The organism is Sorangium sp. So ce185 (assembly GCF_051526825.1).
Classification (GTDB): Bacteria; Myxococcota_A; Polyangia; order Polyangiales; family Polyangiaceae; genus Sorangium; species Sorangium cellulosum_D.
In genome coordinates this window covers 403,372-461,042 of record NZ_CP150316.1, presented here as the reverse complement: position 1 = coordinate 461,042, position 57,671 = coordinate 403,372, and the positions used below count along the sequence as shown (strand labels likewise).

Annotated in this window: 44 protein-coding genes (1 of these 44 running past the window's edge); 20 read left to right on the top strand and 24 right to left on the bottom strand. The window is 71.4% G+C overall.

Annotation, left to right across the window (positions count from 1 at the left end):
• Window positions 1-466 carry the 5' portion of an AAC(3) family N-acetyltransferase gene (locus WMF26_RS01770; RefSeq protein ID WP_437998892.1) on the bottom strand. Its footprint begins 332 nt before the window's first position, so 466 of the gene's 798 nt are visible here — the first part of the coding sequence; it begins with the start codon at window positions 464-466; the stop codon falls past the left edge of the window.
• 601 nt (window positions 467-1,067) lie between these two features.
• Here WMF26_RS01770 and WMF26_RS01765 point away from each other — a divergent pair.
• Window positions 1,068-2,390, top strand: coding sequence for a glycosyltransferase family 4 protein (locus WMF26_RS01765; RefSeq protein ID WP_437998891.1), 1,323 nt, complete (start codon window positions 1,068-1,070; stop codon window positions 2,388-2,390).
• 170 nt (window positions 2,391-2,560) lie between these two features.
• Here the strand turns inward: WMF26_RS01765 and WMF26_RS01760 are convergent, their stop codons facing one another.
• On the bottom strand, window positions 2,561-3,691 hold the full coding sequence (locus WMF26_RS01760; RefSeq protein WP_437998890.1) for a glycosyltransferase: 1,131 nt from the start codon (window positions 3,689-3,691) through the stop codon (window positions 2,561-2,563).
• Window positions 3,692-3,806: 115 nt separating this feature from the next.
• Here WMF26_RS01760 and WMF26_RS01755 point away from each other — a divergent pair, with 115 nt between their 5' ends.
• Both WMF26_RS01755 and WMF26_RS01750 read left to right on the top strand, forming a co-directional pair.
• On the top strand, window positions 3,807-4,940 hold the full coding sequence (locus WMF26_RS01755) for a glycosyltransferase (RefSeq protein ID WP_437998889.1): 1,134 nt from the start codon (window positions 3,807-3,809) through the stop codon (window positions 4,938-4,940).
• Between the two features lie 261 nt (window positions 4,941-5,201).
• Complete coding sequence (locus WMF26_RS01750; protein ID WP_437998888.1) at window positions 5,202-5,918, top strand: DJ-1/PfpI family protein; 717 nt, start codon at window positions 5,202-5,204, stop codon at window positions 5,916-5,918.
• An 8-nt stretch (window positions 5,919-5,926) separates the two neighbouring features.
• On the opposite strand, the gene WMF26_RS01745 is transcribed toward WMF26_RS01750, so the two are convergent.
• Entirely contained in the window at window positions 5,927-7,396 is a 1,470-nt protein-coding gene (locus WMF26_RS01745) for a glycosyl hydrolase family 8 (RefSeq protein ID WP_437998887.1), read from the bottom strand.
• A gap of 472 nt (window positions 7,397-7,868) precedes the next feature.
• Here WMF26_RS01745 and WMF26_RS01740 point away from each other — a divergent pair, with 472 nt between their 5' ends.
• Window positions 7,869-8,753, top strand: a complete 885-nt coding sequence (locus tag WMF26_RS01740) for a LysR family transcriptional regulator (protein WP_437335501.1) — start codon at window positions 7,869-7,871, stop codon at window positions 8,751-8,753.
• Window positions 8,754-8,831: 78 nt separating this feature from the next.
• Here the strand turns inward: WMF26_RS01740 and WMF26_RS01735 are convergent, their stop codons facing one another.
• Window positions 8,832-10,787 carry an SGNH/GDSL hydrolase family protein gene (locus WMF26_RS01735; protein WP_437998886.1) on the bottom strand — a complete coding sequence of 652 codons (1,956 nt, stop codon included), beginning with the start codon at window positions 10,785-10,787 and terminating at the stop codon, window positions 8,832-8,834.
• On the opposite strand from WMF26_RS01735, the gene WMF26_RS01730 reads away from it, so the two are divergent.
• A complete protein-coding gene (locus tag WMF26_RS01730; protein ID WP_437998885.1) occupies window positions 10,774-10,956 on the top strand; it encodes a hypothetical protein in 183 nt (60 codons plus the stop codon). The two genes, WMF26_RS01735 and WMF26_RS01730, sit on opposite strands and share 14 nt — an antisense overlap.
• 786 nt (window positions 10,957-11,742) lie before the next feature.
• On the opposite strand, the gene WMF26_RS01725 is transcribed toward WMF26_RS01730, so the two are convergent.
• From WMF26_RS01725 to WMF26_RS01710, 4 genes are all read right to left on the bottom strand, one after another.
• A complete protein-coding gene (locus tag WMF26_RS01725) occupies window positions 11,743-13,026 on the bottom strand; it encodes a hypothetical protein (protein ID WP_437998884.1) in 1,284 nt (427 codons plus the stop codon).
• 32 nt (window positions 13,027-13,058) lie between these two features.
• Window positions 13,059-13,697 (bottom strand): peroxiredoxin, encoded by a 639-nt coding sequence (locus WMF26_RS01720; protein WP_061626120.1) that lies wholly within the window; start codon window positions 13,695-13,697, stop codon window positions 13,059-13,061.
• 194 nt (window positions 13,698-13,891) lie between these two features.
• Window positions 13,892-15,214, bottom strand: a complete 1,323-nt coding sequence (locus WMF26_RS01715; protein ID WP_437998883.1) for a S41 family peptidase — start codon at window positions 15,212-15,214, stop codon at window positions 13,892-13,894.
• A 178-nt stretch (window positions 15,215-15,392) separates the two neighbouring features.
• Window positions 15,393-16,067 (bottom strand): glutathione S-transferase family protein, encoded by a 675-nt coding sequence (locus WMF26_RS01710; RefSeq protein WP_437998882.1) that lies wholly within the window; start codon window positions 16,065-16,067, stop codon window positions 15,393-15,395.
• A 65-nt stretch (window positions 16,068-16,132) separates the two neighbouring features.
• Here WMF26_RS01710 and WMF26_RS01705 point away from each other — a divergent pair, with 65 nt between their 5' ends.
• Entirely contained in the window at window positions 16,133-16,957 is an 825-nt protein-coding gene (locus WMF26_RS01705; protein WP_437998881.1) for a DUF6597 domain-containing transcriptional factor, read from the top strand.
• 53 nt (window positions 16,958-17,010) lie between these two features.
• Here the strand turns inward: WMF26_RS01705 and WMF26_RS01700 are convergent, their stop codons facing one another.
• The 7 genes from WMF26_RS01700 to WMF26_RS01670 form a co-directional block, all read right to left on the bottom strand.
• Window positions 17,011-18,564 carry a S28 family serine protease gene (locus WMF26_RS01700; protein ID WP_437998880.1) on the bottom strand — a complete coding sequence of 518 codons (1,554 nt, stop codon included), beginning with the start codon at window positions 18,562-18,564 and terminating at the stop codon, window positions 17,011-17,013.
• Window positions 18,565-19,191: 627 nt separating this feature from the next.
• The gene (locus tag WMF26_RS01695; protein WP_437998879.1) at window positions 19,192-20,544 is read right to left on the bottom strand and encodes an LLM class flavin-dependent oxidoreductase; all 1,353 of its coding nucleotides are present in this window, start codon (window positions 20,542-20,544) and stop codon (window positions 19,192-19,194) included.
• Window positions 20,541-21,329 carry an ABC transporter ATP-binding protein gene (locus tag WMF26_RS01690; protein WP_437998878.1) on the bottom strand — a complete coding sequence of 263 codons (789 nt, stop codon included), beginning with the start codon at window positions 21,327-21,329 and terminating at the stop codon, window positions 20,541-20,543. The genes WMF26_RS01695 and WMF26_RS01690 overlap by 4 nt, the downstream gene beginning before the upstream one ends.
• The gene (locus WMF26_RS01685) at window positions 21,305-22,222 is read right to left on the bottom strand and encodes an ABC transporter permease subunit (RefSeq protein WP_437998877.1); all 918 of its coding nucleotides are present in this window, start codon (window positions 22,220-22,222) and stop codon (window positions 21,305-21,307) included. The genes WMF26_RS01690 and WMF26_RS01685 overlap by 25 nt, the downstream gene beginning before the upstream one ends.
• Entirely contained in the window at window positions 22,219-23,265 is a 1,047-nt protein-coding gene (locus WMF26_RS01680; RefSeq protein WP_437998876.1) for an ABC transporter substrate-binding protein, read from the bottom strand. Before WMF26_RS01680 ends, WMF26_RS01685 begins: the two co-directional genes overlap by 4 nt.
• A gap of 435 nt (window positions 23,266-23,700) precedes the next feature.
• Window positions 23,701-24,660 (bottom strand): LysR family transcriptional regulator, encoded by a 960-nt coding sequence (locus WMF26_RS01675; RefSeq protein ID WP_437998875.1) that lies wholly within the window; start codon window positions 24,658-24,660, stop codon window positions 23,701-23,703.
• 32 nt (window positions 24,661-24,692) lie between these two features.
• Window positions 24,693-24,851: a hypothetical protein gene (locus WMF26_RS01670; RefSeq protein WP_437998874.1), complete on the bottom strand. Its 159-nt coding sequence runs from the start codon at window positions 24,849-24,851 to the stop codon at window positions 24,693-24,695.
• Between WMF26_RS01670 and WMF26_RS01665 the strand changes: the two genes are divergently transcribed.
• Window positions 24,850-25,650, top strand: coding sequence for a dioxygenase family protein (locus tag WMF26_RS01665; RefSeq protein ID WP_437998873.1), 801 nt, complete (start codon window positions 24,850-24,852; stop codon window positions 25,648-25,650). The genes WMF26_RS01670 and WMF26_RS01665 overlap by 2 nt on opposite strands.
• 21 nt (window positions 25,651-25,671) lie before the next feature.
• The gene (locus WMF26_RS01660) at window positions 25,672-26,328 is read left to right on the top strand and encodes a YceI family protein (RefSeq protein WP_061626113.1); all 657 of its coding nucleotides are present in this window, start codon (window positions 25,672-25,674) and stop codon (window positions 26,326-26,328) included.
• A 52-nt stretch (window positions 26,329-26,380) separates the two neighbouring features.
• Here WMF26_RS01660 and WMF26_RS01655 read toward each other — a convergent pair whose 3' ends face one another.
• Both WMF26_RS01655 and WMF26_RS01650 read right to left on the bottom strand, forming a co-directional pair.
• Complete coding sequence (locus WMF26_RS01655; RefSeq protein WP_437998872.1) at window positions 26,381-27,778, bottom strand: serine hydrolase domain-containing protein; 1,398 nt, start codon at window positions 27,776-27,778, stop codon at window positions 26,381-26,383.
• Between the two features lie 228 nt (window positions 27,779-28,006).
• Window positions 28,007-29,380, bottom strand: a complete 1,374-nt coding sequence (locus WMF26_RS01650; RefSeq protein ID WP_437998871.1) for a serine hydrolase domain-containing protein — start codon at window positions 29,378-29,380, stop codon at window positions 28,007-28,009.
• Between the two features lie 1,146 nt (window positions 29,381-30,526).
• Here WMF26_RS01650 and WMF26_RS01645 point away from each other — a divergent pair.
• The 8 genes from WMF26_RS01645 to WMF26_RS01610 all read left to right on the top strand — a co-directional run bounded on the left by WMF26_RS01645 (window position 30,527) and on the right by WMF26_RS01610 (window position 40,619).
• Window positions 30,527-31,585: a polyprenyl synthetase family protein gene (locus WMF26_RS01645; protein ID WP_437335486.1), complete on the top strand. Its 1,059-nt coding sequence runs from the start codon at window positions 30,527-30,529 to the stop codon at window positions 31,583-31,585.
• Between the two features lie 7 nt (window positions 31,586-31,592).
• Window positions 31,593-32,162 carry a hypothetical protein gene (locus WMF26_RS01640; RefSeq protein WP_437998870.1) on the top strand — a complete coding sequence of 190 codons (570 nt, stop codon included), beginning with the start codon at window positions 31,593-31,595 and terminating at the stop codon, window positions 32,160-32,162.
• A complete protein-coding gene (locus tag WMF26_RS01635; protein WP_437998869.1) occupies window positions 32,146-32,709 on the top strand; it encodes a hypothetical protein in 564 nt (187 codons plus the stop codon). Before WMF26_RS01640 ends, WMF26_RS01635 begins: the two co-directional genes overlap by 17 nt.
• Window positions 32,706-33,776, top strand: coding sequence for a hypothetical protein (locus tag WMF26_RS01630; protein WP_437998868.1), 1,071 nt, complete (start codon window positions 32,706-32,708; stop codon window positions 33,774-33,776). The genes WMF26_RS01635 and WMF26_RS01630 overlap by 4 nt, the downstream gene beginning before the upstream one ends.
• 10 nt (window positions 33,777-33,786) lie before the next feature.
• On the top strand, window positions 33,787-34,188 hold the full coding sequence (locus WMF26_RS01625; protein ID WP_061627975.1) for a hypothetical protein: 402 nt from the start codon (window positions 33,787-33,789) through the stop codon (window positions 34,186-34,188).
• The gene (locus WMF26_RS01620) at window positions 34,185-38,105 is read left to right on the top strand and encodes an nSTAND1 domain-containing NTPase (protein WP_437998867.1); all 3,921 of its coding nucleotides are present in this window, start codon (window positions 34,185-34,187) and stop codon (window positions 38,103-38,105) included. Before WMF26_RS01625 ends, WMF26_RS01620 begins: the two co-directional genes overlap by 4 nt.
• A gap of 4 nt (window positions 38,106-38,109) precedes the next feature.
• Window positions 38,110-39,831 (top strand): hypothetical protein, encoded by a 1,722-nt coding sequence (locus WMF26_RS01615; RefSeq protein WP_437998866.1) that lies wholly within the window; start codon window positions 38,110-38,112, stop codon window positions 39,829-39,831.
• 233 nt (window positions 39,832-40,064) lie between these two features.
• Window positions 40,065-40,619, top strand: coding sequence for a hypothetical protein (locus WMF26_RS01610; RefSeq protein ID WP_437998865.1), 555 nt, complete (start codon window positions 40,065-40,067; stop codon window positions 40,617-40,619).
• 39 nt (window positions 40,620-40,658) lie between these two features.
• On the opposite strand, the gene WMF26_RS01605 is transcribed toward WMF26_RS01610, so the two are convergent.
• The 4 genes from WMF26_RS01605 to WMF26_RS01590 all read right to left on the bottom strand — a co-directional run bounded on the left by WMF26_RS01605 (window position 40,659) and on the right by WMF26_RS01590 (window position 45,033).
• Window positions 40,659-40,907: a hypothetical protein gene (locus WMF26_RS01605; protein ID WP_437998864.1), complete on the bottom strand. Its 249-nt coding sequence runs from the start codon at window positions 40,905-40,907 to the stop codon at window positions 40,659-40,661.
• Window positions 40,908-41,501: 594 nt separating this feature from the next.
• Window positions 41,502-42,311, bottom strand: a complete 810-nt coding sequence (locus WMF26_RS01600; RefSeq protein WP_437998863.1) for a transposase — start codon at window positions 42,309-42,311, stop codon at window positions 41,502-41,504.
• A gap of 532 nt (window positions 42,312-42,843) precedes the next feature.
• A complete protein-coding gene (locus WMF26_RS01595; RefSeq protein WP_437998862.1) occupies window positions 42,844-44,433 on the bottom strand; it encodes a hypothetical protein in 1,590 nt (529 codons plus the stop codon).
• Window positions 44,434-44,733: 300 nt separating this feature from the next.
• A complete protein-coding gene (locus WMF26_RS01590; protein WP_437998861.1) occupies window positions 44,734-45,033 on the bottom strand; it encodes a hypothetical protein in 300 nt (99 codons plus the stop codon).
• A 195-nt stretch (window positions 45,034-45,228) separates the two neighbouring features.
• Here WMF26_RS01590 and WMF26_RS01585 point away from each other — a divergent pair, with 195 nt between their 5' ends.
• Complete coding sequence (locus tag WMF26_RS01585) at window positions 45,229-46,221, top strand: AraC family transcriptional regulator ligand-binding domain-containing protein (RefSeq protein WP_437998860.1); 993 nt, start codon at window positions 45,229-45,231, stop codon at window positions 46,219-46,221.
• A 152-nt stretch (window positions 46,222-46,373) separates the two neighbouring features.
• On the opposite strand, the gene WMF26_RS01580 is transcribed toward WMF26_RS01585, so the two are convergent.
• A complete protein-coding gene (locus WMF26_RS01580) occupies window positions 46,374-48,074 on the bottom strand; it encodes a VWA domain-containing protein (RefSeq protein ID WP_437998859.1) in 1,701 nt (566 codons plus the stop codon).
• A 188-nt stretch (window positions 48,075-48,262) separates the two neighbouring features.
• Window positions 48,263-53,752 (bottom strand): DNRLRE domain-containing protein, encoded by a 5,490-nt coding sequence (locus WMF26_RS01575; RefSeq protein ID WP_437998858.1) that lies wholly within the window; start codon window positions 53,750-53,752, stop codon window positions 48,263-48,265.
• Between the two features lie 450 nt (window positions 53,753-54,202).
• Here WMF26_RS01575 and WMF26_RS01570 point away from each other — a divergent pair, with 450 nt between their 5' ends.
• Entirely contained in the window at window positions 54,203-55,102 is a 900-nt protein-coding gene (locus WMF26_RS01570; RefSeq protein ID WP_437998857.1) for a hypothetical protein, read from the top strand.
• Window positions 55,103-55,123: 21 nt separating this feature from the next.
• Here WMF26_RS01570 and WMF26_RS01565 read toward each other — a convergent pair whose 3' ends face one another.
• On the bottom strand, window positions 55,124-55,465 hold the full coding sequence (locus WMF26_RS01565) for a TetR/AcrR family transcriptional regulator C-terminal domain-containing protein (RefSeq protein ID WP_438002510.1): 342 nt from the start codon (window positions 55,463-55,465) through the stop codon (window positions 55,124-55,126).
• Between the two features lie 21 nt (window positions 55,466-55,486).
• On the opposite strand from WMF26_RS01565, the gene WMF26_RS01560 reads away from it, so the two are divergent.
• Window positions 55,487-56,515 (top strand): FAD-dependent monooxygenase, encoded by a 1,029-nt coding sequence (locus WMF26_RS01560; protein ID WP_437998856.1) that lies wholly within the window; start codon window positions 55,487-55,489, stop codon window positions 56,513-56,515.
• 101 nt (window positions 56,516-56,616) lie between these two features.
• On the top strand, window positions 56,617-57,597 hold the full coding sequence (locus WMF26_RS01555) for a 2-dehydropantoate 2-reductase (protein ID WP_437998855.1): 981 nt from the start codon (window positions 56,617-56,619) through the stop codon (window positions 57,595-57,597).
• The last annotated feature ends 74 nt before the right edge of the window (window positions 57,598-57,671 follow it).

Here is a 57,671-nt window from a genome sequence, read left to right as displayed (position 1 = left end):
CCTCCGCGACGTGGAGGGTCGTGTTCTCGGCGTGCGTGACGCCGAGCAGCAGCACCTGGCCTCCGAGCTCGTGGACGCGGCCCGGGGGGCTGTCCGGCCCGTGCGGTGGCGACAGCGGCTGCGGCGCGCAGATGCGCTCGGCGAAGCGGCCGGCCGCGGCGAAGGAGCCGCCAGGGTGGCCGCTGCGCAGCACGCCCGGCTGTCTCCAGAACGTCTCGGCGGTGATCCCCATGCCGCTGGTCGGCGTGGACCGGGGATCGAACACGCTCTGTCCGTCGGTCATCGTCGGCATGACGAGCGTGCCGTCGTCCCCGAGCGCGGCGCGCAAGGCGCGGATCAACCCGAGCGGCCCGCCCTCGATCGGACGCACCGCCCTGAACGACGTGTGGACGAGGAGGACGCCGCCCTGCCTCACGCCGAGGGCGAGCAGCTCGGCGACCACCCGGCTCACGCTGGGCCCATGCATCGTCCAGGCATATCATTCTTGTGCGCTATCGCGGTCGCTCCTCCCTGGAAGGGCGGTTGCCTGCCGGCGCCGAAGGCAGGGTAGACTCCGGGGGATGCGCCGCGGACTGGAAATGGACGTCCGGGCGATTCCAGCCCTGGAGGAAAGGCGGGCTCGCCCAGCGATAGCCCGCATCGGCGCGACGAGCGCATCGCGCCGGAAGCGTTCACGAAATCGATAAGGTCAGCGCGCTCCGCCCGCGCGCGCCGCTCGCGCGCATCGCCCCGGAAGCGTTCACGAAATCGATAAAATCAGGGCGCTTCCGCGCGCGCCTCCCGTCGTGGGCCGTGACGCGAGGCGCCTGCCGCCTCCGTCCGCCGCAATCGACGCGCACGACGCGCACGACGCTCACGCGCGCCGCCTCGCACTGATTTCTTTACATTGTGCCAAAGAGCCATGTTACCTTTCCAGGTCATGGTCGCCGCTCTTCGGGCGTCGACCGTGCAATCCCATCACCGGGCCGGCGCCGGAGGCTCGGATCGCTCATCACCCTGAACGGGCCGCGCGACGCGTGAGGCCTCGGTGCAACCTGCCTGCACGTCCGCGCGAGCTGGAGGTGTCTATGTCCTCGATGCGACAGATGCGTATTCTCTATTTTGCGCCTCGCGCCTGCTGGCCGCTCGACACCGGGGCCAAGCTACGCAACTGGCATTTTGTCCGGCAGCTCTCGCGGTTCGCGCGGGTGACGTACCTGAGCTTCGCCGACGACGGCGCCGTCCGTAACGGGCGGGCGCGGATGGGCGCGGCCGGCCCCGCCCCGCAGCCGATGAACGATATCGCGCAGATCACCGATCAGGTGCTCACGCTCACGCAGGAGAAGCCGAACTCCCTGGGCAAGATCCTGCGCGGCGCCGTGGGGCCGCTGCCGCTCGTCGTCCTCAATTACACGACGAGCGCCATGCGCCAGGAGCTCGCGCGCGTCCTCGACGAAGGGCAGTTCGACGCCGTGCAGGTCGAGAGCGTCCACCTCGCCGGGTATCTGCCCTTGCTGCGGGCGGCGCGCAATCGGCCGCTGCTCCTCTGCGACTGGCACAACATCGAGTCGGAGGTGCTCTCCCGCTACAGCCAGAACGCGCCCGATCGCCTCCGCGGGCTCGCGGCGTTCGCGCTGGCGTCGCAGCTCGCCGGGTTCGAGCGCAAGGTGCTGGAGCAGTTCGACGCGCACCTCACGGTCAGCGAGCGGGATCGCCAGAAGCTCCTCGCGCTCCGCCCCGGCCTGCGCGCCTTCGCCGTCGACAACGGCGTCCACGTGGACGAATTCGCCGGAGCGGGCGGCGCTGCGTCCGGGCCGCGCCGCCGCATCGTCTTCGTCGGCTCGATGGATTATCGCCCGAACGCGCAGGCGATCGTCGCCTTCGCGCGCGATCTCTGGCCCGCCATCCGCGCCGCGCGGCCCGCGTGGCGCCTCACCGTGGTCGGCAGGAACCCAGGGCCGGAGGTGCGCGCGCTCAGCGCGCTGCCCGGCGTGGAGGTGACCGGGACCGTGCCCGACGTGCGGCCCTACTATGCCGACGCGCTCGCGTCCGTGGTGCCGCTGCGCATCGGGGGCGGGTCGCGGCTGAAGATCCTGGAGGCGCTCGCGGCCGGCGTGCCCGTCGTCTCCACCGAGCTCGGCGCGGAGGGGCTCGCGCTGCGCGACCGCGAGCACGCGCTCATCACCCGGAGCCCCGAGGCGATCGGCGGCGCGCTCCTCGAGCTCGACGCCGATCCGGCGCTCAGGGCGCGCCTTTGCGCGGCCGGCCGGGCGCTCGTCCAGAGCAGGTACGACTGGACCGTGGTGGGCGACACGCTCGCCCGCATCTACCAGCAGCTCCACCAGCAGCGCCGCGGCGCCCCGGAAGCGCTCGCGCCCGCGCCCGCGAGCCTCGCCGCGCCTGCCTGCTGACCCGAGCCGCCCGGGAGATCTGCCGCCCTCCGCGGGAGGCGCGCCCGCCGCCCACGCCGATCAGGCCCCCGCGGCGGGGTAGTGCTCGAATTTGCCCGGAGAGAGCTCCCATGAAGGCGGGAAGGCAGGAAGATCGTTGATCTTTTCTTCCCGCCTTCCCGCCTTCATGTTCAATTTTGAGCACTACCCGCGGCGGCGCCGGTCGCCGCGGCGATGGCCTCGAGCCACGCGTCGGCCTGCCGCTCCGCCGTGAACCGCGACAGGAGCCGCGCCCGGGCGCGCGTCGCCCGCGCCCCCGCCTCCTCCGGCCGCCCCAGCGCGTCGAGCAGCGCCCGCGCCAGCGCGCCCGGCTGCCCGGGCGGGACGAGCCACCCCGTCTCGCCGTCCAGCACGAGCTCCGGCACGCCGCCGACCGCGCTCGCGACGACCGGCGTCCCGTAGGCGAACGCCTCCAGCACCACGTTCGGCAGCCCCTCGGTGCGCGACGGCAGCGCCAGCACGTCGAGCGCCCCGATGAGCTGCGCGCCGTCCCGGCGCAGGCCGAGCAGCCGCGCGCGGTCGCCGAGCCCCCGCGCCGCCACCTCCGCCCGCACCGCGGCCTCGTCCGGCCCGTCCCCGACCAGCACGAGCGCGGCACGCGGGTCCGCGCGCGCCACCGCCGCGAACGCCTCCACGAGCGAGCGCTGCCCCTTCTCGGGGCTGATCCGCCCCACCGCGCCGACGAGCCGGGCCGACGCGTCGAGCCCGAGCTCCGCGAGCAGCCGCGCGCGAGGGACCGGCGGCGGCATCCGATCCAGATCGATCGCGTTCGGCACGTGGAAGATCCGCGCCTCGCTCACCCCGCACGCCCGCACCGCCGCGCGCTGCGCCTCGGACACGACCACGACCCCGTCGTGCCAGCGCAGGGTCCGGCGATCGGCCCACTCGAAGAGCCGCACCTTCAGGTCCTCGCCCGTCCACCCGCGCGCCACCGCCAGCACCCGCGGCGCGCCGCGCCCGCGCAGCCCGAGCGCCAGGAGGTCCGCCTTGTACCCCACCGTGCACACCACGTCGGGCCGGAGCCGCGCCGCGATCGCGCGGAGCCGCCGCGCCCCCTCGAGCAGGTCGTAGCCCCGCTCCAGCGCGAGCGGCTCGGCCTCGAACCCCTCCGCGCGCGCCCCCACCACGAGCGGGTTGTCCGCGACCTTCGCCTCCCGGTGCGGGATCACGGCGAACGAGACCTCGCACGCGCCGCGATCGCGCAGGATCCTCGCCGCTTGCACGGTCTGCCGCTCCGGGCCGCCCCAGAAGCGACAAGGCATCAGGTGAAGGAGCCGGAGCCGCCGCAGAGCCTCCGCTCTACACGATCGCCGCGCGCGCCGCACCTGGTTTACCCGTCGCCGGGGCGCCGTGGTACGAGCGCGGGAGGCGGGCCCTATGCGGAAGATCAGCGTGTGCACGGTGGTCATCAACCTCGACGTCGGGGGCCTCGAGAAGGTCGCCGTCAGCCTCCTGAACGGCCTCGATCGCGCCCGCTTCGACCCGTCGCTCATCTGCCTGGACGCCCCCGGCAAGCTCTTCGATCAGGTCGACCTCCCGCCCGAGCGGAGGCTCGTCCTGCGGCGGCGCCCGCGGCTCAACCTCGGCTTCGCCCGCGTCGATCCCGAGCTGCCCCTCGCGATCCGCGGCTTCCTGCGCGACGTGCGGGCGGACGTCCTGCACGTCCACAACTTCGCCCCGCTCATCTTCGGCGGCGTCTCGTCGCGCCTGCTCCTGCCGCGGCCGCGGGTCGTCTACTCGGAGCACAACGAGATCAACAGCGCGAGCCCCCGCTCGCTGCGCAAATTCAGAGTTTATGTGCGGCTCGCCGACGCGATCATCGCGGTCTCCGGCGATCTGGCCACCAAGCTCCGGCGCGATCTCGGCGTCCGGCGGCCCGTCCACGTGATCCGCAACGGCATCGACGGCGCGCGCGTCCGCGCCGGCCGCCGCGACCGCCTCCGCGCCGAGCTGCGGTTGCCCGAGGACGCGCGCGTGCTCGGCACGGTCGCGGTGCTGTCGCGCCAGAAGGGCATCGACGTCCTGCTCGACGCCGCGGGCGAGGTCCTCGGCCGCGACCCGCGCGCGCACGTGGTGATCGCCGGCGACGGGCCGGCCCGGGCCGACCTCGAGGCCCGGCGCGCCGGCATGGCGGCGCGGGAGCGCGTGCACTTCCTCGGGCTGCGCAGCGACGTGCCCGACGTGATGGCCGGCCTCGACGCGTATGTCCTCTCGTCCCGCTGGGAGGGGCTCCCGCTCGCGGTCCTCGAGGCCATGGCCGCCGGAAAGCCGATCGTCGCGACCCGCGTCGGCGGCGTGCCGGAGGCGATCGAGGACGGCGCCGGCGGCTACCTCGTCGCCCCCGAGGACCCCCGCGCGCTCGCGGATCGGCTCCTCGCGCTGCTGTCGGATCCGACGGCCGCCGCCGCGATGGGCGCGCGCAACGCGCAGGCGTTCGACGCGCGCTTCAGCCTCGGGGCGATGCTCGCGGCGCACGAGCGGCTGTTCACCGAGATCGCGCCGGCGCGGTAGCGGCGCCGCGCGTCTCTGCCCGGGCGCGCCGCGACTCGGCGCGCGCGCCTCCGCGCCTCAGGGCGTCTGGCAGGAAATGCAGGCACGTTGTCGTCTTTGCCATGCGCGCGACGGATAGCGTTATCGCGTGCACCGCCCCCCGCCGATCGAAGAGCGCTCCCGCGTCGCGCCGGAGGACGATCGGCCGCGCTCCGGTCGATCGTGATCGGACGCGCTCGGGACGGTCAACGGATGAACGAACGAAAGGAAGAGGGACGAGAGATGACCGAAACGCATGAGCTCAAGATGCCCGCTCCGCAGCCGCCGCTCCAGATCGGCATGGTGCTCTATCCGGGTCTCACGACGCTGGATCTGATCGGTCCGCAGAACGTGCTGGCCGTTCACGCGGAGACCCACCTGCTCTGGAAGACGCGCGCCCTGGTCACGTCCGACACGGGGGTCTCCATCCAGCCGACCGCGACCTTCAGCGACTGTCCGGACGACCTCGACATCCTGTTCGTGCCGGGCGGCATCGGCACGACCGAGGCGATGGCGGACCGGGAGATCCTTCAATTTCTGAGGGACCGAGGCCCTCGGGCCAGGTACGTGACCTCCGTATGCACGGGATCGCTGATCCTGGCCGCAGCAGGGTTGATGCAAGGATACAAGGCCACGACGCATTGGGCCATGCGCCACATCCTCGAGGCGTTCGGCGTGGAGTGCGTCCATGCGCGCGTGGTGGTCGATCGCAACCGGATCTCGGGCGGCGGGGTGACCGCAGGCATCGATTTCGGGCTGACGCTCCTCGCGCTGCTGCGCGGAGAGGACACCGCGAAGATGACGCAGCTGATGCTGGAATACGACCCCGCCCCGCCGTTCCGCGCTGGAACGCCGGAAGCGGCCGGGCCCGAGCTGACCCAGCGTCTCGTGAGCTTTCTCGAGCCGCACGAGCAGGCGATGCGGAAGGTCGCTGCAGAGATGAGCAGCAGGGCGAGCTGACTGCCGAGCTAGCGCTTACCAGCCGCCGCAGCAGCAGCGGCAGGCGCGGCGGGCTGCGCTTGCGGCATGATGACGCGGAATTTCCCGCTCAAGTGCAGCAGGGACATCGTGTACAGCATGCCGTCGTAGTACCGCCACTTGCCGGTCGGCGGCTCGCGCGAATACACGTCTTTGACGAAGCGCCAGCCCCGCGGCTGGCTCGCAGCCAGCACCGCGACGCCGTTCATCGCCACGAGCCCGAGCGAGCCGTGGTCGACGATGGGCTTGCCGTCGAGGGTGAAGTTGGCCTTGTACTCGGGGCCCTGCGCGTCGAAGAACGCGAGGATGCGGTCGCTCAGCTCGGTCTCCCGCGGATCCTTCGCCCACCACGCCGCATCCACGGCCCAGTTCATCGCGGTGCGGAACGCGTCGTAACGGAAGTTGGCGGTCCCCGCGTCCCAGGAGGCAGCCTTGGGGGTGCCGTCGAAGTTGGCGTAATCCGGGGCGAGCCCGGTCTTCGGATGCGTCGTCTTGACGAAGAAATCGCGGCTCACCTTCGCCGCGTCGGCCCAGAACGCGCGATCCGCCTCGGGGCCCCAGGCCGCCCAGAGCTCGTAGAACGCGGGCAGGTGATACGACGGATCGGTGTGGTCGCCGTTCTTCGCGAAGTTATCCGCGTCCGGCGTGAACCGCACCATCTTGTGCTCGGTATTGAAGAGCGCGTGCAGCGTGGTCTTGCGCTTGTTCGCGTTGACCGCCCCCGCGATGGCCTTGCGGTTCTTCATCACGTCGAGCAGGCCCAGGGCCTCCTTCCGGTAGTCATAAATCCCCTTGCCGTTCCCCCAGCGATGGGACGCAAAGAAGAGCGCCGTCGCGAAATACTCTTCCGCGTCGGGAGCGGGATTCTCGTCGATGGCCGTGCCGTCCGGGCGCATCTGCCACGAGAAATAGCCGAAGCCGGGGTGACGCTGATCCGCGTGGTACATGTGAGACTTGGCCCAGTTCCACAGGGCGTCGAAGTCGTCTTTTCGATCGACCTGAACGGCGATCATCATGCCGTACGACATCCCTTCGGAGCGGACGTCGTTATTGCCGATGTCCATGATGTACGCCTTGGGGCCGTTCGCGTTCTTCCCCGCCGCGAACATGACGGCTTCTTCCTTGGGATCGCCGTGGAACAGCTGGGTGTAGGCCTTCGTGATCTTGGCGTCGATCTCGGCCGGCTTGTGTCCCAGCTCCGCGAACAGGTTGCGATACTCGCCCGTGAAGTACGCTCCCTTGGCCGCAGGCCGCAGCGGTGGCCCCTGCGGCGCGGGCTCCGCCGCCGGGGGCGTCTCCGCCGCGCCGGTCTGGCTCGAGGTGCTGGCAGGCGCGGCGCTGCTGGCCTGATTGGCCGCGCTCGCCTGAGCGGGCGAGCCGACCTGGCTGCCCTGGTTGCTGGGCGCGCAGGCGAGCACCGTGAGCGCAAACCACGACGATGCGACCGGAAACGTTAGCATTCGCAAGTTCATCACTGTCCTCATTGGCGAGCTCGCGCCCTATCGGAGACGTGCTCGACGTGAACATCGTTGGCGAGTTCACGTGTGTTATGCTCGCGAGGTCGGGTCCCTAGCTGGAGCGGCGCAGGACGCCGCGATCTGGATGACGCCGCGGAGGAGGAAGGAATTCCAACCGCTTCCAGGCGTCAAGCCCCAACTGCGGAGCCCGCCTCGGGCTGGCAGAGCCTCCTTCAAGGCGGTCCGGCCCTTCTGGAAAATTGGCGCTATATCAAGAACTTAGCCGTGCGTCGAAGAGGCGGCCTCGACTCCACGGCCCGCGGGAGCTCGTCCGAACGGCCAGGGTTCACCTCGAACCATGCCGCCGTCGAGCTCTCCGGGGAGCGCTCGGTGGGCGGGGATGCGTTCGGTGGGACGCGTACAATGACCGCGGGTGGCCCGCCGTGGGCCGCGTTCCGGCCGACGAGGGGACCCGATGGATCTCGAGGAGCTGCAAGCCTTCCTGCACGTCGTCAAGCAAGGCTCGTTTCACGCCGCCGCCGAGGTGACCGGCACGCCGCGCACGACGCTCCGGCGCCGCGTGGAGTCCCTGCAAGCGCGCTCCGGCGTTCCCCTCCTGGAGAGCAGCCGGCAGGGCGTCGTGCTCACCGAGGCGGGGCGCGCGCTGGCGGACCGGGGGCAAGCGATGGTCGAGGAGGCGAGCGCGCTGATCTCGTCGATTCGCGAGATGGGGCGCGAGCCCTCGGGGCTCTTGCGCCTGGTCCTGCCCGTGGGCCTGCCGCCGCACCTCATGGCGCCGATCTTCGCCTCGATCCGGAGCACGTACCCGCGATTGCGCCTCTCTTACGAGTTCAGCAACGACCCGCTCTCCGAGTCGCTCGTCGACGTCGACGTCGCCGTGCATTTCGGCGAGGGCGCGCCGCGAGGGCCCTGGCTCTCGCTCGTGATCCTGCGCGTTCAAGAGCGGCTGTGCGCGAGCAAGGAATACCTCGCGCGGCGGGGGACGCCGGCCTCGATCGACGACCTCGCCCGCCACGAGCTCCTCTCCTGGCGAGCGCCGGGCGAGGACGCGTCCGCGTGGCCCACCCGCAATGGGGGGAAATTCCCGGTGGAGCCGGCCTTGCTCGCGACCGACATCCACCTCGTCCGGCACTGCTGCCTGGCCGGGCTGGGCATCGCGCTCATCCCGGACGCGATGATCGATGAGCCCACCGGCGACGAGCTCGTCACGGTCCTGCCGGCGCTCGTGGGCCGCGAGCTGGCCGTGCGGGTGACGGTGCCGGAGGCGCTGGCCGAGATCCCGAAGGTGAAGATGGTGCTGACGCACGTGCGGAGGTTCCTCCGCGAGGTGACCGGCTGACCGGGGAAACCAGGCGAGGAGCTCGGGCCCCTCCGTCACCGGCGAGCAGGACGCTCCGCCCCCGCTCGCCGCGGGCGCTCACGGGAGCCGATACCTGTGGCGTGCTCTCGCGACGATCGCGTCGATCTCGTCCTGGGACAGGACGCCGCTACAGACGCCGGCCTCCATCACGTCCGAGTCCAGACCCCATCCCTCGACAGCGTCGGATCCGATGGACAACGCCGTGAGGGTCTTGTTGCTCAACGTGCTGTTCGGGGTCAACGGGAGGGACACGCCGTCCACGATGATCTTCGGCGAGGCCCCGTTCACTTCGAGGATGTAACAGTGCGGCAGCGTCGCGTTCACGTTCGCGTTGATCTGGCTGGCCTCGTCGTTGATGGCGACGGACGTGGCCGTGTTCGCGTAAAAGAGGAGCCCTGAGCCCACCTCGGTCCTACCGAAGAACGCACGGACGCTGGCCTGGCTCGCGCACCTGCCGACGAGGAAGAGGGTATAGGGCGCTGCGAGGCTGATCCCCGTCAGCCGGAGCCGCCGCGTCGGCGTGAACGCCAGAGCCGGCCTCCTCCCGAACGCCGACGAGGAGGGGTTGAACTCAGGAGAATACGCGTTGTTTCCGGCGGGGACCACCATGTGGTTTCCGTTGCCGCTCAAATCGTACCACTGGGCGACGCAGGTGTTGAACTCGTACGCATGCAGGTTGTTGTAGGTCGCAGAAGAGAACGTGACGGAGACGCCGAGGGGCGCCAGCTCGACGACGCCGTTCGCGGGCACGGCCACGTTCTGCCGGATCCGCTGCCGACCCGCGTTGAACGAGTAGCTGATCTTCATCGCCCCGCCGGGCGTCCCGCCGGTGTTGACCTCGACGCGCACGCGGCAGGCCATCAGGGCCGTACCGGACACGGTGATCGACGGGGGTGACGTGCCAGAAGCGGTGACGGCCCCGATGAGGCTGCTCCCGCCGAGCCGGCCTTCCGCGCTGTAGTACGCGAACAGTGAGCCGAGCCTCTTGGGCGTCCAAGGAAACTCATCTCCCGCGATCGCCGAGCTGATCAGCTCCTGTCCGCGATCGTTCGGATGCACCGCATCGGACGTGAACGACCCGGCCTCCGCCTGGGTCCAATACCTCGCGGCGTCGAGGACGCTGACCCAGGGCTTGCCGGTCGCGAGGCCGAGGAAGCTCGCCCGCATGGCAGCCCAGGAGACGCCCGCTCTGTCGCTCTCCGTGACCTCCCGCGTCCAGCTCAGCAGCTCTACAGGGATCCACGGAGCCACCTGGTGGATGGCCAGGAGCAGATTGTTGAGCTGGGCGATGAGGTCGCTCGGAGCGAACTTGACGCTGCTGAAGTCGTTCCGGCCCATCTCCAGGATGATCTTCGACGGGAGACACTCGACGAGCTTCCTGGCCAGCGGCAGGCAAGCGTCGACAGAGAGCGTCGAGCCTGTCTCGGCGTGCAGCGTCCACCCTCCTGCGGCGAAGGAGACGACAGGGATGCCCCTCTCGCGGAGCAGGAACGTGATGGAGTCCCTGCCGGTGCTGAGGCTCCAGAACCCGGCGATCTTCGAGTCGCCGTACGGAACGACCGGCCTACGCGCAGGGACAGGGACGACCTCGGTGTCGTCGCCGCTCGGGACGTACACCGCACAGAGGTGGTTGCCGTGGTGCTCCGTCATGTTCGGGTAGACCGGCGACATCTGCGGCCCCGAGAAGACGCGCACGTTCTTCCGGCCGAGCGGCTGGCTCGGGAGGGCCGCACGGACGTAGCTCGTGGTGTTGCCGGCAGGCTGGAGCGGCGGGTCCAGCGGCCGCTGGTCGATGAAGACGCTCGGCTGACCTCGATTGCCGGAGACGAGCGCGATGGTGTTGCAGTACTGCGCGTAGATCTCGGCCGCCGTCGTGCTGAGCTCCAGGTACGCAAGCTGGGTGTGGCTGGCGAAGCGAGGATCTTTCGCGTACGTCGCGACCGTCGGGTACGCCGGGCCCATGTTCCCGTGGAGCACGGTCGGATCTGCGTCCAGGCGAGTGAACGGCTTCAACCAGAATTCAGCGGTGGCTGATACGGGCCTGACGCGCAGCCTGCCGCACAAGAAAGACGATTGGCCGGCGGCGTTGCACACCAGCCGAACGCGGTACTCCGCCCCGGCCGTGAGCGCGATCGGGCTGGTGGCGACGAGCGCGGCAGCGGAGCCAGGCGTGAAGCTCTGAGAGGAGACTTGCGTGATCCCGGAGGCGTCCAGGACCTGCAACAGAAAGGGTTCCGTGCTCGAGTCGCCCCCGGCGAGCTGCACGTCCTCCAGCTCGATGACGATGGCTGTCACACCGTCCGGACAGGCGAAGGGCCGTTCTCTGTAGCTCCCAGCAGGGCCCGTCTCGTCATAGTTGACGTGGACGAGAGAACGGAGGTTGTCGGCGTCAGCGCCCGACAGCGGCTTGACACGGAATGCCATGGTGGGAGCGCTGGCCTGCCAGGCAGGGTGGCTCAGGTTCCCCAGCACCAGCGAGCGCTGATCTTCGAGAGGTCCGAGCTGGAGCTTCCTTCCCTTGGCGAGGCCAGAGAAAGAGCGCCGAAGTTTCGTCTGCACCGCGTTTTCTCCTCAGTTGTCGAGAATTCGGGTTCTCTGGCCGGGCGTACCGGCCAGTCAGGGCACATCAGCAACAGAAGCCACTTCGACGGACACAGGCCGCATCAGCGACACGACTCCCCAGGGAGGACCTGGCGCCCAGACCTCGCCCGTTACGCAGCGTCGCAGGCGCGCAGATCAGCGCGACCGCGGCCACGGCGCTGAATCGCATGTGTCTCGTTCATCCGCCTCTGGTGCACGCCGGCGGTGATTCATTCAACGAGGCGTGGCCGAGTTATCACCGTGATCGCACGGCGGTGCCGTCGAGAACTTGCTCCCGCGACGGCTCGTCCCGCGCGCGACCGACCCGGCGTCGGCGGGCGGGGCTCCACCGAGGCGCGCCCCGCCGGCGCCTTGGCCGGGACGAGGGCTACCCCTCGTCCGGCAGGTACAGCTTCACGTCGTCGAACTCGGCGGTGCCCTCGTAATAGTTGATGTGCGGGTCGCCGAAGAAGAAGTGATCCGGGTACGCCGACCCCGCCGGCCAGGTCTCGAACGGCTCGCCGAAGTCGACTGTCTCGTTATGGACCTGGCCCGCGAGCTCGTCGGGGCGCTGGTTGAAATGCCACGTCACCGGCGGCTCGCGAAACCCCCGCCGCGCCGCGTACGTCGTGAGGCCGCCGTGGTGGAACCTGCCCGCCGCGGACATCGCATACCCCTCACCGTCGCGCTCGACGGTGAACACGTAGGTCTCTTTGTCGAGGTACTTGTCCACGAAGACGGGGCCGTCTTTCCACCCGCCGGCCGTGTACGACGTGAACCCGTTGCCGGTCCAGGGGCTCCCGAACGCGTCGCCGCGGAGCCAGATCATGCTCACGTACCGCGAGCCGTCCGGCTCGGCCCGGCCGGTCACCGGGTTCCAGACCTCCGACCAGGGGCCGTCGTCGCCGAAGTTGCTGTCGGTGTCCATCACGACCTTCCGGTGATGATGGATGAAGACGTTGTTGTGAGGCGCCGGCCGCGCGTAATCGGTGATGCAGAGAAAGTAAACGCCGTTTCCGAAGGTGGCGGAGAGCGGCTTCGCGCTCCGATCGGTGAACCGCCACGGGTCGGCCACCTCGTCCCCGTCGTAGCCGTTGATCTTGCCGCCGTGCGTCCAGCTGCCCTCGCGCTGGCCGCCGAAGTCGATGTTGGAGACCGTCACCTCGACGCGGTACCGCGCCGGCAGGGGCGCGGTCGAGCGGAGGATCGCGCCGTCGTAATGGCGGGTCGAGACGAGCCTGGCCTTGCCGGAGGCCGCCTCGAAGCGGCCGCCCGTCTCGGGCACGCCGTCGCGGTCGCTGTCGCGGCCGTACAGCTCGACCGTGAGCCACCCTCCCTCGCCGTACGTGAAGGACTTCCGGAACGAGCGGAACCGCCGCAGGCCCTCGCGGAACGCCTCGCCGCCGCGCGCGGCGAAGAACGCGCCGTCGTCGTCGAAGACGTCGACGTGGTAGGGGCTCGCGTCGCCGTACGGGTCCTCGGTCCACGCCGCCGGCTCCTGGAAGGGGGCGTCGAAGGTCTCGTGGTGCACGAGCCGCCATCCGCGGCCGGCGGCCGGCGCCGCCGGCTTCGGGGCGTCGCCGGCCGCCCCGAGCGTGTCGCGCGCCGGCGCGCGCGAGCACGCCGCGAGCGTCACGGCGAGCGCCGCGAGGGGCCGCGTCGCGGATCGCATGCAGTCCTTAGCGCTCGCCGCGCCGCGCCGCCTCAGCGGTTCGGCTGCGGGGTGAGGCGCAGGTACGGGCGAACGGCGTTGTAGCCCTTGGGGAACTTCTGCTTGAGGACCTCGGGATCCTGGAGCGAGGGGACGATCACCACGTCATCGCCGTCCTTCCAATTCGCGGGCGTCGCCACGGAGTGGCTGTCCGTGAGCTGCAGCGAGTCGATGAGGCGCAGGATCTCGTCGAAGTTGCGCCCGGTGCTCGCGGGATAGGTGAACGTCGCGCGGATCTTCTTGTTCGGATCGATGACGAACACCGACCGGACCGTGAGCGTGTCGTTCGCCTGCGGGTGGATCATCCCGTACAGGGAGGACACCTTCCGGTCCACGTCGGCGAGGATCGGGTAGTTCAGCTTCGTGCGCTGCGTCTCCTCGATATCGACGGACCAGCGCTTGTGCGAGTCGACGTCGTCGACGCTCAGGGCGATGGGCTTGACGCCGCGCTTGTCGAACTCCGCCTTGAGGTTGGCGACCGCGCCGAGCTCGGTCGTGCAGACCGGGGTGAAGTCCTTCGGGTGCGAGAACAGGATCACCCACGAATTCCCGGCCCACTCGTGGAACCGGATGGTCCCGTGCGTGGACGCTTGCTCGAAGTCGGGCGCGATGCTTCCGAGTTGCAGGCTCATGACAGTCCCTCCTGGCCGCGGGCCAAATGTCCGCTATGGCGGAGGAATGTCCGCCAAGCCGCGCAGCGTGTCAAGCCGGTCGCTGCCGTCTTTTGCGTGGGCGGGCGGCGCCGGCTGGGGCAGCCGTACGGGCCCTGGGTCGACGCGCGGGAATTCTGGTGAGGGCGCGGGAATCCGGTGAGGGCGAGATCGCCTCAGAGCGCGCCGACCTCGCGCCGGAAGCCGTCCCAGGGGATCTCCGGCGGCGGGGCGGCGCGCCGTTCGCTTGCCTCGGCCGGCTGCGCCGGGGTGGAGCAAGCGGCGTGCTGCAGCAGGTGGAGGGCCTCTGCGAGGCACGCCTCGTCCTCGTCGCCGAGCTCCGCCTCGAGCGTGTCGGTGACGGGGCAGTCGGGGGCGAAGCCGTCGTAGAAGTCGCCCTCTTGCTTCGCGTTGAGCACCCGGAACGAGATCGGGTGAACGATCTTGTCGCAGTAGTCCCACCCGTGCATACCGACGGGCTTGCCGTGCGTCGTCGAGCCGACGATCTTGACGTCGATGTACGCGCGCAGGCTGTTGATCAGCGTCTCGCTCGCGGAGGCCGTGCCGCCGGTGGCGATGACGACCAGCCGGGACAGGGAGAGCGCCGGCTGGTCGAGGTCCTCGAACGAAGCCCGCTTGTCCCACGTGACGTGCCTGTCGTTGTGCGCGGTGATGTCGAGCAGCGCGCCTTTGTCCGCGGGCCGGTGGATCAGGCTCGCGAGGTGCCGCTCGACGGCGAGGCGCCCGCCGCCGTTGTAGCGCAGATCGAGGACGAGCTCGTCGATGTGGTTGGCCCGGAACATCGCGAAGGCGTCGTCGAGCTCCTTCGCGGTGGGCTCGATGAACGTGGTGAGCATGAGGTAACCCACCGTCGCGGATCCCGCCTGCAGGATCCGCGGGCTCATCACCGTGGTGACGCCGTGCACCGCCTTCCGGACGGCGACGGTGAAGACCTCCTTGCCCGCGCGCTCGATCGTCAGCGAGATCTCGTGTCCTTCCTCGTCGGGGCCCGTCACCTCCGACCAGAGGTTTTCGTTCGCCACCTGCTCGACGTCGATCCCGTTGATCGCCAGCACCCTGTCGCCGCGCCGCAGGCCGGCCGCTCCGGCGGGCGAGGCGGGGTGGACCAGCGCGAGCCGGAGGCTGCCCTGCGGGTCGAAGCTCCACCGGTAGCCGAGCCCGAGGGTCTGCCCCTCCCGGAAATAAGCCTCGTAATCGCTCTTGCTCGAGATGTAGCTCCACCGGTCCCGCGACGGGTCGACGAGATCCCGGAGCAGCGCCTCGGGCGAGGGGTAGGACCGGGGATCGAGGTCCGGCACGCGGTCGTACCAGAGGTAGGCGTCCCGCATCAGGTCGAAGAGGAACTGGTTCTGTCCCGGCGTCGAACAGTCGTCCGCGTCGGGCTCCGCGGCGTCTGAAGCGGTGCAGCCTCCGGTCACGGAGGCCGCCAGCGCGAGGGTGCATGTGGAGAGGACCGCAACAAGCTTCGAAGCGACCATGCCGCCCAGCTCATCACGAAGGCAAGGGGCGGGCAATGCCGATGTGGGGACCGGATCGCGCCCAGCGCCGCGTTGCTCCCGCTCGTCCCGACGCGGACGAGCTGGGCGGCGAGGCTCGCTCGCGCGCTGTGCGACGGCGCGCCGGCGCGCCGTCGCCGACCGCCGGCGCGCCGGCGGGTCAGCTCGCTTGCGCCGCCGCCGCGACCGCCGCCTCGTGCGCCGCGGCGAGCTGCGCGTCGTCGGACGTGACCCGCGCGAACGACGGCCGGCTGCAGATCCGGGCGACGTAGGCGGCGATCTCCGGCAGCTCGGGGATGAGCTTGAACTGCGTCATCCACCGGAGCGCCCCACCCCAGAGGATGTCGGCCGCGGAGAACCGCTCGCCGAGCAGGTAGGGGCCCTGTCGGAGCGCCTCCACGAGCGTGCCGAACATCGTGTCGAAGTCGCCGTAAGGCGATATGGCCGGCGGCGCGGGCTCGCGCTTCATCGCGCGATCGGTCATGGCCGGCTCGAAGCAAGACCCGTAGTAGACGAGCCAGCGGAGGTAGGGGCCTCGCTGCGGATCGCGGGGGGCCGGGGCAAGGCCCGCTTCCGGGAAGAGGTCGGCGAGGTAGATGAAGATGGCGACCTGCTCGGTGACGAGCGCGCCGTCGTGCACGATGGCGGGGACCTTCCCGAGCGGGTTCACCGCGAGGTAGGGCGCCTTGCGCTGTTCGCCGGCCTTCATGTTGAGGACGCGCAGCTCGTGCGGCGCGCCGAGCTCGTCGAGGAGGATGCGCGCGCCTGACGCGCGCGTGTGCGGTGAATGGTAGAAGACGAGGTTTCCCCGCGTGGGCGTGGTCGAATCAGCCATGTCGTGCCTCCGGGCCGGACCCTACTGCCCGGGATGGGCCCCGTATTGTAAAAGAGCGCCACGCGATGAGCTCGAGCATCCCCCCCGGAGGCCGCACCCTCGGCATCTTGAACCCCGCGGCGGGGTTCAGGCGCTTCGAGCTGCGCCGCCACGCGCCCGCGCCCGATCTGGCCGCGCTCGTCGACTGGCACTGGGTCGTCCGGTGGACGCTCCCCGCGCCGTTCGAGCAGGAGATCCTGCCGCACCCCTGCGTCAACCTGGCGATCCAGGTGAACGGGTCGATCGTGAACGGGCTCGGGACGCGGCGCGAGGTCTCCCGGCTCGAGGGGACGGGGCGCGTCGTGGCCACGAAGTTCAAGCCGGGGGGCTTCTTCCCGTTCGCGCGCTGTCCGATGCGCCGGCTGGTCGATCGGGCCGTCCCGCTCGCGGAGGCGTTCGGCGACGCGGCGAACGCGCTGGAGCGCGAGGTGCTCGATCAACCGGACGACCTCCTCGGGGTCCGGGCGATCGAGGCGCTCCTCCGGGTGCACAGGGGTCCTTCGGATCCGGGGCTCGACGAGGCCATGACGCTCGCCGCGCGCGCGCAGAGGGATCGCGACGTCCACCGCGCCGAGGATCTCGCGCGGATCGCGGGGGTCTCGGTCCGCACGCTGCACCGCGCGTTCGAGCGGTACATCGGGGTCGGGCCCAAGTGGATCATCCGGCGATCCCGGGTCCAGGAGGCCGCGGAGCGCGTGGCGTCGGGGGCGTCGGTGGCGTGGGCGGCGCTCGCGAGCGAGCTCGGGTATCACGATCAGGCGCACTTGATCCGCGATTTCAAGGCGCAGGTCGGGTTCACGCCCGCCGCCTACGCGGCGCGGTGCGCGGCGGCGTCGGCGGCGCGTGGGTGACGCCGTGGGAGGAGCGATGGGAGAGGTCTTGTCGTTGGGCGACGCGGCGCTCTCTAGTCGCGCGTCATCCAGCGACGGCCTCGGAGCAGGGGCCGCAGCGCCGACGGGTCGCGGTGGGTCGGCGCGACGCCCGTCCAGGATTCGAGCGCGCCGAGGGCGAGCGCTTGGTCGGCCGGCGCGAGCGAGAGGATGACGGCGCCGTGGGTGCCGCCAGGCGCGATGAAACGGTGGGAGTCGCGGGCGGCGCCGATGTCGAAGGCGGCGGCGGTGTACGGATCGTTCTCGCCGTAGATGAACAGCAGCCGTTCGCCCTCGGTGGTGAGCCAGGCGGAGATGTCCTGCATCGCCCTGGGATCGAAGAGCGGGGTCTTGCCGGGCCCGGCCTCGACGAACGAGGTGGGCACGTTCGCGCCGGGGTAGAGGAGCAGATCGGCGATGTGCTCCTCCGCGAAGCTCGGATAGCCCAGCTCCGCTGCGGCTTGCCAGTAGTACGGCTCCATGGCGAAGAGGTAGGGGTCGGACCAGAGGCGGGGGGCGTTCGCCTCGTCGAGGAAGGCCCAGACGGCGGCGTCGTCGGAGGCGGCGGTGGGGACGCGGGCGCAGAAGCTCGAGTCCTTGTATTGCCAGAGGGAGAAGACGGACTCGATGACGGCGATGTCCAGGGCCCTGTCGATGCCGAGGAGGTCATAGGTGACGCCGAGCTCGGCGGCCTCGGTTTCCATGAGGTCGAGCATGGCGGGGCGGCGCAGCAGCACCTCGCGCTGGAAGCGCTGGAGGGCCTGCCGGCATGCGGGGTCGCCGCGCTCTGCCACGAAGTCGAGGTAGCGCGGGTCGGAGACGCCGGCGCTGTGCGGGGCCACGTAGGCGACGGTGCCGTCGACGTCGGCGGGGTAGAAGCGGCGATGATAGATCGCGGTCATGCCGCTTTTGCTGGCGCCGGTGGAGATCCAGCGGCCCTCGTAGAGCGGGCGGAGCGACGCGATGACGCGGTGGAGGTCGGCGGCGGCCTGCTCGATGGTGAGCAGCGACCAGTCCGCGGGCGCGGGGCGAGAGGGGGTGAAGAAGCGGTGCTCGACGCGGAGCTGGTTGGCGGCGAGCAGCTCGGCGGGCTCGTCGAGCCACTGCGCGTCGGGGTAGAGGTTGTAACCCTCGGTGACGAGGACGACGGGGGCGGCGGGATCGCGGTGGTGCAGGAGGAGGCGCTGCTGGAAGCGCGCGGCGTCGGGGTGGTCGTGGTCGGCGGGCTGGTCGAGCTCCAGGACGAAGTAGCGGTAGCCCGGGAGGGTCGAGTCGTGCTCGACGGCGGTGAGGCCGTCGAGGGCGTGGAGCTGATCGAGGAGGTCGCGCGAGGTGGTGGGGGCGGTGGGGGCGGTGGGGCCGGTGGGGCCGCCGGTGCCGTCGCCGGTGCCGCCGGTGGTGTCGCCGGTGCCGCCGGTGCCGCCCTCCCCCTGAGCGCCCGCGCTGCCGGTGCCACCGCCCGCGCCAGCTGCACCGCCATCACCGCTACTGCCCTCGGACGGCCGGCCGCTGCCGTCGTCGTCTCCACACGCGGCAGCCGCCAAGGCGGACAGGGTGACAGCAAACCATGTAGCAAAAAGAATGCGCATGTCGGAGGCAGGCTACATGAACCGGCGCTCGACTCCTCCGGATTTGATAATAAAATCGTGCAGTTGTGGCTGATCTAACGGGGCATACCCGACCGGGGTTGAGCTCCCGGGATGCCGCATTCTTCCGACCCAGGTTGCGCTGACCCGCTCGGGATTGGGGCATTTTGTATTTTAATTTACTTATGGCTCGTTTGAGCGGCTCGCCGGCTGCTGCTCACCCGACCGGGGTTGCGAGTCCGATCGCCGACCGGGGTTGAGGTTCCGGCCCGACCGGGGTTGAGGCCCCCGGCCCGACCGAGGTTGAGGTTCCGGCGCCCGACCGGGGTTGAGGTCCCCGGCCCGACCGAGGTTGAGGTTCCGGCGCCCGACCGGGGTTGAGGTTCCGGCGCCCGACCGGGGTTGAGGTTCCGGCGCCCGACCGGGGTTGAGGCCCCCGGCCCGACCGAGGTTGAGGTTCCGGCGCCCGACCGGGGTTGAGGTTCCGGAGGTTCCGCCGCCCGACCGAGGTTGAGGTCCGGCGTAGGTTCCGCCGCCCGACCGAGGTTGAGGTCCGGCGGAGGTTCCGCCCGCCCGGCTGGGGTTGACGTTCCGCCCGCCAACCCAGGTTGCGGCCAACCGTAATTCAGCTCACTCCGCCGCCTCGACCAGCTCCTGACCGTGGTTGCGGTTCGCCGGCCGCGGCAGCCCGTAGTTCTCGCGCAGCGTCCTGCCCTCGTACTCCGTCCTGAACAGCCCGCGTCGCTGCAGGATCGGCACCACGTGCTCCACGAACGCCGCGAGCCCCGACGGCAGCACCGGCGGCATCACATTGAACCCGTCGGCAGCCCCCTGCTCCCACCAGTGCTGGATCGCGTCCGCCACCTGCTCCGGCGTGCCGGCAAACGTCCGATGCCCCCGGCCGCCGCCCAGCCGGCCGATGAGCTGGCGCACCGTCAGCCGCTCCCGCCGCGCCAGGCTCACGATCAGCGTGTAGCGGCTCTTGGCCCCCTCGATCTGATCCTCGCTCGGCAGATCCCTCGGCAGCTCGGCGTCCAGATCGAGCTCCTCCGGCTTCACGCGCAGCGTCTGCGCGAGCTGCCGCTTCGCATACTCCGGCTTGATGAGCCGCTCGAGCTCCGCGTCGAGCGCCTGCGCCTCCGCCTCGGTGGCCCCGATCACCGGCACGATCCCCGGCAAGATCTTGATCGACTCCGGATCGCGCCCCAACCCCCGCACGCGCGCCTTCAGATCGGTATAGAACTGCTGCGCGTCGTCCAGCGTCTGCTGCGCCGTGAACACCGCCTCGGCGTACCGCGCCGCCAGCTCCTTCCCGTCCTCCGACGATCCGGCCTGCACCAGCAACGGATACCCCTGCGGCGGCCGCGGCACGTTGAGCGCCCCCTCGACCTTGAAGTACTTGCCCACGTGCCGCGGCGGATGGATCTTCCGGTCGTCGCCCCAGACGCCGTTCTCCTTGTCGCCGAGCGGCGCGTCGTCGTCCCAGCTGTCCCACAGCTTCAACGACACATCGATGAACTCCGCCGCCCGGGCATACCGGTCGCTGTGCGCCGGCAGCTCGTCCAGATTGAAGTTGCGCGCCGCATCCACGCCCGCGGTCGTAACGATGTTCCACCCGGCGCGCCCCCCGCTGATGTGATCCAGCGACGCGAACCTCCGGGCCAGGTTGAACGGCTCGTTGTACGTGGTCGAGGCGGTGGCGATCAGCCCGACGTGCTCGGTCACGCCCGCGAGCGCCGCGAGCAGCACCGTCGGCTCGAGCGTCCCGGCCGGCCTGCGGCCGACGTTGTTCCAGAGGACCGGGCTGTCGGCGAGGAACAGCGAGTCGAGCTTCCCCCGCTCCGCGATGCGGGCCAGGTTCTTGAAATGCTCGATGTTCGTGTTCGCGAACGGATCGCTCTCCGGCAAGCGCCACGAGGCCTCGTGGTGGCCTACGCTCATGAGAAACGCGTTGAGATGCAGTCGTCCGGGCCGATGGGTCACGGGGCACTCCCTTCCAGTTCAGAGCTCGAATCGGTGTCTTCGGTCGAGGCCGCGGCCGGCGCCACACCAAGCGCGGCCAGCAGCGACTCGCGGTAGGCGAGGAAGCGGGGATCGCGGAGCGGGCGCGGGGCCGGCAGATCGATGCGCTGCTCCTCGGCGATGCGGCCGCCTTCGAGCACCAGCACCCGGTCGGCGAGCGCGATCGCCTCGTCGACGTCGTGGGTGACCAGCAGCACGGCCGGCCGGTGCCGCGCGCACAGCTCGCGCAGCAGATCGTGCATGCGCATCCGGGTCAGGGCGTCGAGCGCGCCGAACGGCTCGTCGGCCAGCACGAGCTCCGGGTCGCGCACCAGCGACCGCGCCAGCGCCACCCGCTGCTGCTCGCCGCCGGACAGCTCGACAGGCCACGCGCGCTCCCGCCCCGCGAGCCCGACCTCCGCGAGCGCCGCCTCCCCGCGCGCCCGCGCCGACGGCGCGTCGAGCCCCAGGATCACGTTGTCGAGCACCCGCGCCCACGGCAAGAGCCGCGTGTCCTGGAACACGACCGCTCGATTCTCCGGCACGTGCAGCTCGCCCGAGCCGGTCACCTCCACATCGAGCTCGGCGATCGCCCGCAGCAGCGTGCTCTTGCCGGAGCCGCTCCGGCCGAGCAGCGCGACGAACTCGCCCCGCTGGATCTCGAGATCGATGCCGTCGAGGACCGTGCGGGCGCCAAAGCGGCGAACCAAGTCGCGGATCCGCACCGTGGGCGGCGGCGCGGTCAGCCGGCCAGGATGCGACGCCATGACAGGGTCCTTCTCTCGATGAGCCGCACGGCCGAGTCGGAAGCCAGGCCGAACAGCCCATACACGACGAGCCCGAGGAGGATGATCTCCGTCTGGCCGTAGGAGCGGGCCAGCGACATCATGTGACCGATGCCGCTCGTGGCGTTGATCTGCTCGACCACGACGAGCGCCAGCCACGCGCCGGTGACCGCCAGCCGGAGGCCCATGAGGAAGCCCGGCATCGCCCCCGGCAAGGCCACCTTCCGGATGAACTGCCACCGCGTCAGGCGGACCGTCTCGGCCAGCTCCACGTAGCGCGCGTCGATGGTGCGCAGCGCGGCGTGGGTGTGCACGTAGACCGGGATGACCACGCCGAGGGCGATGGTGAGCACCTTCATCTGCTCGCCGATGCCGAACCACAGGATCAGCAGCGGAATCAGCGCGAGCGTCGGTATCGCGCGCTTGATCTGCACCGGCCCGTCCACGAGCGCCTCGCCGACGCGGGTCAGCCCGGAGAGCAACGCCAGGACCGTACCGAGGCCGACCCCGAGGACGAGCCCCAGGAACGCGCGCTGCGCCGACGTGAGGAGGTTCGACAGGAGCCGCCCGTCGGCGATCAGGTCGCGCGCCGTGATCACCACGGTCCACGGCGCGGAGAGCACGCGCGCGTCGAGCGCGCCGGTCGCCGACGCGGCGGCCCAGACGGCGATCAGCAGCGCCGGGCCGAGCGCCAGGCCGTACGGGATGCGGCGGCCAGGGCCGAGCCGGCGCGGCGAGCGGCGGACGGCGGACGGGCCGCGGGCCGGCGGCGCGCTCGCGCCGAGCTGCGGCGAGGAGATCTCGGCCGTCGCGGTGAGATCCGGGATGCTGACGAGGCGCGGCGATGAGGCCCTCGTGGGCAGTGCGGTGGTCATGGCGTGCTCCTCCCGGCCGTCGCCGGCCGGTCCGTCGGTCCGGCGCCCTGGGCGGCGCCGGCCACCTCCGCCCCGATCGTCTGGAAGCGAAGGTCGAAGATCGTCCTGGCCTCGAAGCGCTTCTGGCCAGAGGCCTCGGCGAGCAGATCGACGGTCTCCTGGGTCAGCGCGATCGCCTCGGTCCAGTCGGCCGGATAGTGCGGTTTGCCGGCGGACTCGATGAGGAAGCGCCCTTCCCTGGCCGTCAGGCCCTGATCCTTGACGTAATAGGCCTCGATCCACGCCTCCGGGTGCTCGTACGCCCACAGCTGCGCCCGGGTCCGCCACTTGGCGTACTCGGCCAGCGCGGCCGCCTTGTCGGCGTTCTCCAGCACGGCCCTGCGCACGTAGAAGAAGCTGAGGTTGTCGCGGACCCCGTGCGGGATCGACGAGGCGCCCTCGGCGCGGTACTCGTTCAGGTAGCGCAGGAGGATGATGCCGGACAGCGGCGCGACGTCGACCTGGCGGCTGGTGAGCGCCTCCTTGAACTCGCTGCTGCTCAGCTGGACGAGCGTGACGTCCTGCGGCGACAGCCCGGCCTTCTTGAGGACGCGCTGGACGAGCGCGCCCTGCGCCTGCCCCGGCGAATACGCGATCTTCTTGCCGCGGAGATCCTGGACCGACGCGAGCCGCACGCCCGGCGCCGTGGCCAGCTCGTAGATGGGCTTTTCCCGGACCTGCACCGTGATGATCTTCACGTCGAGCCCGGTGAAGGTGGCGTGGATGGGCGGCGTGTCGCCGACCGCGCCCGCGTCGAGGGCGCCGGCGCGAAACGCCTCGACCGTCTGCGGTCCACCGCTGATGTTCTGCCAGTCGACGCGGAACGGCAGCCGGTCGATGTCGCCCGAGAGCTGGAGTTGCTTCTGCACGGTCGGATCACCGATGCTGAGCCGCGTCTCCCGCGGGAACTCGGCCGGGATCGCGGCGTCCAGGGCGAGCCGGGCGCCGGCGCTCGCCTCGCCCTCGCGCTTGCACCCGGGCAGGGCGAGCAGCGCCGCGAGCACCAGAAGAAAGCGTTTCCTGTCGATGAACGTGCGCAGATGGACCTCGGTGCGCGGCTGGAAGCGGGGCCGCTCCTCCGGCGTCCGGGCACCGCCCCGCCGCCGAGCCGGCGCCGGAGGGGGTTCCGTGAGAGACGCTGAGAGGAGCTGCGGTGAAGGCGGTGGATGCGACCCCTCCGCGGGAGCGCCGCGCGGCGACAGAACAGCAACACCCATGCCGCCCTGCGACTCGCCCCCTGGCGGCGGCGGTCCCTGGGCCCGCGCCCGCCGCCGCGCGGCGCCCGGCGGCGGGGCTGCGGGCGCGTTGCTTCCCCAGAAGCAGCCGGTGGTGATCCGCTGCTCGGGCGCGAGCACGGCCGGCGTCCGTCCGATCGGGAGACGCGGCCACGGTCCGGTCCGACCGGGAGACGCGGCCGGGAGCGGCGACGGACGAGCCCGCTATCGCGCGGCGGAGGCCTCGCGCCGCCCCTGGACGCCGAACGCGTCGAGCAGGTAGTCGCGGAAGGCGCGGATCTTCGACGGCAGGAAGCGCGTCCCCGGATGCACGAGGTAGAGGGGAGCAGCGCCGTCGATCGCGTGATCCTTGAGCACGGGCACGAGCCGCTTCGCGTCGAGATCGCTCCGCACGTTGACCGCGGGGACGAGCGCGATCCCGGCCCCGGCCAGCGCGACCTCGCGGCAGAAGGAGTAGTCGGACGCCGCGATCGCCGCGCGCACCCGGAGCTCGGCGCGGTCGCCGCCGTCGCGCGGCTGCAGCGCGATCGTCGCGTGCCCGCGGGTGGTCTGGGCGAGGAGCAGCCGGTGCCCCGCGAGGTCCTCGGGCCTGCGCACGGGCCCGTGCTTGCGGAGGTAGGCCGGCGCCGCGAACAGCCCCATCTCGATGTGCTGCAGCCTGTACGCGATGAGCGACGAGTCCGGGAGGCTCGCGGTCGCGCGCAGGGCCACGTCGATCTGGTGGGCGTCGAAGTCGAGGAGCGCCTCGGTGAGGAGCATCTCCACCGAGATCTCCGGGTAACGCTCCGCGAAGCCCGCGGAGAGCGGCGCCAGCAGGCTCAGCCCGAGGTCGAACGGCGCGGTCACCCGGAGGTGCCCGCTCGGCCTGGCGCGCGCCTGCTGCAGCGCCGCGTTCGCGTCCTCCAGGAGCTCGAGCGCCCGGCCCACCCGCATCCGGTAGGCGAGGCCGTCCTCCGTGGCCTGCACGCGCCGCGGGCTGCGCCGGAGCAGCTCCACGCCGAGCGCGTGCTCCAGGCGGGTGATGCGGCGGCTGACGCTGCCCTTGGTCTCCCCCAGCGTCCTCGCGGCCGCCGTGATCGACCCGAGATCCACGACCAGGCAAAAAGCCCGCAGATCGAGCAAATCTGCGTCGATGGTTTCCTTTTTGACAACCTGGCGTTTCATTGTGGGGGCATTGTACCATTCTCGGAAACATCCTAGGGTTCGCTCATGGATCGCCGGGCCGCGTTGAAGCTCCTCCTCGCCGCGGGCGGGGCCGTGCCCACCGCGGGCGCCTGCGGGCGCTCGACGCCGACGACATCGAGCTCGGCTTCGACAACCGGCGCGACGTCGATCGCGACCGAGGGAGGTTCCATGTCCGAGACCCATGACAAGGCCCACGCGGGGCGCATGCCGGCCCTCTTCCTCGCGCACGGCTCCCCGTTCCTGCTCGACGATCGCGCGTGGGTGGCCGAGCTCCGCGCCTGGGCGCAGGCGATGCCGCGCCCCAAGGCGATCTTGATGCTCTCGGCCCACTGGGTCGACGCGCCGGCCACCGTCGGCGCCACCGAGACCGTGCCCCTCGTCTACGACTTCTACAACTTCCCCGAGAAGTATTACCGCGTGACGTACCCCGCGCCTGGCGCCCCCGCGCTCGCCCGGCGCGTCCGGGAGCTGCTCGGCCGCGTCGGGCCGGTCGCCGAGGATCCGCGCCGGGGCCTCGATCACGGGGCCTATGTGCCGCTCGTCTGCATGTACCCGGACGCGGAGATACCCGTGCTCCAGATCTCGTTACCGACGCTTTCTCCAGCCCCTCTCCTCGAGATGGGCCGAGCGCTCGCGCCGCTGCGCGACGAGGGGGTGCTGCTGATCGGCAGCGGTTTCTTGACGCATAACCTGCGCGCGGCAGACTGGCGCGGTGATGCGGTCGCGCAGCCCTGGGCCACGGAGTTCGATGCCTGGTGCGCCGAGGTCCTCGGGCGCCGGGACGTGGACGCGCTGCTCGATTACCGCAGGCGCGCGCCGGGCGTGAAGATGGCGCTCCCGACGCACGAGCATTTCGTACCGGTCGTCGCCGCCCTCGGGGCGTCGATCGACGTGAGCGAGGCGGCGGCGTTCCCCATCACGGGGCTCACCTACGGCTCGTTCACCAAGCGTTCTGTGCAGTTTGGATGACCGACAAGGAGAATGTCTCTCATGATCACGACCCGCATCGTTCGCCTCGCGCTCCCCGCCGCTCTCCTGCTCTCGCTCGCGGGCTGCGAGGATCCGACGAAGGACAAGCCCAAGGCGACCGTCTCGTCCGCCGCGCCGGCGCAGACGCAGGCGGCCGCGCCCACCGGCGCCGCCGAGACGTTCCCCATCGACGCGGCCGCGTCGACCATCGGCTTCGTCGGCTCGAAGGTCACCGGCAAGCACGAGGGCAAGTTCGAGAAGATCTCGGGCTCGATCACGCTCGCCGGCGGCAAGGCCGCGGGCGGCAAGCTCAGCATCGAGGCCGACACCGCGTCGGTGAAGACCGACGCGGAGAAGCTCGACGGCCACCTCAAGTCGGCGGATTTCTTCGACGTCGAGAAGTTCCCGAAGGCGAGCTTCACCTCGACCGAGATCAAGGCCGGCGGGGACAACGGCGCGACGCACACCGTCACCGGCGAGCTCGATCTGCACGGGGTGAAGAAGACCATCACCTTCCCCGCGACCATCACCGAGGGCGCCGACGCCGTGTCGGGGAACGCCGAGTTCGTGATCAACCGGAAGGATTTCGGGATCGTCTATCCGGGCAAGCAGGACGACCTGATCCGCGACGACGTGCTGCTCAAGCTCTCGCTCAAGGCGCCGCGCAAGCAGGGCTGAGCGCCGGCGGAGGACCGGGTGCGCCGCCCGCGCCGGCGGCGCGGGCGCGGGCTCACTCGCACAGGGCGGTGTCGACGAGGTCGAGGATCTCCAGGTAGGCCTCCTCGGCGCCCTCTTCGCCATACAGGAAGTACGGCAGCACCGTGACGGCGACGGTGACGGCGCGGCCGTCGTCGGTGACGCCGCCGCGGGTGTGGTAGCCGGGGATGTCGCCGCCGTGGCCCCAGACGACGCCGCCGCAGCTCAGCGGGGTGCTGATCACGCCGAGCCCGTACTGGGCGCCGGGCCACATGCCGGGGGCGTCGACGGTGGTGCGCAGCGCCTCGAGCTCTGCCGGCTCGAGCAGCTCGCCGCCGAAGAGGGCGCCAAAGAAGCGGTTGAGGTCGCTCGGGGTCCCGATCACCTGTCCGGCGGCCCATCCCCAGGACGTGTCCAGCTCGGTGACGTCCTGCAGCGGCTCACGAGGCACGTCCGTGTGATAGCCCTTCACATGGCATCCCCGGATGTCCTGCTCCCCGACGTCGGGAAGATAGGTGTCGCGCAGACCGATGCGGTCGATGATCCGGCGCGTGATCTCCTCGTTGAGCGGGCGGCCGGTGATCTTCTCGACGATCAAGCCGGCGAGGACGTAGTTGGTGTTGCTGTACGCCCATTCGGAGCCGGGGGCCTTCCCCGGCTGCGACAGCCCCATGTCGAGCAGGGTGTAGGGGTCGAAGTAGGTGTGCTGGATCTTGAAGACGCCCTCGGCCAGGAGCACATCGTCGTAGTCGGGCAGCCCGCTCGTGTGCTGCAACAGCTGCCGGACCGTGATCTCGCGGCCGTCGATGCCCTCGCCGCGCACCAGGTCTGGCAGGTACGTCTCGACCGGCGCGTCGAGGTCGACCTTGCCTTCGCCGACGAGCTGCAGGACGACCACGGCGGTGAAGGTCTTGCTGTTGCTTCCGAAGCGCACCAGCCCATCGACGGGCACCTTCGCCTGCGTCTCCAGGTCGGCGACACCGGCGGCGTAGTGATGGGTATTCCCGTCGGGGTCGACGACGGCGGCCAGGACGGCGGGGTACTTGCGGTCGCTCACCATGCTGTCCATGACCTGCTGCACGGGGTCGTCAGGATCGGTGTTGGCGCCGTTCGTGGAGCCGTCGGAGCACTCGCCCGGCGCGGTGTCATCACCGCCGCTGCCGCCCTCACCGCCGTTGCCGCCCTCGCCCTCGTTGCCGCCCTCGCCGTCGTTGCCGCCCTCGCCGTCGTTGCCGCCCTCGCCGCCGCCGCTCACGCTGCTCGTCGTGTCGGTGTTCGCCGGGGCCTCGTCGTCGTCGCAGCCCGCGAGCAGGGCCGAGGAGCCGAGCAGCGCCGAGAGCAGGGCCGCTGAGAAGACATTGCGCAAGCGCCTCTCAGCGGCGCCGGCGACACGTGTCCTCGGAGAGTTCAAACGATGGTGCATGGAATTCATGTTCAGCTCCTGTTCGGTTGCGGGCGCCCTCGGCTCACCGCTGCGCGCCTGCGGCTCGCGCCGCCGGGCCTCGCTGCGTCTCATGGGAGAGCGCCGCTCGATTTCGTAACTCTGTTCCCGGACTCGCGAGGATCGTTCACGCCTCGATACGATTTTTACTTCGATGCCCCGCTGCGGATCACGCCAGCACGGCTGTCGTGACCACCGGCGCGAGGGCGCGCTCGAGGCTCAGTCGCACAGGGCGGTGTCCGTGAGGGCGAGGACGTTCTCGTAGACGGCGTAGGCCTGCTCGCGGGTTTGCACGCCGGGCACGGCGGAGGGCAGCGCCGTGACGGCGACGGTGACGGCGCGGCCGTCCTCGGCCACGCCGCCGCTGGTCTCGTAGCCGAAGATGTCGCCGCCATGGCCCCAGACGACGCCGCCGCAGCGCAGCGGGAGGCTGCTCAGGCCGAGCCCGTACCGGTAGCCGGGCCACTGGCTGGATGCGTCGACGGTGGCGCGCATCTCCTCGAGCTCCGCCGGCTCGAGGAGCTCGCCGCCGAGCAGGGCGGTGAAGAAACGGTTCATGTCGCTCGGGGTGGAGATCATGTTTCCGGAGGCCCCGGCGATGGACGGGTCCAGCTCGGTGACGTCGCGCAGCGGCTCGCCGAGGTTCGCGTGATAGCCCCTGGGATGGCACCTGCGAATGCCCTGCTCGCCGACCTCGGGGACGTAGGTGTCGCGCAGCCCGATGCGATCGATGATCCGGCGCGTGACCTCCTCGGCCAGAGGGCGGCCGGTGACCTTCTCGACGAGCAGGCCAGCGATGATGTAGTTGGTGTTGCTGTACGCCCATTCGGTGCCGGGAGCTGTCCCGGGCTGCGTCAGCGCCAGGTCGAGCAGCGCGCGGGGCTGGACGTAGGTGCGAATGGCCTTGAAGAGGTCGTCACCCAGGAGCAGCCCGACGAAATCGGGCAGCCCGCTCTCGTGCCGCAGCAGCTGCCGCACCGTGATCTCGCGGCCGTCGATGCCCTCGCCGCGGATCAGGCCCGGCAGGTACGTCTCGATCGGCGCGTCGAGGTCGACCTTGCCCTCGCCGACGAGCTGCAGGACGACCACGGCGGTGAAGGGCTTGGTGTTGCTCCCGATGCGCACCTGCCCGTCGACAGGCACCTTCGCCTGCGTCTCCAGGTCGCCGACGCCGGCCGTGTAGTGACGGGTCTTCCCGTCGAGATCGCGGACGGCGACGAGCACGGCGGGGAACTTGTCGTCGCGCACCAGGCGGTCCATGGCTCGCTGGACCGGATCGTCCGGATCGGTGTTGGCCTCGATCGTGGAGTCACCGGCGCACTCGCCCGGCGGGCTGCCGCCGCCGACGCCGGCGTCGTCGCCGCCACCGCCGCTCTCATCGCCGCCGGTGCCTTCGCCGCCACCGCCGGCCGTGCCGCTCGCGACGTCCGTGCTCGCCGGGGTCCCGCCAGCGTCGGAGCAGCCCGCGAGCAGGGCCGAGGTGCCGAGCAGCGACGAGGCGAGGATCATCGAGAACACCCCTCGCAAGCACCTCGTTGCCGCGCCGGCGCCCTGCGTTGTCGGAGAAGTGAAGTGATGGTCGGTCGATTTCATGATCGGCTCCTGGTCGTGTGCGGGCGTCCCCGGATCACCGGCGCTCGCCCGCGGCTCGCGCGGGGCGTCGCCATGTGGATTGAAGGGCGCCGTTCGATTTCAGAGCTCTGTTCCCGGACTCGTGAGGATCGTTCAACTCCGGAGGCGAGCTTCTCTCCAGAACGCCACCGGAGATTCACCGAGCGCCGCTGGGCGCGCGCTACAGCGGCGTCCCGCGCGCGAGCTCGCGCCTCGACGCGGATATGCGCTTCGTCGAGCGGCGCCTCAAGCTCTCTCTGGTTCTGGAGGAGCGTAGACCGAGGGGCGCGTGTTCGTCGCGCGTCGCGGGGAGGGCCGATGTGTGAGACCTAGAGCCCTCGCTCTCCGGCGCTGCCGGAGGGCGAGGGCTCTGGCGAGCTTGTCGTCGCCCCCGCGCCGCGCGACGAACACGCGCCCCTCGGGCCGGGCGGCTCGTCGAGGCCTCCGCCTCCTGAACGACGCGGAGCTAGTCAGTCAACCGCACACCACCCAGCCCTCTTCCGCAGCGCGGGCCCGCGCTTCGCCCGGAGCATCGCTGCAAGGCGAGCGGCCTCGGCCAGCGTGGCCCCGGCGATGAGCGATGGTGGGGCAGCGCCGTGATGTCCAGGTTTCCTCAAGCCAAACTTCATGTGCATAGGCAGGCCCTCGTCAGGAGGAGATGGTCGGTCGCTGTCTCGAGGGAAAGAAGCGCCGTCGGCAAGCAGCCAGGGAGACGCGCGTCGCCCAGAGCACACGAGCGACAGCCCTCCGCCCGAGTTCGGGCAGCTCACCGGACTGGATGCCGCCACGGCGGACGAGCCTTCACATTATTTTGCTGGGGTTTCCTGGGCCCCTCCGCTCGACCGCGTGATGGTAATGTTGCTGCGGAGATAGTTTCGTTACAATGAGGCCCGATGTTTACAGCCGGCAGCCGATCGCAGCCGCAGGGTCCTGGGGCCGGACGGCCACCCTCGAGCGCCGGCCCGGCGGGGATCCCGGGGGACGAGGCGCCGCAGCGCCCGCGCGCGCCGGCGCGCGTCGGCCGACGACGGGGAGCGCAGGCGCGTTGACGCCCGTGCTCGGCGCCATCCAGAATGGACGGATCCGGCGGCGTTGCGCGGGCGACGGCGGCGCCGAGCCCGGGACGCGATGACGCCGGCGGAGCTGCACCTTTACCTCGACGAATGCCGCGAGCTCGTGACGGCCGAGATCCGCAGGATCATCCCCGCCGATCCGCGCCGCGGGGCGGCGCTCTACGATCTCATGCTCGACTACCCGCTGCGGGAGGCCAAGGGCCTCCGCCCGGCGCTGTGCATCGCGGCCTGCCGCGCCCTCGGCGGGAAGCTCGAGGCGGTGCTGCGCTCGGCGGCGGTGCTCGAGCTCTACCACAACGCCTTCCTGATCCACGACGACATCGAGGACGAGTCGCTCCTGCGCCGCGGCGGGCCAACGCTGCACCGCGCGTACGGCGTGCCGGTCGCGGTGAACGTGGGCGACGCCATGCTCGCGCTCTCGCTCCAGCCGCTCCTCGACAACATCGAGACGCTCGGCCTCGGCCCCGCGCTGCGCATCCTGCAGGCCGTGGCGCGGATGACGCGCGAGTCCGTGGAGGGGCAGGCCCTGGAGCTCGACTGGGTCCGGCGGGCGGCGTGGGACCTGGCCGACGAGGACTACGTCACCATGGTCGAGCAGAAGACGTGCTGGTACAGCTTCATCACCCCGGTCGCGATCGGGGCGATCGCGGCGCGGCTCGATCCAGGCCGGATCGAGGCGCTCTCGAGCTTCGCGCGGCGGCTCGGCGTGGCGTTCCAGATCCAGGACGACATCCTGAACCTCGCCGGCGACGTGGGCGAGTACGGCAAGGAGATCGGCGGCGACCTCTGGGAAGGGAAGCGAACGCTGATCCTGCTGCACGCGCTGCGCCACGCGGCGGCCGAGGATCGCGCCGAGGCGATCCGGATCCTGGCGCTGCCCCGGCACGGGTCGGCGGCCGAAGCGGGGGCCCGCGTCAAGACGCCGGACGAGGTGCGCTTCTTGCGGGCGCTGATCGAGCGGACCGGCAGCATCGACCACGCCCGGGCCGTGGCGAGCGCCTGGGCGGGCGAGGCCCAGCGCGCCTTCGACGGCTGCGCGGCGTGGCTCCTGCCCGGGGTCCACCGCGATCTGCTCGAGAGCCTGATCCAGTACGTGCTCGAGCGCGTGAGGTGAACGAACGATGATCGACCTGCTCCGTATGCTCCCCGCGCTGTACCCCGCGCCGGCCGCCGAGGACGGCGAAGGCCGCGAGCGGCCCGCCCTCTTCGATCTGATCCGGCTGCAGGCGATGATCTACGAGGAGTCGAGGCGCCTTCAGGACCTGCTCTTCGAGCGCCTGCTCGCGCCCGCCGCCCGGCCGGCCGAGGAGGGCGACGGGGCGGGGGCCGGCGCGGGGGCCGGCGCGGGGGCGATCCCCGCGATCCTGCGCCGGGCGCAGCTGCTCGTGCTGAAGCACCCGGTCGCCGCGCAGGCCGCGTTCGCGGCGCTGATCGCGGAGGGGCGGCGGTTCGCGACGACGCCCGAGGGGGCGGAGTGGGCCGCGGCGCTCGCCGGGTCGGACCTGGTCCGCCGGGGCCGGCAGGTCTGGGACGCGGTCGGGATGAACATGCTCGAGGATGATCCGGACGCGATCCTCCCGTCGGCGTACCTCGAGGCGCTGCTGCGGGCGGCGCGGTCGCCCGACCTCGAGGCCGCGCTCCGTGGGCTCTACGATGCGGCGAAAGGAGATCCGCTTGGCGCTGCTCGATAGCGTCCGGGACGCGTCCGCGGAGGGCAACGTGCCGCTCCACCTGCTCCTCGGGCTGGTCTCCTTCGCGCGCCGGCTCGACCGGTTGCTCGGCGCGCCGGGGGCGCCGGCGACGCAACCTGGGTTGGGGGCGCCGGCGACGCAACCTGGGTTGGGAGCGCTGGGGGCGCTGGCGGGGTTGGGGGCGCCAGCGAAGCAACCCGGGTTGGGGGCGCCGGCGACACCGCCGGCGACGCAACCTGGGTCGGTCGCGGGCGCGCCGGGGCTGGTGGCGGGCGCGCCGGCGCCGCCGCCGCAACCTGGGTCGGTGGAGCCGCCGCCGACGGGCGCGGCGGCGGCCCCGGGCGGCGCGGCGACTGACGCCCGCAGCGACGCGCTGATCTACCTGCTGCTCGGCGCGATCTCGGTGCGGCGCACGCTCCTCGCGGAGCTCGATCCGCTGCGGCAGGCGCGCCAGGAGCAGGCGCGCCGGGAAGAGGCGCGGCGGGAGGACCGCGGTGCCCCCCATCCCGCGGCGGCCGCTCGCGGCCTCCGGAGCCTGCTCCGGTGACCGCCGCGCTCCCCTTCCCCTCCCCGGCGCCGCGCGTCTCGGCGACGCTCGCCGCCACCGACTACTTCCGACGCTCGCCCGCGCGGCTCCGGGGGCGGGCGGACCACAAGGAGTGGCAGCACTTCCTCGTCCACACCGAGGGCGCCCACCTGCTCGTCAACTTCAACCTGGTCGACGATCGCTGGGCGCCGGACCCGCGGCGCGCCGAGGTCGCGCGCCTCATCGCCCTGGCGCGCACGGACGCGTGGGACGGCGGCGTCGATCGCTTCGCAGACGGCGAGGTCGCGGTGGTCCCGGGCCGCGTCGACGCGCGCTTCGGGGAGAGCTGGCTGCGGTTCGATCGGGGACGCTACCTGCTCTCGATCGCGCTCCGCGACCGCCCCCTCGCCGCCGAGCTCGAGCTCGTGCCGACCACCACCCCGGCGCTCTCGGCGAACCAGCCGCTCTCCCCCGAGCGGAGCCTCTCGTGGCTGTTCGTGCCGCGCCTGGTCGCGCGCGGCACCATCACGGCCGGCGGCGTGACCCGCCGCGTGGAGGCCGCGCCCGCGTACCACGATCACAACTGGGGCCACTTTCTCTGGGGCGACGATTTCTCGTGGGAGTGGGGCTCGGCGCTGCCCTGGGATCCCGCGAACGCGTGGAGCGTCGTGCACGTGCGAATGACCGACCGCGGCCGGTCGGCGGCGCGCTACCAGGGCCTGTTCCTGTGGCGGGGGAGCGAGCCGCTGCGGGTCTTCCGGGACGAGGAGATCCGCGTCGCGTACGACGGCTGCTTCGACGTGGGGCGGCCGCTCCGGGTGCCGCGGGTGATGGCGCTGCTCGCCTCCGGCGCAGCAAGCGACGTGCCGCGCCGGATGGAGGTCGTCGCGCGCGGCGACGGGGACGAGCTCCGCCTGCGCTTCGCGCCCGAAGCGGTAGCCCAGGTTGTGATGCCGAGCGAGCGCGAGCTCGAGGCGGTGACGGTGCTCAACGAGGTGAGCGGGCGGGCGGCGCTCTCCGGGCGCGTCCGCGGGGTGGAGGTGGCCATGGAGGGCCCAGGTGTCTTCGAGTTCCTCCGCGACGGATGATCGGGGCCCGGTGGCGCGCCTGCTCGCCGAGTCGTTCGCGGCGCTCGCCGCCGAGCTGCCGGAGGCCCACGCCCGGGTGAGCGCGCGGCTCGCCGGCCGAGCGGTGGCGATCCGCGTCGACGGCGAGCGCTTCGTGGTCGAGGCGGACGGCGGCGCGCCGCAGGTGCGCGCGGCGGGCGCGGACGAGGAGGCGGCGGCGGTGCGCGTCGCGACGAGCCGGCGCGCGATCCTCGACGTGCTCGACGCGCGGCGCTCGCTCGCGGAGGCGGTGCTCGCGGACGAGGTCGAGGTGGTGGGCGCGCTCGAGCGGCTGGTGGAGGCGCGCGAGGCGCTGCTCGCGTACGTGCACGGCGCGGTGCGGTGCCCCTCGTTCCCGGCGCTGCTCGATCGGTTCCGGAGGCTCGCGCCGTGAGCGCCGGCGGGGAGCGCGCCGGAAGCGCGGGCGACGCGCGCGCCGCGAGCGCCGCCGGGGATCCCTTGCGCGAACCGCTCGAGATCGAGGTCCACCTCGCGCGCACCGAGGACGCGGGCGATCCCTTCTCCTTCCCTTACGGCCCCGGCCGCCACGGCACCGTCGGGTACCTCCGCACCCGCGCCGACGGCACCTCGGCGGACGCGCATCTCGCGTGGGACGAGGGGGTCTTCGCCGACCTCCTCGACCTCCGCAGCCCGACGCCGGACCCGGGGCGTCTTCCTAACCTGGGAGCTCGCCTCCGCCGCTTCCTGGGGCGCCTCGGGTGGGACGCCGACGAGCGGCTGCTCGAGGACCCGCGCCATCCGGTGCAGGTGACCCTCGAGCTCGGCGCGGCGGAGCTGTTCGCCCTGCCGTGGGAGGCCGTGGAGCTCCCGTCCGGCGCGCGCCTCGGCAAGCTGCCGCATTGCCTGATCCGGTACGCGTGGCCGGGCAGCGCAACAGCGCCGCGGGCGCCGGATCCGCCGCCCGAACACGGGCGCATCCTCGTCGCCTGGTCCGCGGGCGGGATGGGCGTCCCCCACGAGGAGCAGCTCGCCTCCATCCGCGGCGCCTACCGGGACGGCGGCCACCCGGACGCAGGCAGCAGCGTGATCGAGCTCGGCGACGCGTCGCTGCGGGCGCTCGGCGAGGCGCTCGCGACGCACGCCCCGGTGCACATACTGCACCTCGTATGCCACGGCGCGTCGTTGGCGTCGGAGCGCGCCGCCTACGGGCTGCGCCTCCGCACCACCGACGGCGCCGGCTACGAGGTGGTCGAGGCCGAGCGGCTCGCCGACAAGCTCCGGCCGCACGCGGGCGTGCTGCGGCTCGTCGTGCTCTGCGCCTGCCACGGCGGCGACGCCGGCGAGATCGACAGCCGCCTCGGCAGCGTCGCCCTCGCGCTCCACCGCGCCGGCATCTCCGCGGTGGTCGCGTCGCGCTACCCGCTGTCGTGGGACGGCGCCGGCGCGCTCACGGAGGCGCTCTACCGGGAGCTCCTCGTCGCGCACGGCTCGCTCGAGGGCGCGTTCGTCGCGGCGCGCGAGCGCCTCGCCGCGCTCGCGGCCGACGCGGGCGGCGTCGACTGGGCCTCCCTGCAGCTCTACGCCCGCGCCGCCGACGGGCCGGACCACCGGCCGGTGGTGCTCCGCCCCTACCGGGGCCTGCTCGCCTTCCAGCGCGAGCACGCGCGCTACTTCCACGGCCGGCAGGCGGAGATCGAGGAGGCGGTCTCGGACCTGATGCGGCTCGTCGAGGCGACGGACCGCGGGGCGCGACGCTTCCTGATCGTCACCGGCGCCTCGGGCACCGGCAAATCCTCGCTGGTGCTGGCCGGCGTCGTCCCGGCGCTCAGCGCGCGCGACCCGCGGTGGGTCGCGCCGCCAGCCCTGCGGCCGACCCCCGACTTCCGCGAGCGCCTCGCGCAAGCCCTCGCCGCGCGACAGGATCCAGCGGCGCCGCTCCTGCTCGTCGTCGATCAATTCGAGGAGATTTTTACCATCTTGCCGGACAAGGCTACGCGCGAGGGTTTCCTCCGCGAGCTCTGGCGGCTCGCGGGGGACGCCGCCTCCGGCGTCAGCGTGATCGCCACGCTGCGCGTCGACTTCCTCGGCCGGTGCGGCGAGCTCCGGCTCGGCGACGGCGAGCCCGACCTGGAGCAGGTGGCCTACGATGAGGCGCACCGGATCTTCGTGCGGCGGATGCGTCGCGACGACCTCGCGGCGATCGTCGAGCGGCCCGCGGCGCAGGTGGGCCTCGCCCTCGACGAGGGGCTCGCGGCGCAGCTCGTCGATGACGCGGGGGACGAGCCGGGCGCGATGCCGCTGCTCGAGTACACGCTCGACGAGCTGTGGAAGCGAAGGAGGGGCCGACGGCTCGCCCGCGAGGAGTACGAGCGGCTCGGCGGCGTCACGGGCGCGCTCGCCCGGAGGGCCGACGCGATCCTCGACGGGCTCGACGAGGTCCGCCGGCGCGCCGCGCGCCGCCTCCTGGTCCAGCTGGTCGACGCGCGCGACGACGCCGCCCTGAACACCCGGCGGCGGCGCCGGCTGGAGGAGCTGCGCCGCGGGCCCGACGCCGAGGCCGCGGTGTTCGACGAGGTGCTCGCCCTGCTTGCGGCCGAGCGGCTCGTGGTCGTCGGCGGCGACGAGGAGCGGAGCGCCGAGATCGCCCACGAGCAGCTCATCCGGAGCTGGGGCCGGCTGCGCGGCTGGGTGAGCGAGGACCGGAAGATGACCGCGGACCTCGAGCTGCTCGCGGCGTGGACGGCCGAGGCGAGCGCGTACGATCACCTGCTCGAGGGCAAGCGGCTCGCCGCCGCGCAGGAGCTCCTGAGCCGCCACGAGCACGAGATCGAGCCCGGCGCGCTGTCGCTCATCGCGCGGAGCAAGGAGGCCGAGGCGCGGCGGCGGTGGCGGGCGCGGGCGGCGGGGGTCGCGGCCGGCGTCCTCGCGGTGGTGATGGGCGTGCTGGCGTTCGTGGCGTGGTCGAAGAGCACGGCGGCGACCGAGGCCGCGATGGCGGCCGAGCGCGCCGCGGAGGAGGCCAGGCAAAGGACGATCGAGGCGCGGGACGCTGCGCTGATGGCCGGGGTGCGGGAGCTCGCCTCGCGCGATCAGCTGGCGCGGGTGAGCGAGCTGCTGCTCGAGGTCGCGGCGCCGGAGCGGGCGCGCGGCTTCGCCCAGCTCGCGCTCGACGCGCTCTCGGCCACGGCGCCCTGGAGGACGCCGCCGGGGCTCGTGATCCACGCCGCGGCGTTCCGCGCGGACGGCGCGTGCCTGGTCGTCACGGGCCGGCACGACAACGAGGTGCAGGTCCGGGAGCTCGGCGGCGCGGGCAAGATCCTCGCGACCAAGGCGTTCCCCGTGATGGCTCGCCTCGCGACGTTCAGCCCGGATCGCCGGCGCGTCGCGGTGTTGGTCGGGCTGGACACGGTCCACGTGCTTGAGCTCGATGGCGCGGGCGCGGCGCTGCAGCTCGCGGGGCCCGCGCACGTCGCGGCGTTCAGCCCGGATGGCAGGCGCCTCGTCACCGACCCCCACCCCACGGGGATGATCGTGCGGATCTGGGAGCTCGACGGCTCGGGGAAATTCTTCGATCTCGAGGGGCTCACGGGCAGCATCTACTCCGCGGCGTTCAGCCCCGACGGCAAGCGCCTCGTCACCACGTCGCGCGACGGGACCGCGCGCGTCTGGGAGCTCGACGGCTCGGGCCGGTCGCGCGAGCTCAAGGGGCACGCGGGCACGGTCACCTCCGCGGCGTTCAGCCCGGATGGCAAGCGCCTCGTCACCACGTCCGAGGATCGCACGGCGCGGGTCTGGGAGCTCGACGACCCGGCGAGGCCCCGCGAGCTCAGGGGGCACACCGCCCCGGTCTACGAAGCGGCGTTCAGCCCGGATGGGAAGCGCGTCGTCACCGTGGCGTCCGAGCCGACGGTGAGGGTCTGGACGCTCGACGGCGCGGGCGAGATCCTCGAGCTGAAGCGGCACACGGGCGTGGTCACCTCCGCGGCGTTCAGCCCGGATGGCGGGCGCCTCGTCACCGCCTCGAGCGACGCGCGGGCGCTGGTCTGGGAGCTCGAGCGCCCGGGCGAGGTCCTCGAGCTCCGAGGGCACGCGGCCCCGCTCCGCGGCGCGAGGTTCAGCCAGGACGGCGAGCGCGTGGTCACGGTCTCCGAGGACGGCAGCGCGCGCCTCTGGCCCGTTACCCTCCGCGGCGTGCGGCGGCGGCTCCAGGAGGCGACCCCTTCGTGCTTGCCGCCCGAGATGCGCGCGCTCTACGCCGGAGAGAGCGAGGCCGAGGCCCGCGCGCAGCACGAGGCCTGCGAGCGATCCCACGGTCGCACCCCCGGAGCGCCTGCCGCCCCGCAACCCTGACCCCATGCCCCTCCACCTCTTCCTCGCCCACGCCGACACCCAGGAGCCTGTGCTCTCCGGCGGTCTCCCGCAGGACGCCGTCGACGCGCCGCCGAGGCCGGCGGCGCGGTCGCGCAGGCCCACCCACCTGGCCGAGCGCAGCGGCCTGCCCGACGCGCTGCCCGCCCAGCGCTGGGGCCTGGTCGTCCCCCGCGGCGACGCCGGCAGGCGTCTCGTCGACCGAATCGCCCCGCTCCTGGACAAACGGCGCGAGGATCAACATGCCCAGGTTAAGATCTACGAGGTCGAACCCGGCATGGATGCCGAGGCGGCGAACCGCTGGATCGGCCAGGATTACCGGGATGAGGTCGGCCGCCAGCTCGCCGACCTGCCCCGCTATCTCCTGATCCTCGGCGGCCCCGACCTGGTCTCGTGGGAGCTCCAGCAGATGCTCGGAGGTGAGGCGTTCGTCGGCCGGCTCGCGTTCACCGACGAGCGGGGCGATGTCGACGAGCAGGCCTACGAGGCGTACGTGGCCAAGCTGCTCCGCTGGGAGCGGCAGGGCGAGGAGGAGCTCGCCCGGGGCGCGCCCGCCATCCTCTACACGGCGCGGGACGGCACGGGCGCGATCGCCGAGGGGCACGAGCACCTGATGAAGCCGCTCCGCTCGGCCGCCGAGGCGCTCCGGAGGAAGGGCAGGTTCCCCGCGGCGGACCTCGTCGAGATCGGCGGCGGCGAGGGCCGCTTCTCGGACGACGATCTCCTGGATCACGCGCACGACCTGCTGGCGCGGGCCGAGCGCGCCGAGGCCGGGCTGCTGTTCTCGATGAGCCACGGCCTGGGCCTGCCCGCGAGCGGGCGCTGGGCCTCGCCCGAAGAGCAGCGCCGGCTGCAGGGGGCGATGAAGATCAGCCGGAGCAACGATCGAATCGCGGCGAAGGATCTCCGGGGCCGGAAGTTCCTGCCCGGCGGCCTGTGGCTGTTCTTCGCGTGCTTCGGCGGAGGCGCGCCGGCGCGGAGCGCCTACCTGCCGTGGCTGGAGCAGCTCGCGGCCCTGGGTCTCCACGACGGCCACGCGCGGACCGTGCTCTCGGCGCTGCCCCGGGAGGGGGAACGGCCGTTCGTGGCGGCGCTGCCCCAGCAGGCGCTCGCCAACCCCGACGGGCCGCTCGGGGTGATCGGCCACGTCGACCTGAGCTGGACGTGGAGCTTCCAGGACGGCATCGCGACGGCCGGCGGCGGGGCCCCGCGACCCCGGCACGAGCGCTTCCAGGAGGCGCTGCGGTCGGCGGTGAACGGCCACCGCTTCGGGGTGGTGCACCACGAGATCGCGAGCTTCTTCGGCGAGATCGACCGGAACCTCACGGCGATGTACGAGAAGGACGCGGCCTCGCCCGGCGGCGCCGACGACGGCGCGCGGAGGGCCAGGCGGGCGGATCTGTGGATGCAGCGGCAGGATCTGTCGGCGTACGTGCTGCTCGGCGATCCGGCGGCGCGGCTGCCCGTCGCGCGCGTCCCGCCGGGGGTCGCCGTCGCCGTCCGCGGGGCCGCGCCGGAGGGGAGCGCGGCCGCCGGAGGCGCGGCGGCGCGGGATCCGCGGGAGATGGAGGCTGCGGTGCTCGCTTACCTGGGCGGCAGCGAGGCGGAGCCGGTCGCCGCGCAGCACGGCGCGTCGCGCGAGGAGCTCTTGGGGTGGGTGGAGACGTACCGGGAATGGGGGCGGCGGGGGCTCGCGACGCGCGGGTAGCATCGCTCCGAGGTGGCGGACCTGGCGGTACGCCTGGCGGCCGCCAGGCCCCGGAGAGCGGGGTAGGCTTCGAAATGCGGCAAAAAGCCTAGGCACGCCGCTCGCAAAGAGCGCCTCCCGAAACGCCGCGAGGTCCGACCTCGCGCTGGCCTCGCCGTCGCGGGGCAGCGCGGAGGCCCGGAAGCGGCGATAGCTCGAGCCGGCGCCGCGCGTCGCGCTCGATGGAGGCACGCATGTTGGTTCGTCACTCCCTGACCACGCTTCTCCCGGTTCTCGCGCTCGCCTGTTCTGCCGCGCACGGCGCCGTCCCGCAGCAACCGGAGGACACCGCGCCGCAGCCAGGCGGCACCGGGGCTCCGGCCGGCTCGACCGGCGCGCAGAGCTTCATCGACGCGGAGTCGTACTTCGCGAGCTCGGCTGAGATCGACGCATGGTACGCGCTGCGCCGCGATCTGGACGACGATTTCGACGCCGTGTGCGGCGACACCTTCTGCGAAGGCGAGTACAGCAATTACAAGCCGCTTCGATTCCGCTGCTCCGTCGAGGAGCACGCCGGGACGATAGGCCGCTGCGTGTGGGTCCTCGCGGCGAGCAACGAGGAGGTCCTGGCTTCCACGGGCGATGTGGAGGTGGACGCCAGGATCTTCCTCTGCGAGGTGCCCGTCGCCCCGGAGACCGCCGTGGTCGACCTCCTGGCGGCGCTCTCGGCGCCGGGAGCTCGGGCGATTGACACCGCGCTCCCCGGGACGGACAGGTCGATTTACGACGGCCTCGTCGATTGCCTCTGACGGCCCGCCGGCGTCGGCCAGCGTGCTCGTCGGCGCGCGCTAGCTAGGGCGCGCTGCAAATCCGCACGCCGAAATACGTGGAGGCCCCTGCAGCCGCGCCCGGGTCGAGCTCCGGCGGCGCCAGACCGGCGGCGCCAGATCCGAGAAGGCGACGTCTACGTACACGAGCCATATCGACGGCGACATCTCGTCCGTGATCTGGCGTGCGATCGCAGAGGTCTCGATCAGGCTGCGCATCGGGACCGCGCCGGCCGCGACCGGGGCCTCCTCATTGAACGGCAGCTGCATCAGGTACACGTCCTTGCCCCCCGTGGCACCTCCGAGCGTGCCACCTCCGCGCTGGCCGCGATAATCCTGCCGCGCTCGTCGCTCGCGAGCCGCGCGAGCACGACGTTCTTTCGCGAAGCGCCATCCCGACGTGGCTCCGATCGTGGTGGAATCGGAGCGTCGTGAAGTCTGCCCCCGGTCGCGAGCCCCATCCCCTCGACGAGATCGACCAGCGCGACACCCCGACCAGCGCGACCCCCTGGTCCGTGGAGGCGCGGCGGCGAGGGCTGCAGCGGCGGCGTGAATCGAACCCAGCGGACTGAATCGAACCCAGGTTACTACTTCCCTACCGAACCCGGCGTGAATCGAACCCAGGTTACTACTTCCCCGATCGCTTGCACGAGGCGTCCGGAGGCGCCGGAGGCCGCACGGGCGGTCGCGCCGCGCGGCGCTACCGAGCATCTTCACGGCTCGGCTGCGCCGACCTGGAACCGGCGGCGAGCCTTTGACCGCCGCGTCGCACGACATCGCGCCGTTCACTGCCCCGTAGACAGCGCGCCGCGCTCTGGCCGCGATTTGCGGCCGCTTCCTGAGTACTGCTCCTGGTGGCCGTCTCTACGACGCGGGGTCGCAGCAGGCACCGTGGAACACACGCATCATGTACGTACCCTCTGGAAAGCGTGCTGCTCGATCGCCGCTCCTCCAGCGACTCAGAGCGATCCGGTACATGCTCCGAAAGGCGCGGAGCCTCGTTAGGGCTGCCTTGCGATCGTGGGGATCGCTCACCGCGACAGCTGGCCGGCGACGGCGGAGCGGCTCCGGTGTGGCCGCCCGCTGCCAAGGTGACATCGTCCGCGCCCCGTCCGCGCCGAGGAACGTGCGTCTGCTGGCGCGGACCTTGGATCGTGCCTGCCGAACGTTGCGCGCAACGAGTACGCGAAGGCGTCGATCGATGGTCTCCGCGTCCAGCTCGCGGAGGACAGGCGGCACGGTGCAGTCGATGCGCGCCCGCTCGGGCAGCCTGGCGCCATGCCGGCGGAAGTAGACCTCAGGCATCGTCGCGACGTGGCGCTGGCCGAGCTTTGTGGTGATCGCTCCGGGCCACTCCTCGGGGGACCGCACGAGGCCGGCGGCGGTCGGGTTGGTGATGACGTACGCGATCTTGTCAAGCACGTCCTCGGCGCTCTCGAGCGCGATGATGCTCGCGTGCTCCGCCGACCAGAAGTTCTCGGTTCGGCCCAGGAAGGCATTCATGCAGCTCGCGACGAGCCGATGGAGGAGCTGCAGGAACTGGGGCAAGCGGGCCTCTGGATCGGTCAACACAGCGTGCCAGTGGTTGGACATGACGACGAAGGCGTGGAGTTCGATGCCGGAGCGCTCGGCGGCCACCGCGAGGCAGTACAGGAACACCTGGTTCGTCTCCACGGAGGGCCGCAGCATCATCTGCCGCTGGGTGCAGCGCCTCGTCACGAAGTAGGTGGCGCCGGCGATGAGTCTCCGAGGAGCGGACATGTGGCTCCTGCCAGCACAAACCGTACCGTGACATGCACGCAAAATCGTGCGGGAAGTACGATGATCCATCTGCGTAGGGGGGTGGCGGCGCCATGGCGGACGTAGCCCGCCATCCCCCGAGGCCGACCCAGATTATTGGACCCAGGTTAGTCCCGCGGGCGGCGGACCCAGGTTAGTCCCGCGGGCGGCGGCGGCGGACCCAGGTTAGTCCCGCGGGCGGCGGACCCAGGTTAGTCCCGCGGGCGGCGGACCCAGGTTAGTCCCGCGGGCGGGCGCGGACCCAGGTTAGCCCGCGGGCGGAGCTCGACGCGCAGCGGCTGCCCCGCGGGCGCGCGCCAGCTCAGGTTCATGACGGCCCACGGCTCCGAGATGCTCTTCTCGTGACCGCCCCCGGCGCCGCTCAGCCGAACACCGCTCGCGCGGCGCTCGGCGAGCCCCGCCGCGCTCAGTACATCAGGTTGCCCTGACCGAGCACGAACGTGATGTTCTGCCCGAACTGGGCCCGCGCGGTCGTCACGCGCGCGACGGCATTCACGATGCGGTTGCGGCGCTCGACCGCCGAGCTGGCCGCGATCCCCTGCGCGATCTCGACGCGCGCGAGGTCGAGCTGCTGCGACGCAGCGGGATACAGCGCCATCGGCGCCATCACCTCGATGGCGTCGTCGATCTCGACGCCGGCGAGCTCCATCAGCCTCTGCTGCACGTCGGCGCGCGTGTTCGCGAAGCTGTCGACGAGCACCCGCGCGGCGTCCAGCCGTTGCTTCGCGATGTCGACGTTGAACGCAGCGTTCAGCGCGCGCAAGAAACGAGCGATGGCGTTCGCGTCGAGCGGCACCAGGTTGAGCGGCGTCCCGAAGCGCTGCTCGAGCTCCTGGGCGGCAGGCGACAAGTTGAAGGGCGTCGAGGCGTAGAACGTGACGGCATCGTTGATGCCCGGATCCGCCCTGTCGTTGATCTGCAGGTTGTTGTGGAAGAAGGGCGGCGTGTCCGCGGCCTCGATCAGCGGCGGCGGATTGAAGGTGCCGTTGCCGAACGAATTCGGGAAACCGATACCCGTGCCATCGAAATTGGGCGCTGGCAGGTCTCGCCCCCCGAAGCCGCCGTCCGCGAGGAACTCACCCCCGAAGCTGCCCCCATTGAGCGACGACCCCCTGTTGCGCGTGCCGGTGTCGAAGTTGCGGTTGTTGCCGGTGTCCTGGAAGTTCGCGCCGGCGTTGTGGTGGCACACGTTGCAGCGGCCGCGCTCCGGGTCCATGAACGCTTGCCGGCCGTCCTCCGCCTCCGCGTCGAACATGCGAACGCTCGCCAGATCGAGCTCGTTCAGCCGACCCAGGCTGAGCTGGAAGGCCAGCGTCACGTCCTCTTCTTCCGGCGTCGGCAAGCGGAAATCGACGCCCGGCTCGCGGGCGAGGCGCTTCGGGAAATGCTGGGTGACCGCGTCCTTGAGGAAGCCGCGCAGCGTGCCGTCGCTCGAGCCGTCCCCGCCCCAGCCCGTCCGCTCCGCGGGCGGATTGGTAGTGCCGTCCCCCGAATCCGCCCGGATGCTGGTGCTCAGCGACAGGACGTGGTTCACCCCGCGCGAGACGAACCGGTGCGTCGGATCGATGAACCCGTCCACGTTCTCGAGGATGGCCGCGTCGTCCAGGAGGTCCGAGGTCTCGAGCTCGGCGAGCTCCGGCACCTCCCTGAAGACGAAGAGCGGGTCATCGGGGTTGGTCTGGTCCAGGGCCCTGATGAACTGCACGTCGAGCGTCGTGTTGTTGGCCACGGGGTGGCAGGTACCGCAGGTGCGGCCGTTGCCCTCGAACGTCTCGTGGAAGAAGACCCCCGCGCCCGCGCAGATGTCCTGCGAAACGAGCCCGGCGACCACGCGCGGATCCTGCGCGCATTGATCGAGCCGATCCGCCAGGGTGAGCGATCGCGAAACTTCGTCGAGGCGCTCCGGCATCTCCTCCCCGGCATCCGAGCACCCCCCGGCGAACAGGGCCGCTCCGACCCCGCACGCCCATAGCAGCCCCATCTTCGAGCTTCCCATCCAGGTATTCTCCGTTACAAGCGCGGTCCCCGACCGCCGCGAATGGTTGCGAGCAGTCGAGCGGCGCGTTCCATCCATCCTTCAGCAAGGTCGCCGATCAGCCCAAGCCGCCCAGCGGCGCAGCCCGGGCCTCGTGCCCCACTCCCCCGCAGGAAACCGCCGGGGAGACAGCCTTCGCCGCCCAGCGCGCGATGCCGCGCCCAGGGGGCGACCAAGCATTGCTCGGAGCGACCTCAGGCGAGCGATGATGTAGCGGATGACACCCGACGTTCAATGTCCAGCGCCGTCGAGGCTTCTTTTTTAAACATTCTTTACAAAGTCGCCGCGAGGTGACACGCCCGGATCGGGCGATGCGCCGTCGTCGAGCGCCGGCAGGTCGCGCGCGATGCCAAGCTCCGTGTCGCCCGGCCCGCAAACAGCCGCGCTGCTGCCGGGGGTCACGTCAGCGCAGCCGTCTTCCTCGTTCGCGGCCTGATCCACCTCGAAACAACCCCCGCAGCTCCCCGCCTGAGGGATCGGGAGGTCGTTGAGGTCGAGGCTGTCGCCGTCCGAGCCGGGAGCGCCGACGACCACGGCCGCGACCCCGACGAGCGTGACCACGCGGGCTCCCCCCGCGCTCGCGGACGACGCCGCAGGCCGGCCATCAGGTGGCCACGGCACCCCGACGACCAGCGGGCGTGGCGAGCGCATGGCGAGGGCGCGGCATCCACGGGAACGCACGCTCCCGACGCCCGCCCAGGTTGCAAGGCGGCCCACGTCCCTCTATCGTCTAGGTCCTTAGACTTGTGAGGAAATGTGCGCAAAGAGCCGGCTCCGCCTGCATTTTCCGACTTCATCTTGCTCCTCATCTCCGCCGCACCGAAGCTCGGCCTGCCGCTCGACGCGGTCCTGCGGGGCGCGGCGCTTCCGCCGGGGGCCCTCAGCCAGCGCGGCGTGCCGATCCCCTTGAGCGCGGCGCGGTACGTCTGGTCGTCCGCCGAACGGGTGAGCGGCGACCCCTTGCTCGGGCTCCGCATCGCCGAGACGCTCGACGTCGGCACGCTCGACATCCTCGACTACCTGTCGCGGAACAGCGAAAGCTTCGGCGCGGCGCTCTCCCGCTTCATCCGCTTCGCCCCGCTGCTCGCCGACTCCGGCGAGCTGAGCTTGAGCGCGGACGGCGGCCGCGCGCGCTTCCGCCACGTCGCGCCCAACGGCCTCCCCGCCGTGTCGGAGCTCCTCGCCGGCATGACCGTGCTCCGGGCGCGGACGTTCTCCGGCGAGCACGTCCGCCCGCTGGCCGTGCGCTTCCGGCACCACCGCCGGGGTAGCGCAGGCGCCTACGAACAGATCTTCGACGCGCCGGTCGAGTTCGGCGCCCCCTGCGACGAGCTGGTCTTCCGGCGGGAGCACCTGGAGATTCCGTTCCGCTCCCCCGACCTCCGGCTGTGCGAGATCCTCGAGGAGCTCGCGCAGCTGCGGCTCCAGCAGCAACATCGGGTCGACGCGCCGCCGCCCGCCGCGCCGCCGTCCGGCTTCGTCGACGAGGTCCGCCACGCGCTCCGCGAGTGCATCGCCGAGGGCAACCCGAACATCGACCGGGTGGCCGAGCGCATGGGCGTCAGCGCACGCACGCTCCAGCGGCAGCTGCGGGAGCAGGGCACGTCGCACCGCGCGCTCCTCGCGGAGACGCGCGCCGCGCTCGTGGATCGGTACCTGGCCATCGCCACCCCCTCGCGGCACGCGCTCGCCGCCGAGCTCGGCTACGCGAGCGCCCGCTCCGCGTCCCGCGCGCTGCGGCGCCGGTAGACCCGCCGCGGCGCCGGTAGACCCGCCGCGACGCCGGCAAGGCCCGCCGCGACGCCGGCAAGGCCAGGGCCCACCGGCGCCACGGCCGCATGGTCACCCGCGACCGCCCGCGCTGGCGCCGCGGCAGGCCCGCGCCGGGGGCGCGGCGGCGATCACGGATGCCACGCCAGCTGGAGCTGCCGGCTCGACGTCGTGCTCACCTGGTAGACGACGGGGCTCGCCGCGCCCGGGAACGGCGTCGAGAGCTGCATCCCCCAGCTGTTCGCCGCGGGGCTCTGGGCCGCCCCGCCGTTGACGGACACGCTGACGCCGTTCAGCGGCAGGCCGTCCATCGCGGTCACCTGCAGCCACAGGTTCGCCGGCGTCCACCCCGTCGGGTAGTTCGCCGGGTCGATCTGGAAGCACGCCGTGCCATTCACCGTCGCCGTGGTCGCCGGGCCCGCCTGGCCGAGGCTCTGGCAGGGCGGCGTCAGGGGCGGGTTCTTGTAGACCCCGAACCTGTGCTGGCGCGTGAACATCGGGACGGTGGAGTTGCCGGCGTGGTCCGCGAACACCGTGATCTGGTGGCTCCCCGTCTCGGTGAACTGGTTGAACTTCACCGAGTAGACGCCGTTGTTGGCCACCGAGTCGCCGTGCGCGGCGAGCCCGTCGTCATAGAACGTCAGCGACGTGACCGCGCCGCTCGGCGCCTCCATCTCGGCGATGACCGCGGCGCCCGTCACGGGGACGCCCAGGTGGGTCACCGCGGCCTCGACGACCAGCGGCTGCGACCCGACGTTCAGGCCGTTCGTGGTGACCTGGAGCTGGATATCGTCGATCAGCGTCGACACGGCGGAATAGATATAGATGTCCGACGGCGTGTTGTTGACGGCGCAGACATTCCAGAAGCCCTCCTCGTACGACTGCGTGAGGTTCAGCGAAAAGCGCTTGAAGTTGTCGGCCGAGAAGAAGGTCAGGTCGGAGCTCGACGACCCGTAGCTCGCCTCGGTGATGCCGATAGCGTGCTCCGGGTGCTGCGACGGCGGAATCAGGTACACGTCGGGGGCGGCGCTGCCCTGGAAGATCATCGTGAAATCCACGATCTGAGCGGCCGAGACGTACACCTCAGCGCACGGCGGAGGATCCTGCGGCGAGGTCCCCGGCGCGAGCCGGCTCAGCCCCTGATCGATCATGCCGCCCTCGCGGCAGTCGTTCGCCATGCGGTTGAACGCGCCGAGCAGCTCGAGCTGGTCGATGTCGGAGCTGACGTCGGCGCGCATGAAGAGCCCGGGCGAGGTTCCGTAGTTCGTCGCGATGTCGGCCATCAGCGGCTCGTCCGCCCCCGCCCCGAGCGCGATCGAGTGGACCTCGTCCACGCGAGTGAAGTAATCCGTGAAGAAGTCGCTCGGCGCCGGCGGCGTGTTGTGCTGCCCGTCGGACAGGAGGACGACGCACTCGCGCGGCCCCTTGGTCGGGTTCTCCGCGGTGAGCATGTCGAGCGCCTGCTCGAGGCCCGCGCCGATCGACGTCGACCCGTCGGCGACGAGCGCGTCCACGGCCGCGTCGTAGCCGGACGCCGGGAGCGGCGTGATCGGGAAGGACTCCGAGGCCGTGTCCGAGTAGCTCGCCAGGCCGATCTGCTCGGTGAACGACTGCGAGGCGGGCACGTTGCTCGAGGCGATCGTGTTCTTGTAGATCTTCGCCGCCTGCTGCGCGAGGGCGAGGTTGGTCCCGTACATGCTGCCGGAGCGGTCGATGATGACCACGTGGTTCGTGTCGAGCGGCGTGACCTGAGCCAGCGCCGTGGACAGCCCCAAGACGCCCGCGAGGACGCCGCCGGTGATGCCTGCGAAACTACGGACTACGCTTCTCATTATCTCTATTCCTCTTCGTTCTTGGACAGGACTAAAAAAAAACCGAAACTGAAGTCGAACAGGAGCCGCGTCACCGGGGGCTCACCCCTGACGCTCAGGGACGGTGAGGCGCGGCGGGATGGCGGGCGTCGTCGCGCGGACGACGGCCCGCCACCCTGCCTACCTGGCCGGACCGGTGACGCCGGCGCTCACGGATTGCGGTACTTGATCACGAGCTTCGGGCGCCTGTGGGCGGTCGCGTAGTCGCTCGACGTGAACGAGACCTCCCGGTAGCTATCCGCTTCGCTCTGGAGCCGGATCATGAATCCATGATTGTTCCCGGTCCCGGTGAGCATGTCTCTCACGAGCGCGGTCACATCGATGTTCTCGTAATCCTGGCTCGTGGACGTGCTCTGCGGCAGGAGCACCTCGTTCGCGGTCGTCGAGGCCGGCTGGTTGTTCCACGTCACGGTGTTCTCCTGCCAGGCCGCGGTGACGCGCTGGAGCAGGAAGGCGTTCGAGCCGCCGACCGTCGAGTGCCCCGGGGGCTCGGTGTTGGTGATCCCCTGGTAGTACAGGGTGGCGTCCGGGTCCGCATAGAGGCTCAGACGGGCCTGCTCGACCGTGGCTCCCGCCGGGAGCTGCGAGAAATCGAAGCGGAGCAGGCTCCGGTTCCGGAACCAGGGGTGCGGAATGAAGGGGCTAGTCCAGGAGCCGGCCGTGAGGTTCACGGCGTTGCCGTAATTCGTGTTCACGTTCGCGCTGAGGCCCCTGATCATCGCGTCGACGCCTTCGCTTCCGGGCTGCAGCGTCAGCGTCTGGACCGGGTTCTCGCAGGCCCCGTTGACGGTGAACACCGCCCCCGGCACCGCCGCGCACTGCGACTGGGTCGTCGGGTCGTGGCAGGTCCCGTCGGCCTCGCGGCAAGCGCCGACAGGCTCGCTGCCGCACGCGTCGACCTCGGCGCAGCTGTAGCCGCTGACGAAGTAGCCGCCGGCGCTCGCGCAGCTCTGGCCGGAGCTGATCCCGCCCTGGCCGAGGTCGGTGCAGCCGCCCGACCGGCAGCACGCGCCCTTCGACTCCGGCTTGCAGAGCGCCGAGCAGCCGTCGCCGCTCACGGTGTTGCCGTCGTCGCACTGCTCCGAGGCCTGCTGCACGCCGTCGCCGCAGCACCGCTCGACGGTGACGCCCGTGTTCTCCACGACCGAGCACTCGGCGACCGTGTTCTCCGGCGTCTGGCACGTCCCGCTCACGCAGGTCAGCCCAGGGCCGGTGGTGCAGTCCGCGTCCGTCTGGCACGCGCAGGGGATCGTGTCCTCGTAGTGGTCGTCGAAGCAGGTCTCCACCTCGGCGAGCCACGCCTCGGACATGGCGGTCCGCTTCGCCAGGTTCTCGGGCTCGAGGCCGGCGTCCGGGTCGACGAGGACCTTGGTCAGGTCGAAGTGGGGCGTCCCGGGGTTGACCACCGCGCCGCTGAAGTCGCCGATGGCCAGCTGGAAGGACGTGGCCGTGCGCTGCGTGTCGAGGCACCCCCAGTGCTTGAGCAGGTGGCGATGCGCCTCCTGGCACGGGAAGCTGAGGCTCCCGCGCGAGCCGGTCTGCGGACCGACGTACGAGCAGGTCCCGGTCACGAACGTCTGGGTGAGCGCGTCCTGGTCCTGCAGCCAGTCCGTCATCGGCTGGCCGTTGATGCAGAGGTTCTCGGCCGACGAGACCGTCTCGCCCAGGTCGAAGCCGAAGTCCACGACGTCCTCCACGCCGCCGACCACGTCATCGGTGGTGGGGGGCAGCGGGTCCGCCGCGTGCAGCGGCATCTCGTCCTTGCACCACTCGAGGAAGTCGGCCGTCGACGCGTTCACCTGCGCGTACCGCGTGACCTCGCCGGGCTGGTAGTTGGTGATGTCGCCGAGCGGCGAGGTGTCCCACTGGTAGGTGGCCTCGAGCCCGGGCTGGAACTTGTACTTCGAGACCGAGCCGATATCGAAGGTCCGGCGCCACTTCCACAGCGTGAACTTCTTCCACTTCCTGAACAGCTTCGCCTCGAGGCCCACGTGGATGCCCGCGTTGAGCGCGGCGATGAGCTCGATCTCGGTCAAGCCGTACGTCGCGATCGCGTGGGTCGGGTCATCCCCGTTCTTCATGCCCCAGATCACCTCCTCGGCATAAGGCACGTTCGGGCCCGCCTTCGGCTCGCACGTGCCGCCGGGCGTGCAGACCTCGTTCTGGCCGCAGGCCGTGTTCGCCGTCGAGGGGCTGTAGGTGCAGTGCCGGGCGCACGCCCCGTTCACGCAGGCGCGGCCGGGCTGGTTCGGGCAGGTGCTCTGCGCGGTGCAGACGCAATCGACGGGCGTCCCGCCGACGGTGCACACCTTCGCCTGGACATCGCACGTCTCGCCGCTCGCGCAATCGGCGTTCGAGGTGCAGCCGCACGCCGACGGGAAGCCCGTCTGGAGCGGGTGGCACCCGGGCCCCTGCCACTCCGTGGCGTCGGCCTTGGTCTCCGACAGGCAGCTGTACGCGTCGAAGTTGCCGGGGCACTCGGCCTCGGTGACGTCGAACACGACGGCGCCGGGGATGCCCGAGTCGCAGTCGCCGCTGATCTTGCGGACCGTCGCAGGGGTCGTGTCGCTCACGTAGATGTCGCCGGTCGGGAGCACGGCCACGCCCGCGGGCAGCTCGAAGATCGCGTCGTCGGCCAGGCCGTCCGTCGCCACGGTGCCGGGAGCACCGGAGACGGTCGTCACGGCGGAGGTCTCCGGGTCGAAGCGCCGCACGCGACCGGGCTTGTTGCCGTCGACGACGAGCACGTGACCCACGCTGTCGACGGTGAGCCCCTTCGGCGCGGTGAACCGCGCGGCCGAGCCGATGCCGTCCGCGGAGCCCGCCGAGCCGCTGGTCCCGGCCACGGTGGTGACCGCCGCCGACGCGACGTCGAACCGCCGCAGCGTGTTGTTGATCGTGTCGCTGATGTACAGCCTGCCGCGCCCGTCGGCGACGATGTTGGTCGGCTCCGCAAACCGGGCCGCCGAGCCGATGCCGTCGGTGCCCCCGGTCTGGCCCGACGTGCCGGCCACGGTGGTGGCCGCGCCCGACGGGAGCGGGATGCGGATCAGCGTGCGGGCGCCGCTGTCGGTGGCGAAGAGGGCGCCGTCGTGCACGGCGACGTCCCGCGGCGTCAGGAACACCGTCCGATCCGCGATCGTGGTCACCTGGTTCGTGCTCAGGTTGAGCTTGCGGACCGAGCGAGCGCCGCGATCGGCGATGTAGAGCGAGCCCGCGTCGTACGTGATCCCCGAGATCGTGTTGAACCGCGCGGCGGTCCCGACCCCGTCGACGTTGCCCGGCGCGGCCGAGCCGGCGATCGTCGTCACCTGGCCGGTCTGCAGGTTGATGCGGCGGATGGCGGTCCGATCCGCGACGAAGAGGCGGTTACCGCTGCGATCGTAGGCGAGGTCGGCGGGCTGGAGGAAGCGGGAGCCGCCGAACGTGCCGTCCGTGATCGACAGCGAGTAGGCGAGGCCGTAGGGCGAAGAGACCGCGGGCAGGCAGCACACGCCGTGCTTGGCGCACGCCGAGATCTCGGGCAGCGCGGGCGCGCGCAGGCTGTTCGGGCACGTGCCGTCGTTCGCGCACTCCTCGCACGACTTGTTCGCGCTCCACTGGGTCGTGAAGCCCTGCTGGAAGATGCTCTTGTACGTCTTCGCGTCCTTGTCCTTCAGGAAGGTCGAGAACAGCGCGTACGAGAGCTGGGACGGGCTGCACTGATCCTGCGTGATCCCCGTCCAGTCGTCGAGGCAGGCGCGGCTGCCGTTGATGAAGGTGATGCAGCAGGAGTTCTTCGTGTCGAGCGGGGAGCAGGCGAGATCCAGCGACGACTCGGGGATGTACTTGTTCGAGCAGGACGCCTCATCCTTGTAGGAGAAGACGGGCTTGCACTCGAGGTCCTCGTTCGGGTTGCTGTTCACGAGCGCCTGCTCGAGCGAGGCGTTGAGGTCGACCACGCCGCCGGAGCCCTTCGGCTTGAGATCGACCGAGAAGCCGATGCTGGCCTCCACGCCCACCTTCAGGAGCTTGCCGATCGGCACGCCGAGGAAGAGCTTCGCGCCCACCTCCGGCCTCACCGACACCTGCGTCCCGGCCTCCGCGGTCACGTCCGGCGCCTGGAAGCCGTGCATGTCGCGGTTGAAGTCGAGATCGGAGATCTTGTGCGACGTGTTCTTGTTGAGCGCCTCCTGCAGGCGCTTGCGCATGAAATACGCCTCGTCGTACCACTTCACCCCTGCGCCGAGCTTGAAGTACGGGATGAGGTACGCGCCGGGGACCGGCGGGAGGGGGATCGGCGTCAGCTCCTTCTCGATCGGCTTCAGCCGCAGGTCGAGGTTGAGCGCCGCGGCGAGGAGCGCGGCCGACTTCCCCTCCCAGTCCTCGAGCGCCTCCGCGCCCTCGCGGGGCCAGGTGAGCTGGGCCGGGACGCCGTCGGTCGGCGTGTAGTTGAACGGCATGTACGTGCCGATCAGGAACTCCTGCGGGGAGACGCGGCCGTCGCCGTCGCTGTCGAGCGACGTCATCTGGTCCTCGTCCGCGAGGTAGAAGACGCCGAGCTTCTTCGCGGCGTCGAGGCTGACCCCGCCGCCGGCGAGGTGGCCGAGCTCCTCGATGCCGAGGGGAGCTTCACGGTTGAACCACTTGTAACCGTCAAGCTGCATGTTGAACTCCATCCCTGGCAGGATGCTCAGCGTCTCGCCGAACGCGGTCACGGCGAAGCCGCCGGTGCGCATCTGGGCGCGGCGCTCCTTGCTCAGGGTGTGCGACGTGTAGCGGCCGCCGATGCCCCACCGGTCGCTGTCCGACAGGTTGGCGTACGCGCCGTGTCCCGCCCACGGGATGCACATGTGCAGGTCGGGCCGCTGGTCCGAGTAGCTGCCGAGGTGGTATCCCTCGGTGTACTGGTCGATGTAGCACTGGATCTTCGACATCACCTCGCTGATGTTGTCGAGCTCGCCGCCGAACTGGCTCAGGAAGTTGGCGAACTGGCCGCCGCCGATCTGGTCGGCGATCTTGTCGAGCCACTTCACCGTGCTGAGCGCCCACTTGGCCTTGCCCGCCTGGGTCTGCTGGATGTCGTTGGAGAGCCACACGAGGACGCCGGTGCTGCACGGGTCCGCGGAGGGCGAGCTCGGGTCGCAGAAGTCGAGGCACTCCTCGTACGTGGTCTTGTCCTGCTGGATGACGTCCAGGCACTGGGAGGACACCTGCTGGCTGCAGACGCACGTGCCCTTGTCCGCGTCCGCGGCCGGCTCCGTCTTGAGGCCGTTGATCGCCTCGGCCGTCTTGTTGACGATCGACGCGAGGAGCTGGATCGACTGGAGGACGTGGAAGTTCGTGGTGATGTTCTGGAGGTCGGCGCCCTTCGGGTTCGGGTTCTCCGGCAGCTTGCCGAGCTGGCTCGGATCGCACGCCTGCACCTGGAACGTGCCTGTGCCGGCGTCCGGGGCCTCTCCCTCGATGACGGGGTCCGGCCGGTCGGGCTGCTGGGACCACGTCGGCCAGTCGTGGATGGTCGTGTCGTTGCAGGCCACGTCGTCCGGCGCGCAGAGCGCCTGTTCCGCCTGACCGACGGGCCCGTCCAGCTCGACCGGATCGTCGGCGCCGGCCGTGCAGGCGGTCGTGAGCGCGCCCAGGCACGCGAGGAGCGGCAAGCGCCCCGCGCGCCATGGGGCGGCGCGCGACTGAGCGACCTGACGTAGCAGTATGGATCTTAGACTCGTCATGAATAAGCCCTCGACGCCGTTGTTGATGGGAGGAGACGAAGCGAATCCGCTCTCGCCCGGCCTGCACGCGCAGCCACAGGCGTTCTCCCATTGCGACCGTCTGTGTACTCGGCTGTAAACCGAGCGCGAAGGCGACAAATCGCGCCACGCGGCGACAAACCGCGCCACGCGGCGACAAACCGCGCCACCAGCGACAAACCGCGCCAGGCCAGGGGCGGTCGGCACAACCTCCCACGATCTCCGCCTCCCTGAGGCGCTCGCGCATCATCTCGACATCTGGTCCTCCCCCGCTTCGGCGAGGAGGATGATGCCTGTCATGGCGCTCACGCTGGCTTGGCCCCGGCGAATCCATCTAAGATCGGGCCGAGGAGGTTCTTCATGCGCACGCATCGACCCGTCTTGCTCGCGACGCTCCTCTCGGCCGTCGCCGCCTTGATGTCCGCCGCGCCCGGATGCGGGGACGACGAGACGCGGGCGAGCAGCGGAGGGCCGGCGCCGACAGGCGGCGACTTCTTCTCCAGGTATGCGAAGGCCCTCTGCGACCGCACCTTCGCGTGCTGCGACGCGGCGACCCGGGCCGCGCATGACCTGGACGCGAGCTCCGCCGACGCGTGCGCCTCGACGCTCGAAGCGATCCTCGTCGCCGTCACCGGCGGAGGCGAGGTGAACGGCACGTTCGTCCCGGAAAGGGCGGAGGCGTGCCTCGCCGAGGTGGACGCGGCCCCCTGCGCCGAGCTTCAGATCCTGGGCGTGCTCTTGGGGGTGAACGACGGGTTCACGCCGTCCTGCCTCGGTGCGTGGGACGGCTCCGTGCCCGAGGGCGGGACGTGCGCCACGGACTGGGACTGCGCCCGGGACCGCTGCGTGCGCAGCACCGACGCGAGCGGGCAGACGACGTCGGCGTGCAGGGCGAGGGCGGCGGTCGGAGAGCCATGCTCCTCGGCGTTCTACTGCGACGAGGCGCTCCGATGCGACCAGCCCTCGCCGTCCGACGAGGGGACGTGCGCGCCACGGCTCGCCGTGGGCGCGCCGTGCAAGGGAACCCTCGACTGCCAGGAGGAGCTTCGCTGCGGCGAGGACGGGACGTGCCAGGCGCGCGAGCCGGCGGGCGGTCCATGCGCGTCGGACGGAGACTGCGCGGCCGGTATGGCGTGCGATGGCGCCACGTGCGCGCCGCTCGGCGCCGCCGGCGCGCCCTGCTCCGCCGATTCGGACTGCGCGTCATCCGCGTGCGCCGCTGCGACGGGCACCTGCGCCGACGTCTGCAAGGGCAGCTGATCGCAGGGCAAGAGGCCGCGGCTACCGCCGCTCGCGAGCGCCTGCTCCCGCCTTCGTCCCGCGCGAGAGCCGCGCCTCGATGCCGTCGAGCACGCAATCGAGGCCCCCGTCGAACACGACGTCGGCCGGCGGGTGCGAGGCGTCCCGGACCACTTTGGCGAGCGTCGGGAAGCGGCCGGTGGCGATCATCCGGTGGATGTACGCGTCCGACGCTCGCTGCCATTCGGCCTGGCTCATGCCGCTCGCGAGCTCGGCGCGCAGCTCGTTGGCCTCGCCGCGGATGGCGCCGATCACATAGGCGTTGACGGTCCCGACGGCCAGCATGACGGCATCGATGTCCTCGAAGCCCGGAGCCCCGCTCAGCGCGGCGAACGAGGCCTCGAGGTGCGCGAGCGCGTTCGGACCGAGGTGCGCAGCGTCCTGTTCCGGGCTCCGCTCGAGGAGTACCGCCGGACGGGGGTCACGCAGTTCGCGATCGAGCAGCCGGGGTTCAAGGCATTCCTCACCACCTACGGCGATGGCCGCTGGGTCCTGATGTTCTGGGACGACGAGGAGCGCGACGCGGGCGCGCTGAGGGCGTTGATATCGAGGGCGATCGGCAGGTCGGACCTGGACGTCGAGATCGTCACCACCGGACGATGGGAGATGAGCGCCCTGATCGCGGATCGCTTCGCGTCCGGCAGGGTATTCCTCGCCGGGGACGCCGCGCACACCCTGCCGCCGAGCCGCGGCGGCTATGGCGCGAACACCGGCATCGAGGACGCCCACAACCTCGCGTGGAAGCTGTCAGCGGTCCTGTCGGGCGCGTCGACGAAAGCGCTGCTCGACACCTACGACGCCGAGCGACGCCCGATCGCGTGGCTCCGGCACGACCAGATCTTCGCCCGGGCCGACTACAAGGCATACGCGGGCGGGGCCGCCGCGGGCGTGCCGATCATCGACGACGATGCGATGGAGCTCGGTCAGCTGTACCGATCGACCGCGGTGCTCGGCGCGGGCGACGGGCTCCCGCCGGCGATGCGGCCCGAGCAATGGGCGGGTCAGCCGGGCACGCGCGCGCCGCACGCGTGGGTGGCGCGGGGCGACGAGCGGCTGTCCACGCTCGATCTGTTCCAGCGAACCTGGGTGCTGCTCGCCGAGGACGCGCGGTGGGGCCCCGCCGCGGCGCATGCCGTCGAGCGGCTCGGCGTCGCGCTCGAATGCGTTCGCGTCGGCGTCGATGTGCGCCCGGTCGAGGAGGGAGCGTTCAGGAGGGCGTTCGGCCTCGGGGCCGGGGGCGCGTCGCTGGTGCGCCCGGACGGCTACGTGGCGTGGCGCTCGATCGACCTGCCGGCGGATCCGCGCGGCGCGCTCGCCGATGCGCTCGCGCAGGTGTCGTCCGCCGCGCGCCGGCCCGAGCGCGTCGCCCCGTAGGGCCGATGCGAGCTCAGCGGCTCGGCGACGCGAGGTTCCCCGGCGATCGTCCCGGAGCCGGCCGCGAGGGGGCCGAGCGAGGGCTATGATGCCGGAACATCATGAAGATCGCCGTCTACGGTCTCGGAACCATCGGCGGGCTGCTCGGCGCCCGGCTGGCCACAGCTGGCTGCGACGTCAGCGCCGTCGCGCGCGGAGAGAACCTCGCCGCCGTGCAGCGACGCGGCTTGCTGCTGCAAATCCAGGAAGAGCTCGCCAGCGTGCCGATCCGCGCCGCGCCGGATCCGGCCGCGCTCGGCGCGCAGGACGTCGTGATCATCGCGGTCAAGGCCACCGCGCTGACCGACGTCGCCGCGCGCATCGCGCCGCTGCTCCGCCCAGACACGATCGTCGTCCCCGCGATGAACGGCGTGCCGTGGTGGTTCTTCGCGCCCGAGAGCGTGCCGTATGCCGGCGCCCGACTGAGGTCGCTCGATCCGGGCGGCGTCCTGCCGCGCGCCATCCCGCTCCGCCAGGTGATCGGCTGCGTCGTGCATCTGTCGGGCTCCAGCCCGGAGCCGGGGCTCGTGCGCGTGGGCCTCGGCAATCGCCTGCTCCTCGGCGAGCCGGCCGGCGGAGGCTCGGGCCGGGTGGACGCGCTCGTCAATCTGCTGCGGCGCGCCGGCTTCGACGCCGAGGCGAGCGCCGATATCCGGACGGACATCTGGTACAAGCTGTGGGGCAACATGACGATGAACCCGGTGTCGGTGCTCACCGGCGCGACGTGCGACCGGATCCTCGATGATCCGCTGGTGCGCGGCTTCTGCCTCAAGGCGATGGAGGAAGCGGCGGCGATCGGCGCGAGGATCGGTTGCCCGATCGCGCAGAGCGGAGAGGACCGGATGGAGGTCACGCGCAAGCTCGGCGCGTTCAAGACATCGATGCTGCAGGACGCGGAGGCCGGCAAGCCGCTGGAGATCGACGCGCTGGTGACCGTGGTGCATGAAATCGGCAAGCTGACCGGCGTGCCCACGCCGACCATCGACGGCTTGCTCGGCCTGGTGCGCCTGTGCGGCCGCACGCGCGGCCTGGTCGCCGGATGATCCTCGAGCGAAACCCGCTCGTCCCCGGCTCGCCGGGCAGTGCTAACAATTCAACATGAAGGCGGGAAGGCGGG

Coding starts and splice junctions, on each gene's coding strand:
- WMF26_RS01675 (WP_437998875.1), bottom strand. CDS start 24,660: ATGAAACGCCAGGTTGTCAAAAAGGAAACCATCGACGCAGATTTGCTC.
- WMF26_RS01690 (WP_437998878.1), bottom strand. CDS start 21,329: ATGGCGTCGCATCCTGGCCGGCTGACCGCGCCGCCGCCCACGGTGCGG.
- WMF26_RS01555 (WP_437998855.1), top strand. CDS start 56,617: ATGAAGATCGCCGTCTACGGTCTCGGAACCATCGGCGGGCTGCTCGGC.
- WMF26_RS01670 (WP_437998874.1), bottom strand. CDS start 24,851: ATGGAACCTCCCTCGGTCGCGATCGACGTCGCGCCGGTTGTCGAAGCC.
- WMF26_RS01570 (WP_437998857.1), top strand. CDS start 54,203: ATGCGCACGCATCGACCCGTCTTGCTCGCGACGCTCCTCTCGGCCGTC.
- WMF26_RS01705 (WP_437998881.1), top strand. CDS start 16,133: ATGAGCTCGAGCATCCCCCCCGGAGGCCGCACCCTCGGCATCTTGAAC.
- WMF26_RS01615 (WP_437998866.1), top strand. CDS start 38,110: ATGCCCCTCCACCTCTTCCTCGCCCACGCCGACACCCAGGAGCCTGTG.
- WMF26_RS01700 (WP_437998880.1), bottom strand. CDS start 18,564: ATGCGCATTCTTTTTGCTACATGGTTTGCTGTCACCCTGTCCGCCTTG.
- WMF26_RS01720 (WP_061626120.1), bottom strand. CDS start 13,697: ATGAGCCTGCAACTCGGAAGCATCGCGCCCGACTTCGAGCAAGCGTCC.
- WMF26_RS01640 (WP_437998870.1), top strand. CDS start 31,593: ATGATCGACCTGCTCCGTATGCTCCCCGCGCTGTACCCCGCGCCGGCC.
- WMF26_RS01765 (WP_437998891.1), top strand. CDS start 1,068: ATGTCCTCGATGCGACAGATGCGTATTCTCTATTTTGCGCCTCGCGCC.
- WMF26_RS01605 (WP_437998864.1), bottom strand. CDS start 40,907: ATGCAGCTGCCGTTCAATGAGGAGGCCCCGGTCGCGGCCGGCGCGGTC.
- WMF26_RS01580 (WP_437998859.1), bottom strand. CDS start 48,074: ATGAGAAGCGTAGTCCGTAGTTTCGCAGGCATCACCGGCGGCGTCCTC.
- WMF26_RS01665 (WP_437998873.1), top strand. CDS start 24,850: ATGTCCGAGACCCATGACAAGGCCCACGCGGGGCGCATGCCGGCCCTC.
- WMF26_RS01610 (WP_437998865.1), top strand. CDS start 40,065: ATGTTGGTTCGTCACTCCCTGACCACGCTTCTCCCGGTTCTCGCGCTC.
- WMF26_RS01725 (WP_437998884.1), bottom strand. CDS start 13,026: ATGCGATCCGCGACGCGGCCCCTCGCGGCGCTCGCCGTGACGCTCGCG.
- WMF26_RS01645 (WP_437335486.1), top strand. CDS start 30,527: ATGACGCCGGCGGAGCTGCACCTTTACCTCGACGAATGCCGCGAGCTC.
- WMF26_RS01595 (WP_437998862.1), bottom strand. CDS start 44,433: ATGGGAAGCTCGAAGATGGGGCTGCTATGGGCGTGCGGGGTCGGAGCG.
- WMF26_RS01755 (WP_437998889.1), top strand. CDS start 3,807: ATGCGGAAGATCAGCGTGTGCACGGTGGTCATCAACCTCGACGTCGGG.
- WMF26_RS01750 (WP_437998888.1), top strand. CDS start 5,202: ATGACCGAAACGCATGAGCTCAAGATGCCCGCTCCGCAGCCGCCGCTC.
- WMF26_RS01715 (WP_437998883.1), bottom strand. CDS start 15,214: ATGGTCGCTTCGAAGCTTGTTGCGGTCCTCTCCACATGCACCCTCGCG.
- WMF26_RS01740 (WP_437335501.1), top strand. CDS start 7,869: ATGGATCTCGAGGAGCTGCAAGCCTTCCTGCACGTCGTCAAGCAAGGC.
- WMF26_RS01710 (WP_437998882.1), bottom strand. CDS start 16,067: ATGGCTGATTCGACCACGCCCACGCGGGGAAACCTCGTCTTCTACCAT.
- WMF26_RS01685 (WP_437998877.1), bottom strand. CDS start 22,222: ATGACCACCGCACTGCCCACGAGGGCCTCATCGCCGCGCCTCGTCAGC.
- WMF26_RS01745 (WP_437998887.1), bottom strand. CDS start 7,396: ATGCTAACGTTTCCGGTCGCATCGTCGTGGTTTGCGCTCACGGTGCTC.
- WMF26_RS01650 (WP_437998871.1), bottom strand. CDS start 29,380: ATGAAATCGACCGACCATCACTTCACTTCTCCGACAACGCAGGGCGCC.
- WMF26_RS01655 (WP_437998872.1), bottom strand. CDS start 27,778: ATGAATTCCATGCACCATCGTTTGAACTCTCCGAGGACACGTGTCGCC.
- WMF26_RS01660 (WP_061626113.1), top strand. CDS start 25,672: ATGATCACGACCCGCATCGTTCGCCTCGCGCTCCCCGCCGCTCTCCTG.
- WMF26_RS01760 (WP_437998890.1), bottom strand. CDS start 3,691: ATGCCTTGTCGCTTCTGGGGCGGCCCGGAGCGGCAGACCGTGCAAGCG.